Source organism: Paracoccus contaminans (assembly GCF_002105555.1).
GTDB classification, from domain to species: Bacteria; Pseudomonadota; Alphaproteobacteria; order Rhodobacterales; family Rhodobacteraceae; genus Paracoccus; species Paracoccus contaminans.
Genome location: NZ_CP020612.1, coordinates 585,001 through 639,718, shown reverse-complemented (window position 1 = coordinate 639,718; position 54,718 = coordinate 585,001). Strand labels below are relative to the sequence as shown.

54 protein-coding genes (2 of these 54 running past the window's edge) are annotated in these 54,718 nt (G+C 70.7%); 31 read left to right on the top strand and 23 right to left on the bottom strand.

Translation table 11 applies throughout. The features are described from left to right. On the bottom strand, positions 1 to 790 hold the 5' portion of the coding sequence (locus tag B0A89_RS03070; RefSeq protein ID WP_085376872.1) for an amino acid aminotransferase. It extends 395 nt beyond the left edge of the window; only the first 790 of its 1,185 coding nucleotides appear in the window; it begins with the start codon at positions 788 to 790; its stop codon lies off the left edge, out of view. After that, entirely contained in the window at positions 790 to 1,641 is an 852-nt protein-coding gene (sseA, locus tag B0A89_RS03065; protein WP_085376871.1) for a 3-mercaptopyruvate sulfurtransferase, read from the bottom strand. Before sseA ends, B0A89_RS03070 begins: the two co-directional genes overlap by 1 nt. Before the next feature lie 105 nt (positions 1,642 to 1,746). Between sseA and B0A89_RS03060 the strand changes: the two genes are divergently transcribed. Further along, positions 1,747 to 2,154, top strand: a complete 408-nt coding sequence (locus B0A89_RS03060; protein ID WP_085376870.1) for a DUF1810 domain-containing protein — start codon at positions 1,747 to 1,749, stop codon at positions 2,152 to 2,154. A 138-nt stretch (positions 2,155 to 2,292) separates the two neighbouring features. Here the strand turns inward: B0A89_RS03060 and smpB are convergent, their stop codons facing one another. Beyond that, positions 2,293 to 2,766: an SsrA-binding protein SmpB gene (gene smpB, locus B0A89_RS03055; RefSeq protein ID WP_085378715.1), complete on the bottom strand. Its 474-nt coding sequence runs from the start codon at positions 2,764 to 2,766 to the stop codon at positions 2,293 to 2,295. Positions 2,767 to 2,887: 121 nt separating this feature from the next. On the opposite strand from smpB, the gene B0A89_RS03050 reads away from it, so the two are divergent. Both B0A89_RS03050 and B0A89_RS03045 read left to right on the top strand, forming a co-directional pair. Continuing rightward, entirely contained in the window at positions 2,888 to 4,549 is a 1,662-nt protein-coding gene (locus B0A89_RS03050) for a thiamine pyrophosphate-binding protein (RefSeq protein ID WP_085376869.1), read from the top strand. Between the two features lie 225 nt (positions 4,550 to 4,774). Beyond that, positions 4,775 to 5,872: a pyridoxal phosphate-dependent aminotransferase gene (locus B0A89_RS03045; protein WP_085376868.1), complete on the top strand. Its 1,098-nt coding sequence runs from the start codon at positions 4,775 to 4,777 to the stop codon at positions 5,870 to 5,872. A gap of 62 nt (positions 5,873 to 5,934) precedes the next feature. Here the strand turns inward: B0A89_RS03045 and dapA are convergent, their stop codons facing one another. Then, complete coding sequence (dapA, locus tag B0A89_RS03040) at positions 5,935 to 6,810, bottom strand: 4-hydroxy-tetrahydrodipicolinate synthase (protein ID WP_085378714.1); 876 nt, start codon at positions 6,808 to 6,810, stop codon at positions 5,935 to 5,937. A gap of 107 nt (positions 6,811 to 6,917) precedes the next feature. Between dapA and B0A89_RS15290 the strand changes: the two genes are divergently transcribed. Then, positions 6,918 to 9,500, top strand: coding sequence for a lytic transglycosylase domain-containing protein (locus tag B0A89_RS15290; RefSeq protein ID WP_157115221.1), 2,583 nt, complete (start codon positions 6,918 to 6,920; stop codon positions 9,498 to 9,500). Here the strand turns inward: B0A89_RS15290 and B0A89_RS03030 are convergent. The 4 genes from B0A89_RS03030 to B0A89_RS03015 form a co-directional block, all read right to left on the bottom strand. Beyond that, positions 9,460 to 10,329 carry a DMT family transporter gene (locus B0A89_RS03030; protein ID WP_085378713.1) on the bottom strand — a complete coding sequence of 290 codons (870 nt, stop codon included), beginning with the start codon at positions 10,327 to 10,329 and terminating at the stop codon, positions 9,460 to 9,462. The two genes, B0A89_RS15290 and B0A89_RS03030, sit on opposite strands and share 41 nt — an antisense overlap. Before the next feature lie 282 nt (positions 10,330 to 10,611). Next, the gene (locus tag B0A89_RS03025) at positions 10,612 to 11,403 is read right to left on the bottom strand and encodes an inositol monophosphatase family protein (RefSeq protein WP_085376867.1); all 792 of its coding nucleotides are present in this window, start codon (positions 11,401 to 11,403) and stop codon (positions 10,612 to 10,614) included. Between the two features lie 74 nt (positions 11,404 to 11,477). After that, the gene (locus B0A89_RS03020) at positions 11,478 to 11,936 is read right to left on the bottom strand and encodes a DUF4126 domain-containing protein (RefSeq protein ID WP_085376866.1); all 459 of its coding nucleotides are present in this window, start codon (positions 11,934 to 11,936) and stop codon (positions 11,478 to 11,480) included. A gap of 13 nt (positions 11,937 to 11,949) precedes the next feature. Continuing rightward, positions 11,950 to 12,882 (bottom strand): LysR family transcriptional regulator, encoded by a 933-nt coding sequence (locus B0A89_RS03015; protein ID WP_085376865.1) that lies wholly within the window; start codon positions 12,880 to 12,882, stop codon positions 11,950 to 11,952. Positions 12,883 to 12,966: 84 nt separating this feature from the next. Here B0A89_RS03015 and metF point away from each other — a divergent pair, with 84 nt between their 5' ends. After that, the gene (gene metF / locus B0A89_RS03010) at positions 12,967 to 13,821 is read left to right on the top strand and encodes a methylenetetrahydrofolate reductase [NAD(P)H] (RefSeq protein ID WP_085376864.1); all 855 of its coding nucleotides are present in this window, start codon (positions 12,967 to 12,969) and stop codon (positions 13,819 to 13,821) included. Positions 13,822 to 13,831: 10 nt separating this feature from the next. Here the strand turns inward: metF and B0A89_RS03005 are convergent, their stop codons facing one another. Further along, positions 13,832 to 14,989 carry a type III PLP-dependent enzyme domain-containing protein gene (locus B0A89_RS03005; protein ID WP_085376863.1) on the bottom strand — a complete coding sequence of 386 codons (1,158 nt, stop codon included), beginning with the start codon at positions 14,987 to 14,989 and terminating at the stop codon, positions 13,832 to 13,834. Positions 14,990 to 15,136: 147 nt separating this feature from the next. Between B0A89_RS03005 and B0A89_RS03000 the strand changes: the two genes are divergently transcribed. Further along, the gene (locus tag B0A89_RS03000) at positions 15,137 to 15,568 is read left to right on the top strand and encodes an Lrp/AsnC family transcriptional regulator (protein ID WP_085376862.1); all 432 of its coding nucleotides are present in this window, start codon (positions 15,137 to 15,139) and stop codon (positions 15,566 to 15,568) included. 74 nt (positions 15,569 to 15,642) lie between these two features. On the opposite strand, the gene B0A89_RS02995 is transcribed toward B0A89_RS03000, so the two are convergent. From B0A89_RS02995 to B0A89_RS02975, 5 genes are read right to left on the bottom strand one after another with little or no spacing between them, the layout of a single operon-like run. After that, complete coding sequence (locus tag B0A89_RS02995; RefSeq protein ID WP_085376861.1) at positions 15,643 to 16,077, bottom strand: molybdenum cofactor biosynthesis protein MoaE; 435 nt, start codon at positions 16,075 to 16,077, stop codon at positions 15,643 to 15,645. Next, positions 16,077 to 16,328, bottom strand: a complete 252-nt coding sequence (gene moaD, locus B0A89_RS02990) for a molybdopterin converting factor subunit 1 (protein WP_085376860.1) — start codon at positions 16,326 to 16,328, stop codon at positions 16,077 to 16,079. Before moaD ends, B0A89_RS02995 begins: the two co-directional genes overlap by 1 nt. After that, a complete protein-coding gene (gene pgsA, locus B0A89_RS02985; protein WP_085376859.1) occupies positions 16,325 to 16,948 on the bottom strand; it encodes a CDP-diacylglycerol--glycerol-3-phosphate 3-phosphatidyltransferase in 624 nt (207 codons plus the stop codon). The genes moaD and pgsA overlap by 4 nt, the downstream gene beginning before the upstream one ends. Before the next feature lie 42 nt (positions 16,949 to 16,990). Continuing rightward, complete coding sequence (locus tag B0A89_RS02980) at positions 16,991 to 18,175, bottom strand: TIGR01620 family protein (protein WP_085376858.1); 1,185 nt, start codon at positions 18,173 to 18,175, stop codon at positions 16,991 to 16,993. Further along, positions 18,175 to 19,554, bottom strand: coding sequence for a YcjX family GTP-binding protein (locus tag B0A89_RS02975; protein ID WP_085376857.1), 1,380 nt, complete (start codon positions 19,552 to 19,554; stop codon positions 18,175 to 18,177). Before B0A89_RS02975 ends, B0A89_RS02980 begins: the two co-directional genes overlap by 1 nt. A gap of 152 nt (positions 19,555 to 19,706) precedes the next feature. Here B0A89_RS02975 and hrpB point away from each other — a divergent pair, with 152 nt between their 5' ends. Further along, a complete protein-coding gene (gene hrpB / locus B0A89_RS02970) occupies positions 19,707 to 22,118 on the top strand; it encodes an ATP-dependent helicase HrpB (protein ID WP_085376856.1) in 2,412 nt (803 codons plus the stop codon). Positions 22,119 to 22,260: 142 nt separating this feature from the next. Here hrpB and B0A89_RS02965 read toward each other — a convergent pair whose 3' ends face one another. After that, the gene (locus B0A89_RS02965; protein ID WP_085376855.1) at positions 22,261 to 22,869 is read right to left on the bottom strand and encodes a L,D-transpeptidase family protein; all 609 of its coding nucleotides are present in this window, start codon (positions 22,867 to 22,869) and stop codon (positions 22,261 to 22,263) included. Beyond that, positions 22,866 to 24,050 (bottom strand): MalY/PatB family protein, encoded by a 1,185-nt coding sequence (locus B0A89_RS02960; RefSeq protein ID WP_085376854.1) that lies wholly within the window; start codon positions 24,048 to 24,050, stop codon positions 22,866 to 22,868. The genes B0A89_RS02965 and B0A89_RS02960 overlap by 4 nt, the downstream gene beginning before the upstream one ends. 76 nt (positions 24,051 to 24,126) lie before the next feature. Here B0A89_RS02960 and def (B0A89_RS02955) point away from each other — a divergent pair, with 76 nt between their 5' ends. The 6 genes from def (B0A89_RS02955) to B0A89_RS02930 all read left to right on the top strand — a co-directional run bounded on the left by def (B0A89_RS02955) (position 24,127) and on the right by B0A89_RS02930 (position 28,533). Then, a complete protein-coding gene (gene def / locus B0A89_RS02955) occupies positions 24,127 to 24,645 on the top strand; it encodes a peptide deformylase (protein ID WP_085376853.1) in 519 nt (172 codons plus the stop codon). A 145-nt stretch (positions 24,646 to 24,790) separates the two neighbouring features. Beyond that, positions 24,791 to 25,294, top strand: coding sequence for a peptide deformylase (locus B0A89_RS02950; RefSeq protein WP_240558613.1), 504 nt, complete (start codon positions 24,791 to 24,793; stop codon positions 25,292 to 25,294). Then, positions 25,291 to 25,791, top strand: coding sequence for a peptide deformylase (gene def, locus B0A89_RS02945; protein WP_085376852.1), 501 nt, complete (start codon positions 25,291 to 25,293; stop codon positions 25,789 to 25,791). The genes B0A89_RS02950 and def (B0A89_RS02945) overlap by 4 nt, the downstream gene beginning before the upstream one ends. Before the next feature lie 78 nt (positions 25,792 to 25,869). Then, positions 25,870 to 26,763 (top strand): methionyl-tRNA formyltransferase, encoded by an 894-nt coding sequence (gene fmt, locus B0A89_RS02940; RefSeq protein ID WP_085376851.1) that lies wholly within the window; start codon positions 25,870 to 25,872, stop codon positions 26,761 to 26,763. A 78-nt stretch (positions 26,764 to 26,841) separates the two neighbouring features. Next, on the top strand, positions 26,842 to 28,200 hold the full coding sequence (locus B0A89_RS02935; RefSeq protein ID WP_085376850.1) for an MATE family efflux transporter: 1,359 nt from the start codon (positions 26,842 to 26,844) through the stop codon (positions 28,198 to 28,200). Between the two features lie 96 nt (positions 28,201 to 28,296). Next, on the top strand, positions 28,297 to 28,533 hold the full coding sequence (locus B0A89_RS02930) for an Lrp/AsnC ligand binding domain-containing protein (protein WP_085376849.1): 237 nt from the start codon (positions 28,297 to 28,299) through the stop codon (positions 28,531 to 28,533). On the opposite strand, the gene B0A89_RS02925 is transcribed toward B0A89_RS02930, so the two are convergent. The 4 genes from B0A89_RS02925 to B0A89_RS02910 all read right to left on the bottom strand — a co-directional run bounded on the left by B0A89_RS02925 (position 28,530) and on the right by B0A89_RS02910 (position 31,733). After that, positions 28,530 to 29,954 carry an inorganic phosphate transporter gene (locus B0A89_RS02925; RefSeq protein ID WP_085378711.1) on the bottom strand — a complete coding sequence of 475 codons (1,425 nt, stop codon included), beginning with the start codon at positions 29,952 to 29,954 and terminating at the stop codon, positions 28,530 to 28,532. The two genes, B0A89_RS02930 and B0A89_RS02925, sit on opposite strands and share 4 nt — an antisense overlap. Positions 29,955 to 29,971: 17 nt before the next feature. Continuing rightward, positions 29,972 to 30,427 carry an NUDIX hydrolase gene (locus B0A89_RS02920; RefSeq protein WP_085376848.1) on the bottom strand — a complete coding sequence of 152 codons (456 nt, stop codon included), beginning with the start codon at positions 30,425 to 30,427 and terminating at the stop codon, positions 29,972 to 29,974. Beyond that, positions 30,424 to 30,852, bottom strand: a complete 429-nt coding sequence (gene arfB, locus B0A89_RS02915; RefSeq protein WP_085376847.1) for an alternative ribosome rescue aminoacyl-tRNA hydrolase ArfB — start codon at positions 30,850 to 30,852, stop codon at positions 30,424 to 30,426. The genes B0A89_RS02920 and arfB overlap by 4 nt, the downstream gene beginning before the upstream one ends. An 83-nt stretch (positions 30,853 to 30,935) precedes the next feature. Continuing rightward, entirely contained in the window at positions 30,936 to 31,733 is a 798-nt protein-coding gene (locus B0A89_RS02910) for a double zinc ribbon domain-containing protein (RefSeq protein WP_240558612.1), read from the bottom strand. Between B0A89_RS02910 and B0A89_RS02905 the strand changes: the two genes are divergently transcribed. The 8 genes from B0A89_RS02905 to B0A89_RS02870 all read left to right on the top strand — a co-directional run bounded on the left by B0A89_RS02905 (position 31,732) and on the right by B0A89_RS02870 (position 40,221). Then, positions 31,732 to 32,574, top strand: a complete 843-nt coding sequence (locus B0A89_RS02905; RefSeq protein WP_157115220.1) for a methyltransferase domain-containing protein — start codon at positions 31,732 to 31,734, stop codon at positions 32,572 to 32,574. The two genes, B0A89_RS02910 and B0A89_RS02905, sit on opposite strands and share 2 nt — an antisense overlap. Next, positions 32,571 to 33,608: a ferrochelatase gene (gene hemH / locus B0A89_RS02900; protein WP_085376846.1), complete on the top strand. Its 1,038-nt coding sequence runs from the start codon at positions 32,571 to 32,573 to the stop codon at positions 33,606 to 33,608. The genes B0A89_RS02905 and hemH overlap by 4 nt, the downstream gene beginning before the upstream one ends. Before the next feature lie 157 nt (positions 33,609 to 33,765). Then, on the top strand, positions 33,766 to 34,785 hold the full coding sequence (gene hslO / locus B0A89_RS02895; protein ID WP_085376845.1) for an Hsp33 family molecular chaperone HslO: 1,020 nt from the start codon (positions 33,766 to 33,768) through the stop codon (positions 34,783 to 34,785). A gap of 100 nt (positions 34,786 to 34,885) precedes the next feature. Beyond that, on the top strand, positions 34,886 to 35,374 hold the full coding sequence (locus B0A89_RS02890) for an NUDIX hydrolase (protein ID WP_169712124.1): 489 nt from the start codon (positions 34,886 to 34,888) through the stop codon (positions 35,372 to 35,374). Continuing rightward, a complete protein-coding gene (locus B0A89_RS02885; protein ID WP_085376844.1) occupies positions 35,371 to 36,549 on the top strand; it encodes a CCA tRNA nucleotidyltransferase in 1,179 nt (392 codons plus the stop codon). Before B0A89_RS02890 ends, B0A89_RS02885 begins: the two co-directional genes overlap by 4 nt. Beyond that, positions 36,549 to 38,381 (top strand): ABC transporter ATP-binding protein, encoded by a 1,833-nt coding sequence (locus tag B0A89_RS02880; protein ID WP_085376843.1) that lies wholly within the window; start codon positions 36,549 to 36,551, stop codon positions 38,379 to 38,381. Before B0A89_RS02885 ends, B0A89_RS02880 begins: the two co-directional genes overlap by 1 nt. Continuing rightward, the gene (locus B0A89_RS02875; RefSeq protein ID WP_085376842.1) at positions 38,378 to 39,598 is read left to right on the top strand and encodes a class I SAM-dependent RNA methyltransferase; all 1,221 of its coding nucleotides are present in this window, start codon (positions 38,378 to 38,380) and stop codon (positions 39,596 to 39,598) included. The genes B0A89_RS02880 and B0A89_RS02875 overlap by 4 nt, the downstream gene beginning before the upstream one ends. A 107-nt stretch (positions 39,599 to 39,705) precedes the next feature. After that, the gene (locus tag B0A89_RS02870) at positions 39,706 to 40,221 is read left to right on the top strand and encodes a L,D-transpeptidase family protein (protein ID WP_085376841.1); all 516 of its coding nucleotides are present in this window, start codon (positions 39,706 to 39,708) and stop codon (positions 40,219 to 40,221) included. A 265-nt stretch (positions 40,222 to 40,486) separates the two neighbouring features. On the opposite strand, the gene dalA is transcribed toward B0A89_RS02870, so the two are convergent. Beyond that, positions 40,487 to 41,002: a divisome-associated lipoprotein DalA gene (dalA, locus tag B0A89_RS02865; RefSeq protein WP_085378708.1), complete on the bottom strand. Its 516-nt coding sequence runs from the start codon at positions 41,000 to 41,002 to the stop codon at positions 40,487 to 40,489. 149 nt (positions 41,003 to 41,151) lie between these two features. Continuing rightward, positions 41,152 to 41,607 (bottom strand): Fe-S cluster assembly transcriptional regulator IscR, encoded by a 456-nt coding sequence (iscR, locus tag B0A89_RS02860; RefSeq protein ID WP_085376840.1) that lies wholly within the window; start codon positions 41,605 to 41,607, stop codon positions 41,152 to 41,154. A 257-nt stretch (positions 41,608 to 41,864) separates the two neighbouring features. Here iscR and B0A89_RS02855 point away from each other — a divergent pair, with 257 nt between their 5' ends. The 9 genes from B0A89_RS02855 (at position 41,865) to B0A89_RS02810 (ending at position 53,394) form a co-directional block, all read left to right on the top strand. Beyond that, positions 41,865 to 42,524 (top strand): alpha/beta hydrolase, encoded by a 660-nt coding sequence (locus B0A89_RS02855; protein WP_085376839.1) that lies wholly within the window; start codon positions 41,865 to 41,867, stop codon positions 42,522 to 42,524. Between the two features lie 442 nt (positions 42,525 to 42,966). After that, positions 42,967 to 43,497: a YcnI family copper-binding membrane protein gene (locus B0A89_RS02845; protein WP_169712123.1), complete on the top strand. Its 531-nt coding sequence runs from the start codon at positions 42,967 to 42,969 to the stop codon at positions 43,495 to 43,497. 135 nt (positions 43,498 to 43,632) lie between these two features. Further along, on the top strand, positions 43,633 to 44,847 hold the full coding sequence (locus B0A89_RS02840; RefSeq protein WP_085376836.1) for an NADP-dependent isocitrate dehydrogenase: 1,215 nt from the start codon (positions 43,633 to 43,635) through the stop codon (positions 44,845 to 44,847). Positions 44,848 to 44,886: 39 nt separating this feature from the next. Continuing rightward, complete coding sequence (locus B0A89_RS02835) at positions 44,887 to 45,276, top strand: EamA family transporter (RefSeq protein ID WP_085376835.1); 390 nt, start codon at positions 44,887 to 44,889, stop codon at positions 45,274 to 45,276. 94 nt (positions 45,277 to 45,370) lie between these two features. Then, entirely contained in the window at positions 45,371 to 46,039 is a 669-nt protein-coding gene (purQ, locus tag B0A89_RS02830) for a phosphoribosylformylglycinamidine synthase subunit PurQ (protein ID WP_085376834.1), read from the top strand. A 77-nt stretch (positions 46,040 to 46,116) separates the two neighbouring features. After that, positions 46,117 to 47,913, top strand: a complete 1,797-nt coding sequence (locus B0A89_RS02825) for a sensor histidine kinase (protein ID WP_085376833.1) — start codon at positions 46,117 to 46,119, stop codon at positions 47,911 to 47,913. 14 nt (positions 47,914 to 47,927) lie between these two features. Continuing rightward, entirely contained in the window at positions 47,928 to 49,259 is a 1,332-nt protein-coding gene (locus tag B0A89_RS02820) for a sigma-54-dependent transcriptional regulator (RefSeq protein WP_085376832.1), read from the top strand. 479 nt (positions 49,260 to 49,738) lie between these two features. Further along, positions 49,739 to 52,585, top strand: a complete 2,847-nt coding sequence (locus B0A89_RS02815; protein ID WP_085376831.1) for an Rne/Rng family ribonuclease — start codon at positions 49,739 to 49,741, stop codon at positions 52,583 to 52,585. 71 nt (positions 52,586 to 52,656) lie between these two features. Then, a complete protein-coding gene (locus B0A89_RS02810) occupies positions 52,657 to 53,394 on the top strand; it encodes a cytochrome c biogenesis CcdA family protein (protein WP_085376830.1) in 738 nt (245 codons plus the stop codon). A gap of 3 nt (positions 53,395 to 53,397) precedes the next feature. Here the strand turns inward: B0A89_RS02810 and B0A89_RS02805 are convergent, their stop codons facing one another. After that, on the bottom strand, positions 53,398 to 54,192 hold the full coding sequence (locus B0A89_RS02805) for an enoyl-CoA hydratase (protein ID WP_085376829.1): 795 nt from the start codon (positions 54,190 to 54,192) through the stop codon (positions 53,398 to 53,400). A gap of 351 nt (positions 54,193 to 54,543) precedes the next feature. On the opposite strand from B0A89_RS02805, the gene rplM reads away from it, so the two are divergent. Next, on the top strand, positions 54,544 to 54,718 hold the 5' portion of the coding sequence (gene rplM, locus B0A89_RS02800) for a 50S ribosomal protein L13 (RefSeq protein WP_085376828.1). It continues 290 nt past the right edge of the window; only the first 175 of its 465 coding nucleotides appear in the window; it begins with the start codon at positions 54,544 to 54,546; its stop codon lies beyond the right edge, outside the window.

Genomic DNA, 54,718 nt, shown 5'->3' with positions numbered 1-54,718 from the left:
CCGCCCGCCCCTCGACCTTGGCCAGCAGCACGCCCGTGCGTTCGCGGTAGATGCCGAAGTTCTTGGAACAGGACGCCGCGACCAGCGCCTCGGGCGCGTTGGCCACGATCAGGCGGGTGCCCGCCGCGTCCTCGTCCAGCCCGTCGCCGAAACCCTGATAGGCCAGGTCCACGAAGGGCACCGCGCCCGTGCGGGCCAGGATCGCCGACACCTCGGCCCACTGGTCCGCCGTCAGGTTGGCGCCCGTGGGATTGTGGCAGCAGCCGTGCAGCAGGACCAGATCGCCCGCCCTGGCGCGGCCGATGTCGGCCTTCATTCCCTCGAAATCGACGCCGCGGCTGGCCTCGTCGAAATAGCGGTATTCCGCGACCGGGATGCCCAGAAAGCGCGCCATGGACACATGGTTCGGCCAGGTCGGATCGGACACGTGCAGGGTCAGGCCGGGATTGCCGATCCGCGCCAGTTCCAGCGCCTGCCGGATCGCGCCGGTCCCGCCGACCGTGGACAGGGCGGCGGTGCGGTCGGCATCCAGCGTCTCGCCCAGCACCAGGCGGCTCATCGCGGACAGATAGGCCGGCTCGCCGCCCAGGGCGGTATAGGCCTTGGTGGTCTCGGCTTCCCAGATGCGGCGCTCGGCCTCTTTCACCGCGCGCATCACCGGGGTCACGCCGGTGGGATCCTTGTAGACGCCCACGCCCAGGTCGATCTTGCCCTGCCGGGTGTCGGCGCGGAACTCGCCCATCAGGGCCAGGATCTTGTCGGGGGCTTGCGGTTGCAGGTTGCCGAACATCAGGCGTCTCCGGTTGCGATCTTGAGGTCGGGGAAGCTGCCCCATTCGGTCCAGCTGCCGTCATACAGCGACCAGTGGCGATGCCCCAGCCGTTCCAGCGCCAGGGCCAGGCTGGCCGCGGTGATGCCCGATCCGCAGGTCGCGATGACCGGGCGCGACAGGTCCACGCCCGCGGCATCGAAGGCGGCGCGGATCGCGCCGGTGTCCTTCATCGTGCCGTCGGCATCGAACAGCTGCCCGAAGGGCAGGTTCCGCGCGCCGGGAATGTGGCCGGCGCGCAGGCCGGGGCGCGGCTCTGGCTCGTCGCCGCGAAAGCGGGCGGGGCTGCGGGCATCGACGATCTGCTGATCGCCCAGCTTGGATGCGGCGGCGACCTGCGTCACGTCGCGCACCAGCCCGGCCTGGCGATGGACGGTCATGTGGCGGTCGCGCAGGGCGGGGGGCATGTCCTCGACCGGCCGTCCCTCGGCCCGCCATTTGGCCAGGCCGCCGTCCAGCACGGCCACGTCTGTCTTGCCCATCAGGCGGAAGGTCCACCAGACGCGGCTGGCCGAATGAACCGCCGAGTCGTCATAGACGACGACCTGATGGCCGTCCCCGACGCCCATCGCGCGCAGGCGGCTGACGAAGACCTCGGGCGGAGGGGCCATGTGCGGCAGGGGCGAGCGGCTGTCGGCAATCGCGTCGATGTCGAAGAAGCGCGCCCCGGGGATGTGCGCGGCCTCGTATTCGGCGCGCGCATCGCGGCCGGCGCCGGGCATGTGCCAGCTTGCATCGATGATCCGCAGGTCGGGATCGTTCAGATGCGCGGCCAGCCATTCGGTGGAGACCAGCGTTTTCGGATCGTCCATTCCCTTCTCCCCCCCATGGCGCGGCACCGCGTTCTCTTAGCCCCGGCGGGCGGGCAGGACAACGGCCCTTGACCGCATGGCCCGTGCGGGCGCATCCATGGGGCGATGAACGACCTGCACCGCTTTCACCAGGCCCAGGCGCGCGATCAGGCCCGCGCGGTGGCCGAGCTGCGCGCCGGGCGAAAGACAAACCACTGGATGTGGTATGTCTTTCCGCAGCTTGCCGCATTGGGTCGGTCTGAAACGGCCCGGCATTACGGCATCCGCGACCTGGCCGAGGCCCGCGCCTATCTGGACGATCCGGTCTTGGCGGCGAACCTGCGCGAGGCCGCGCGCGCCATGCTGGAAAACGCCGGCACCCCGGCCGAGGCGGTGCTGGGGCCGGTGGATGCGCTCAAGCTGCGCTCCTGTGCGACCCTGTTCGCCGCGGCGGGCGGGGGCGAGCTGTTCGACAGGCTGCTGGCCGCGTTCCATGGCGGCCAGCCCGACCCGGCCACGCTGGCGCTGCTGTAGGGGGCGCCGCGCCATCCTGCCGCCGGGCGCGCCGTGACGCCGGCCTTCTGTTCTGGCATCCCGCCGCCCGACACCGGCCGGGAACGACAGGCCCCGCGCTGCAGCGGACCTGCCGCACCCCGCATGCCCGCCGCGCGCTCAGCCCTGCTTGAGCAGGCGCTGCTTTTCGCGGCCCCAGTCGCGCTGGGCCTCGGTCGCGCGCTTGTCGTGGTTCTTCTTGCCCTTGGCGACCCCGAGCTTGAGCTTCACGATCCCGCGATGGTTGAAATACATCACCAGCGGAACCAGCGTCATCCCCTCGCGCCCGACCGATTGCCACAGGCGCGACAGTTCCTTGGCGCTGACCAGCAGCTTGCGATGGCGGCGTTCCTCATGCCCGAATACCCCGGCCTGCTTGTAGGCCGAGATATAGCCGTTGATGAGCCACAGCTCGCCATTCTCGACGCTGGCATAGGATTCGGCGATGTTCGACTGGCCGGTGCGCAGCGCCTTGACCTCGGATCCGGTCAGGACGATCCCCACCTCGATATCGCTTTCGATGAAGTAATCGAACCGCGCCCGCCGGTTTTCGGCGATCACCTTGTAGTTGGGGTCTGATTTTGCCTGCGCCATGATCCGGTCCAGATAGGCGCGCATCGGGTCCAAGTAAAGGATGCTGCGCAATGGCGGCGGCTTGCCTGTCGCATGGGCTTGCCCCATCGTTGCGGCGGTGATCGGCAAAAGGGGGCCAGCAATGCGGCATGGCGGGCGGATATTGGCGGATGCACTGGCGCTGCACGGGGTGCGGCGGGTGTTTTCCGTGCCGGGGGAAAGCTTTCTGGCGGCCCTGGACGGCCTTCATGATACCGGCATCGACAATACCGTCTGCCGGCACGAGGGCGGCGCCGCCATGATGGCCGAGGCATGGGGCAAGCTGACCGGCGCGCCGGGCGTCTGCTTTGTCACCCGCGGTCCGGGCGCGACCAATGCCAGCGCGGGCGTGCATGTGGCGCGGCAGGATTCGACCCCGATGATCCTGTTCGTCGGCCAGATCGCCCGGTCCGACCGCGACCGCGAGGCCTTCCAGGAGGTCGATTACCGCCAGATGTTCGGCGGCATCGCCAAATGGGCGGCCGAGATCGACCACACCGACCGTATTCCCGAATATGTCGCCCGCGCCTTTGACCTGGCGCAGTCGGGCCGCCCCGGCCCGGTGGTGCTGGCCCTGCCCGAGGACATGCTGTCGGCCCTGTCGGATGCCGCCGATCTCGCCCCCGCGGCCCGCCCCGTCGCGGGCCTTTCGGACAGCCAGCTTGCCGCGATCGCTGACGCCCTGGCGGCGTCCGAACGCCCGCTGGTCGTGCCGGGCGGCTCGGTCTGGTCGCCGCAGGATGCGGCCAATCTGGCGCGGTTTGCCGAAAGCTGGGGCCTGCCCGTCGCGGTGCCGTTCCGCCGGCAGAGCCATATGGACAACCGGCACCCGAACTATGCCGGCGATCTGGGCGTGGGGATGAATCCGCGCCTGGGCGAGGCGCTGCAACAGGCGGATTGCATCCTGTCGCTCGGCTCGCGGCTGGGGGACACGCTGACCAATGGCTATGATCTGATGAGCCCTGCCGCGCAGGGCCGGCGGATCATCCACGTCTATCCCTCGCCCGACGAGATCGGGCATCTGTGGCGCGCCGATCCTGGCATCGCCGCCTGTCCGCGCGCCGTGCTGGCGGCGCTGGCGGGCCGGCCGGCCCCGCGCCGCTGGGACGACTGGACTGCCGGGCTGCGTGCGCGATACGAGGACTGGCAGGCCCCTAGGCCGACCCCCGGCGCGGTGCGGATGGAGGAGGTGGTCCGCTGGCTGTCGGACAACCTGCCCGAGGATGCCATCATCACCAACGGCGCTGGCAACTATGCCTCGTTCATCCACCGTTATTTCCGCTTCAAGCGGGCGGGAACGCAGCTGGCGCCGACCTCCGGCTCGATGGGCTATGGCCTGCCGGCGGCGATCGCGGCCAGCATCGCCCATCCCGGGCGCACCGTGATCTGCATGGCCGGGGACGGCTGCCTGCAGATGACGATCAACGAGCTGTCCACCGCCGCGCAGGAAGGCGCACGGGTCATTGTCATCGTGGCCAATAACGGCCGCTATGGCACGATCCGCATGCACCAGGAAAAGCATTATCCCGGCAAGGTGTCGGGAACGGACCTGTTCAACCCCGATTTCGCCGCGCTGGTGCGCGCCTATGGCGGGCATGGCGAGGTGGTGACGGACCAGGCCGGTTTCGCCGGTGCCTTCGGCCGCGCGCAGGCCAGCGGCGGGCTCGCGCTGATCGAGCTGCGGCTGGACCCCGAGGCGCTGACCACCGGCGCGACGCTGAGCGAGGTGCGCGCCGCAGGCGAGGCTGCCCGGCAGGCCGGGTAGCCGTGCCGCGCCGGCCCTGGCCGAGAGGAGCGGCCCTCCGCCTTCGGCGGCCATGCCGCGCCGCGGGTCGCGGCCGCAAAGGCAGTCGCCGGCGGCCAAGCAGGGGGCTTGCGGCCGCCGGCTGTGGCGAATTGCCCCGCTGCGCGTCCGGGGGAATGGCCCCTGCCGCTCTCGGCGGGGCATTGCCCGCTTGCAGCAGGGCCACGTTCGGGGTCATCTGGCAGGATGATACCGACCCTTGCGCCCCTGCCGTCCCGCCTGCCCGACTCGGTCCCCTTCGTCGGCCCCGAAACGCTGGAGCGCCAGCGCGGGGCGTCCTTCGCGGCGCGGCTGGGGGCCAATGAAAACGGCTTCGGCCCCTCGCCGCGTGCCGTTGCTGCCATCCAGGCGGCGGCGGCCGAGGTCTGGAAATACGGCGATCCGACCAGCCATGACCTGCGTGCCGCGATCGCCGTCCATTGCGGGGTGACGCCCGATCATGTCGTCGTGGGCGAGGGGATCGACGGCCTGCTGGGCCTTGCCGTCCGCCTGATGGTGGGCGAGGGGGCCAAGGTGGTGACCTCGGAAGGCGGCTATCCGACCTTTGATTTTCACGTCGCCGGCTTTGGCGGAACGCTGGTCCGCGTCCCCTATGCGGGCGACCGCCAGGATCCTGCCGCGCTGGTCGCGCGGGCGGCGCAGACCGGCGCGCGCATGGTCTATCTGTGCAACCCCGACAATCCCATGGGCGGCTGGCATGCGCCCGAGGCGATCGAGGCGGCCGTCGCCGCCCTGCCGCCCGACATCCTGCTGATCCTGGACGAGGCTTATGCCGAATTCGCCCCCGCCTTGCCGCGGATCGACCCCGATGATCCGCGCATCCTGCGGATGCGGACCTTTTCCAAGGCTTATGCCATGGCCGGGGCGCGGATCGGCTGGGCCATTGGCGCGCCCGCGGTGATCCGCGCCTTTGACCGGGTGCGCAACCATTTCGGGGTGAACCGCATCGCCCAGGCCGGGGCGCTGGCGGCGCTGGGCGATCGGGCGCATCTGGCCGGGGCCGTGGCCCGCGTGGTCGCAGCGCGTGACCGGATCGCCGCGATCGCGCGCGACAACGGCCTGTCGGCGCTGCCCTCGGCCACGAATTTCGTCGCGGTGGATTGTGGCGGGGATGGCGATCTGGCGCGCGCCGTGCTGGCCGGGCTGGCCGAACGGGGCGTCTTCGTGCGCATGCCCTGGGTTGCGCCCCAGAACCGCTGCATCCGCATCAGCTGCGGCCCGGACGCCGAGCTTGACGCCCTGGCCGCCGCCCTGCCGGACGCGCTGGCCGCGGCGCGGCGCTAGCCTTTCGGGCGGCCCCAAATATCCCGGGGGTCCGGGGGCTGGCCCCCGGTCCGGCGGCGCCGTTACAGCAGCCCGGCGTGATCCAGCGCCGCGTCGATGCGCGCGCGCGTCCCCTGGGTCAACGGCACCAGCGGCAGGCGCACGGTTTCGCCGCACAGGCCCAGCCGCGACATGGCGTATTTCGCCCCCACCAGCCCCGGTTCGATGAAGATCGCGATATGCAGCGGCATCAGCCGGTCCTGCAGCCGCAGTGCCTCGGCATAATCGCCCCTGAGGCAGGCGGCCTGCATCTGTGCGCACAGCGCCGGGGCGACATTGGCGGTGACTGAAATGCAGCCCGTCCCGCCCTGCGCGTTGAAGCCGTGGGCGGTCGCATCCTCGCCCGACAGCTGGATGAAATCGGCCCCGCAGGTGATGCGCTGGCAGCATACCCGTTCGAGCTTGCCCGTCGCGTCCTTGACCCCGGCGATGCGCGGCAGACGCGCCAGCGCGCCCATCGTCTCGGGCGTCATGTCCACGACCGAACGGCCCGGGATGTTGTAGATGATGATCGGCTTGTCGGTGGCGTCATGGACCGCCGTGAAATGGGCGATCATCCCGTCCTGGGTCGGCTTGTTGTAATAGGGCGTCACGATCAGCAGCCCGTCCGCCCCGACACTGCAGGCATGCTGGGCCAGCCCGATCGCCTCGCGCGTGTTGTTCGACCCCGCGCCCGCGATGACCGGGATGCGGCCGGCGGCGTGGCGCACCACCGCCTCGACCACCGCCTGGTGTTCGGCATGGCTGAGCGTGGGGCTTTCGCCGGTGGTGCCGACCGGGACCAGCCCGTCGCTGCCCTGGGCGATGTGCCATTCGACCAGTCTTTCAAGCGTCGGCCAGTCGATCTCGCCGTCCTCGCGCAGCGGGGTGATCAGGGCAGGCAGGGAGCCTTTGAACATGATGCGCGGGTCCATCTGGGTGGCGGTCCGTTCCCGATACAGCCAAGGCAGGACGATTCCAAGGATATGAGTTGCCGCCGCCGTCCCGGCCCCGCACAGTGCGGCGCATGAAGGCCCGCCTGCTGCCATTCGCCCTTGCGCTGCTGACCGCTGCGCCCGCCTGCGCCGAGGATGCGGCCCTGATCGCCCGCGCCCTGGCGGCGGCGGGCGCGCGCGACTGGGCGGGCGCCGAAACCGCGGCGCGCGCCTCCGGGCCGATGGCCCTTGATCTGGTGCTGTGGCAGCGGCTGCGCGCCGGGCAGGGAAGCTGGGCGGAATACAGGGGCTTTGCCGCCCGTCATCCCGACTGGCCGGGCATGGAGTTGCTGCTGCGCCGGGGCGAGGCGGCGCTGCGCGAGGATCTGCCCGCGCCCGAGGTGCTGGCCTGGTTCGGCGATCGCCTGCCGCTGACGGCGAATGGCGCGCGGGCCTGGATCGCGGCTCAGCCCGCTGCCAAGCGGGCCGAGGCCGCAGGGCGCTGGTGGGTGCAGGCCGCCGCGCTCGACCCGCGGGACGAGGTGGCGATGCTGGCCGCGCATGGCCCCGCGCTGGCACCCTGGCATGGCGCGCGGATCAGCGCGCTGCTGGACAAGGGCGAATGGGCCGCGGCCGAACGGATGCTGACCCTGATCCCCGCCGGCCCGGCGGCCGATCTGGCACGGGCGCGCATTGCCGTGCAGGCGCGCCGGCCGGGCGTGGACGCGCTGATCCTGGCCCTGCCCGAGGCGCAGCGGGCGGATGCGGGGCTGGCGCTCGACCGTTTTCGCTGGCGCGTGGCGGCGCGGCAGGGCGATCTGGCGCGGGCGCTGATGCTGGAACGCTCGACCTCGGCCGAGGGGCTGGGCAACCCCGCCGCCTGGGCGGCGCAGCGCCGCGACATGGCCCGCGCCGCGCTGCGCGCCGGCGACTGGGCCATGGCCGAGCGGCTGGCCGCCAACCATTTCCTGCCCGCGGGCGATGATGCGCAGGATCTGGACTGGCTGGCCGGCTATGGGGCGCTGCGCGCCGGGGCGGCGGACCGGGCGGCGGCGTATTTCGCGCGCCTGCCGGCCACGGGCAGCGGGCCGATCACCCTGTCGCGGACCCATTACTGGCGCGGCCGCGCGGCCGAGGCGGCGGGCGACGCGGCGGGCGCCCGCGCCAGCTATGCCGAGGCCGCGCGCCACCAGACCGCCTTCTACGGCCAGCTTGCCGCCGAGCGCATCGGGGCGCCGATGCAGGCGGGGCTGGCGCTGCCCGGCGCGGGCGTGGACAGCCTGCCCGACTGGCGCGGCGCGGCGCTGCGCGGCAACGGGGTCTTTCAGGCCGGGCTGTGGCTGGTCGCCGCGGGGGACGGGGCGCAGGCGCAGCGGTTCTTCCTGCACCTGGCGGAAACGGCCGCGCCCGACGACATCGCGCGCATGGCCCGCCTGATGATGGAACTGCACCGCCCCTGGGACGCGCTGCGGCTGGGCAAGGCGGCGGCGGCGAAGGGGGGCGTCTGGCCGGCGATCTATTTCCCCCTGACGGGGCTTGAGCGTGCCGATACCGGCCTGCCGGCCGAGCTGGTTCTGTCCATCGCCCGGCGGGAAAGCGAGTTCAACCATACCGTCAGCTCGCCCGCCGGGGCCAAGGGGCTGATGCAGGTGATGCCCGACACCGCCCGCCTGATGGCCGCCCTCATCGCCGAGCCGTTCGAGCCTGCCCGGCTGACGCAGGACGCGGCCTATAACGCGCGCCTGGGCGCGGCCTATCTGCGCGGGCTGCGGGGCCGTTTCGGCCATTCGGTCGCGCTGGTGGCGGCCGGCTATAATGCGGGGCCGGGGCGTTCGGCCCGGTGGCTGCGGGACATCGGCGATCTGCGGCTTGCCGGCCCGCAAGGGGTCGATCCGGTGGATTGGGTCGAGATGATCCCGTTTGACGAAACCCGCACCTATGTGATGCGCGTGGCCGAGTCGCTGCCCATCTATCGCGCCCGCATCGCGGGGCATCCAGTCCCGCTGGTGCCCAGCTGGGATCTGCGCGGCGGCCTGTCCGAACCGCCGCCTGCTGTCTCGCCGCTGGTGCTGGCCCTGTCGGATCGGCCGCGCCCGGCGGCGGAATGGGTGCGCGCGGCCGCAGCCAGGGCAAGGGCGCTGGCCGTGGCAACAGCAGGGGCGGGGGCAGGGGCGCAAATGCCGGCGGCAACGGGCGGGGGGGCGCAGACGGTTCGGGCAGCGCCGGGGGGAAAGGGGGGCGATGATCCCGCGGGTGCAGGGATGCCCGCGCCTGCCCCCGTCCCAGCCGCCGCCCCAGCGCCAGCCGCCACCCCTGAGCTGGCGGCCCCCGGCCCAGCCCCGGCCGCCGCCCCTGCCGCGCAGGCCGGGACGGCCACGGCCGGCCAGGAAGCGGCCGCCCCGCCGATCCCCGCCGCCCAGATCGCGGCGGTCGCCGCCGCGCTCGCCCAGGCTGGTCCCCTTCTCAAGCCCGCGGCCCGTCCGGGCGCCAAGCCGCCCGCCAGCCCCGCAGCCAAGCCGCCCGCCAGCGCCGCAGCCGGTACCGCATCAAGCCCCGCAGCCGGCCCCCCAGCCGGTGCCCCAGCCAGTGCCGCGCCTGCCGGTTCGGCTGCTGATCCCCTTGCCGGCGGGCCCGTCAGTCCTGCCGCGCGGCCTGCATCGTCCGCCACCAGGTGAACAGCCCTGCCGACACGATGATCGCCATGCCGGCGATGACAGGCGGCTCGACCCTCTCGCCCAGCAGGAACACGCCGATCACGGTGACCCAGACCAGCTGCGTATAGGCGAAGGGCTGCAGGCTGGACGCCTCGGCCAGTTCATAGGCGCGGATCAGCAGGTAATGGCCGGCAACGCCCGTCAGGCACAGCGCCGCCATCCATGGCCAGTCGGCCGGGGCGATGGGCCGGGCAAACCAGATGCCGGCCAGAGTGATCCCCAGCGCCCCTGCCAGCCCGGTCCAGAAAAAGCTGACGAGCGCGCTGTCCTCGGCAGCCACGCGGCGGGTCATCAGCGCGTAAAGGGCGAACATGAACGCCGAGACCAGCGGCAGGATGGCCCAGGGCGAGAACACCGCAAAGCCGGGCCTGAGAACGACCAGCATCCCCACAAAGCCCACCCCGACCGCCAGCCAGCGCCGCCAGCCGATCCGTTCGCCCAGCACCGGCCCCGACAGCGCCACCACCAGCAGCGGCGCGACGGTGAACACCGCATGGGTCGCCACGATGCCCAGTTTGACAAAGGCGACCAGCATCAGCACGACCTCGGCGACCAGGATCAGCCCGCGCAGGGACTGCAGCACCGGATGCGCGGAACGCAGCGCCGCGCGCAGCCCGCCTGGTCCGCGCGCCGCCATGACCACGGCGAACAGCGCAAAGAACCAGTAGCGCAGCATGGTCACGAAGACGGGCGGGTAAAGCGCGCCAAGATGGCGCGACACCGCATCCTGCACGGCAAAGATCAGGCTGACGATGCACATGATCAGGATGCCCGCGCGCTGGCCTTCCATCCGGCGCCGGCGTTCGGGCGCAGGATGGGGCGCAGGCCGCGGGACGGCGTCCCGCCCTGTTCCGGCCGGCGTGCCGGGCGGGATGTCCGGCACGCCCGGTTCGGGGGCCGTCGGTTCGGTAAGGGGCATGGCGATGTCCGGCTGAAGGAACGGGGGGACGGCTTGTGCGTCACTGCGATCCTGGTCGCCTGTCAAGCAGTCCCGCGCCGCGTGCCGGCCCTTGAGGCGTTGCGCCATGCCCCCATGGATGGTCCGCGGCAGGCCGCGGCAGGGCCGAGGCGATCAGTCGCGGCTGCGCACGATGGCGGCAAAGCCGTCGAACAGCTGTGCATTGGCCGCCACGATGTCGCCGGCATCGACGCCCGGCCCGTCATGGGGGCGCAACGGCTCGACAAAGCCGCCCGCTTCCTTGACCAGCAGCCAGCCGGCGGCCACGTCATAGGGCTGGATGCCGCGTTCCCAATAGCCGTCATAGCGGCCCGCCGCCACATAGGCCAGGTCCAGCGCGGCCGAACCCCAGCGCCGCACGCCCGCGCAGACCGGCATCAGCCGCGCCAGATCGCGCAGCGTCGCCGGCAGCGTGCCGCGCCCGCCGAACGGCACGCCCGTCGCGAAGATGGCCGAGTTCATGTCGCGCCGCCCCGATACCCGCAGGCGCTGATCGTTGACAAAGGCGCCGTCGCCCCGCTCGGCGGTGTAAAGCTCGTCCTTGGCGGGGTCGAAGACGACGGCGGCGACGATCTCGCCCTTGTGCTCGAGCGCGATGCTGACCGCCCAGTGCGGCAGGCCGTGCAGGAAGTTGGTCGTGCCGTCGAGGGGATCGACGATCCAGCGCCGGGTTGGGTCCTCGCCGGCCTCGGTGCCGGTTTCCTCGCCCAGCCAGCCATAGGTGGGGCGTGCGCCGCGCAATTCCTCGCGGATGATTCGCTCGGCCTCGCGGTCGGCGCGGCTGACGAAATCGCCCGGGCCTTTCGAGGACACCTGCAGGTTCTCGACCTCGCGGAAGTCCTTGACGAGGCTGCGGCCGGCCTTGCGCGCGGCCTTGATCATGACATTGAGATTGGCGCTGGGCATCGGCGTTCCTTGGCGGGCTGGGGATGGCAGGACCGTTTAGGCCGCGCACCGCCGAAAGGAAAGCGGGGGCGGCATCACCCGGCGCGGCCGATCGCGCCCATGATCGCCGCGGCCCCGGCGATGACCAGCGCATCCTCGACCAGGCCCGTATCGGTCTGACCATGGCGTTTCATCGCCGCGATCCGGGCGCGCCAGCCGGGATACGAGGCCGCGACGGCGGTCACGCCCCCCAGCGCCGCGCCCTGCCAGAACCGGCCCCGCGGGGCCGCGCAGCCGGCGGCGAAGCCGGTCATGACGGCCCGCGCGGCAAGCCCTGCGGGCACGATCCGGTCGGGCGCGCCCTTCATCTTGTCCCCGGCCATCTCGGCCAGTGCCAGCATCAGGGCGCCTCCGGCGGCGGCGTCGGTGCGCAGAAAGGCAGGCGCGGCACGGCCCCGCGGCAGACGGCCATTTGCCGCGGCCAGCGCCACGGCGGCCAGCGGGGTCATCGAACGCTGGCCGCCGACAAGGCCCAGCAGGAATGAAGCCAGCATCAAGAACACTCCGTCATGGATGAGGATCAAACGCCTGCAGGGCGGGGGCGGGTTCCGCCGAGCGGCTCTCCCGCGCCAGGCGCAGCATGTCCTGCACATAGGGGCGGGCGCGATCTTCGTCGCGGACGGCGGCGAAAAGGCGGCGCGTGACGCCGCCATGGCCCAGCCGCAGGGTCCGCAGGTCGGGATTGCCCGCCTCGCGCGCCAGAACCCAGTCGGGCAGCACCGCGACACCGCGGCCCGATGCGACCAGCAGCAGGATCACGTCGGTCAGCTCGATCTCGCGCACAGCGGCGGGGCGGACCCCGGCAGGCCCGAGGAAATGCGAGAACACGTCGAGCCTCGCCCGGTCCATCGGATAGGTGATCAGCGTCTCGCCCGCCAGGTCGGCCGGTTCGGCAAAGGGGCGGGCGGCCAGCGGATGGCTGGCCGGAACCGCCAGCAGCGGGTGATAGTCGAACAGCGGCTCGAAGGTGACGCCGGGCAGGTCCTCTGGGTCGGAGGACACCACCAGATCCGCGTCCCCCCGCACCAGCGCGGGCAGCGCGGTGAAGGCCAGCCCGGCGCGCACGTCGATATCCACCTGCGGCCAGCGGTGGCGAAAGCGGTCCAGCGCCGGCAGCAGCCAGTTGAAGCAGGCGTGGCATTCCATCGCAATGTGCATGCGCCCGACGCGGCCCTGCGTGACGCCGCGCATCTCGGCCTCGGCCGCCTCGACCAGCGGCAGCACCTGACGCGCCAGCGTCAGCAGCCGCATCCCGGCGGGCGAAAGACGCATCGGCTTGGCCGGGCGCAAGAACAGCGCGGTGCCGGCCTGCTCCTCCATCGCGCGGACCTGATGGGACAGGGCGGATTGGGTGATGTTCAGCACCTCGGCCGCCCGCGCCAGCCCGCCATGATCGTGGATGGCGCGGATCGTGCGCAGGTGGCGAAGTTCAAGATGCATGAAAGACGGTCATCATAAAGTTGCACAATATGAATTAGTCTCACGGCGCCGGCCATGGCACAAGGGCGTCAAAGAGGAATCGTCATGCCCGTGCCTGCTGTCAGCTTTGAATTCTTTCCCCCCCGGACGCTCGATCAGTCGTTCAGGCTGTGGGAAACGGCGCGGGCGCTGGCGCCGCTTGGCCCCGATTTCGTGTCGGTCACCTATGGGGCAGGGGGCACGACGCGGCAGCTGACGCATGAGGCGGTGACTGCCCTTGCCTCGCATTACGGGCTGAACGTGGCGGCGCATCTGACCTGTGTCGAGGCGACGCGCGCCGAGACGATGCAGATCGTGGACGATTATGCCGCCGCCGGGGTGCGCGAGATCGTGGCCCTGCGCGGGGATGCCCCGCAGGGCGCGGCGGCCTGGACGGCCTGTCCGGACGGATTTGCCAGTTCGGTCGAGCTGATCGGCGCCATCGCAGCCCGCGGCGGGTTCACCATCCGCTGCGGCGCCTATCCCGAACCCCATCCCGACAGCGCCGGCACGGCCGCCGACGTGGCCTTTCTCAAACGCAAGATCGAGGCCGGCGCGTCCAGCGCCATCACCCAGTTCTTCTTTGACGTCGAGACGTTCTTCCGCTTCCGCGATGCCTGCGCAGCCGCCGGGATCGCCGCCCCGGTCATCCCCGGCATCCTGCCCATCCAGTCATGGGCCGGCACCAAGCGTTTCGCCGCCCGCTGCGGCACCAGCGTGCCGCAATGGGCCGAGGACGCCTTTGCCCGCGCCGGCGCCGCGGGCGAGCGGGCGCTGGCGCGCGACCTGGCGGTGGAGCTGTGCCGCCGGCTGACCGAGGGCGGGGTGGACCGGCTGCATTTCTATACGCTGAACCGCCCCGAACTGACGGCCGAGGTCTGCGCCGCGCTGGGGGCGACGAGCCGCGCCGCGGCGGCCTGAGCCTGAGCCGTCAGCCCAGGCTCATCGCGGTCAGCTGCTGCAATTCCCCAAAGCCGTTGAAGCGGGTATTGGTGACGACCGAATAGGCCCCGGCGCCATTGATGACGAGGTAATCGCCCTCGGCGATGTCGCCGGGCAGCGCCAGCTCGCCCGGCAGGCGGTCCACCGAATCGCAGGTCGGGCCAAAGACGACGCGGCCTGCGTCGGGGGCGCTCCGCCGCTCTCCCTGCGGGGTCAGCACGTCGATGCGGTCGAGATTGCCGATCATCGGCAATTCGGTCAGCCCGCCATAGACACCGTCGTTCAGGAACACGGCCCCATCGTCGCGCAGCGCCTTGACGCGGGCGATGATCGCAAAGGCATCGCCGCACAGGCCGCGCCCCGGCTCGCAGACCAGTTGCGGCGCGTTTTCGCCGAACACCTCGGCCGTGACCGTGCCGATGCGCTCGAAAATGGCCGGCAGGTCGGGCTCGACCCCATGGACGCGCCAGGACGGAAAGCCGCCCCCGACATTGAGCCGCCGCGGCATGACGCCGGCCTTGTCGGCGATTTCGCGCGCGGTGCGGATATACTGTTCCCATGCGCCCGGATCGACGCATTGCGTGCCCGGATGGAAGGTCAGCGACGGCACATAGCCCCGCGCCGCCACGGCAGCGAGCAGTTCGGCCGCGCGGTCGGGCGTTGCGCCGAACTTGGCGCCGAAATCATAGGCCGCGCCCAGCACCGGCAGCTTGAAGCGGGGCGAGATCTCGCAGTCTTCGGCCGGCACCTGCGCGAACAGCTTGTCGAGCTCCGAGCGGCTGTCCACGGACCATGCCTTGATGCCGGCCGCGACGGCATGGGCGATCTCGGCGGTCGAGCGGACCGGGTTGTGATAATGGCGCGCCGCCATCGGCGCGAGGCGGCCGATCAGGTCGATCTCGAAGGGCGAGGCCACGTCAAAGCCGCGGATGCCGGCGGCCACGAGGTTGTTGATGACGGCCTCTTCGGGGTTGGACTTGACGGCATAGGTCACAAGGCCGGGAAAGCCCTCGATGAACTGCCGCGCGCGGTCCTGCAGGATGGTCGGGGCAAAGACCAGCACGGGATTTTCCGGCCTGAGGCTGCGGACGATCTCGGCCGGATTGTCCCAGACGGTCTTGGCCTGGTTGCCTTCGCTCAGTCCCATGCGCGGTCCTTTCTCGTGCTCGCCTGGATGCCTCTGCGGCGCAGAATGCGCGCTATGGGGCGCACATGCAGCGATGAAAAGGGTGAAATATCCTTTCCGTCCCGTTAAAACGCCGGAAAGCGCCGACATTTCGCAGGAGAGGTTCAGATGGATGAGACGGACCGCGCCATTCTGGCGCATCTGGGCCAGGATGCCCGCGTGTCGGTCGCAGTGCTGGCGCGGCGGATCAAGCTGGCGCGCTCGACCGTGCAGGCGCGGCTGGAGCGGCTGGAGACATCGGGCGTCATCGCCGGCTATACGCTGCGCCTGGGCGAGGCCGCGCGGCTGACGCGGATCCGCGCCACCTGCCTTCTGACCATCGAGGCGCGGGCGCAGCCGGCGATCTTGGGCCGGCTCAAGGCCATTCCGGCGGTCGAGCGGGTCCATTCCACCAGCGGCCGGGTGGACCTGCTGCTGCAAATCGCCTGTGCCTCGACAACCGAACTGGACGAGGTGCTGGATCAGATCGGCAATCTGACCGGGGTGCGGTCCTCCGAAAGCCTGGTGCATCTGTCCACCAAGTTCGACCGGGCCGTCTGATGCGGCGTCCCGCCCGGCCGCCGGGCGGTCTGGCGGCACCGCTGCATGGGTATTTGGGCCAGAAAGAAGCCCTGTCAGCCCCAGCGGCCCAGCGCGGTTTCGTCCTCTGCCCTGGCGGCGACCCATGCGCCGGGGCCGCCCCGGCCGATCTCGCGCTTCCAGAAGGGGGCGCGGGATTTCAGCCAGTCCATCAGGAAATCGGCCGCGTCAAAGGCGGCGCGGCGGTGGCGGGCGGCCGTGGCGACCATCATGATCGGCTCGCCCACCGGCAGATGCCCGTGGCGGTGGACGATCAGCACATCGGCAAGGCCGAAGCGGTCCATCGCCGCCTGCGCATGGCTTGTCAGGGCCCTTTCGGTCATGCCGGGATAGTGTTCGATGTCGAGCGCGACCAGGCCCCCGTCGCCGCGCACGAGGCCTGTGAAGGTGACGACGGCACCCGCCCCTGCGCCGAACCCGTCCAGAAGGGCGCCGGCGTCGAAGCGTTCGGACTGGACCACGACCCGCATCAGCCGCCCGTCATCGGCGGAAAGAAGGCGATCTCGCGCGCGCCGGCAAGCGGGGTGTCCAGCCCGGCCAGCTGCTGGTCCACCGCCACGCGCACGGCATCCAGATCGCTCAGGGCGGCGGCGTGGCGGTCGTCGCGGCGCACCAGTTCGGCCACCAGCTCGGCCACGGTGGCGGCCGCGGTCTCGATCCGTTCGCGGGGGGCGCCGATCCGCTCGCGCAGCCAGGCGAAATACAGCACGTCGAGCGTCATCGCACATCCCTCAGCCAGGGCCGGGCCTTGGTGAAATAGTCCCAGCCCGTGATCGCCGTCATGACCGCCGCCACCCACATCAGCAGCAGCCCCATCTGCGTCGCAAGGTCCGACCAGCTGTCGGACCAGGGCAGGCGGCCCTCGCCCACCAGCGGCGCATGGCCCTTTTCGAAGAAGTCCAGCCCCGTTCCCAGGAACATCATCGCGATGGCGATCATCTGGGCGGTCGTCTTCCACTTGGCGATGCGCGTGACCTTGAGCGTGGCGGCATCGGCGCCCAGGAATTCGCGCAGGCCGCTGACGAAGACCTCGCGGAACAGGATCACCGTGGCGGGCAGGATCAGCCAGGGGTTCATGCCCGAATAGCCGGTGATGACCACCAGCGCGATGACCACCATCGCCTTGTCGGCGATGGGGTCCATGGCGGCGCCGAAGCGGCTTTCCTGTTGCCAGCTGCGGGCCAGATGGCCGTCGAACCAGTCGGTGACCGCGGCGATGATGAACAGCGCCAGCGCCGCGAAATCGGCGAAGGGGCGGCTGAAATACAGGAACATCAGCGGCACGCCGGGCGCGGCCACAAGGCGCAGCAGGGTCAGCAGATTGGGCAGGTTCAGCGTCATGCGCGCAGGCTACCCCGTCGCGCGCGGCGGCGAAAGGGGCGCTCAGCCACGCTCGTCCGTGCCGAACAGCCCCTTGAGCCCGCGGCTGACCAGATTGCCGACCGACGGGCGGCGCTGGTGGATGAAGGGCAGGGGGCGGCAGACCTCCATCGCGGCGATGCCCACGCGGGCGGTCAGCGCGCCGTTGACCACCCCTTCGCCGAACCGGCGGCTGAGCTTTGCCAGAAGGCCGCCCCCCGCGACGGTGTGGATGAGATCGTCGCCCGCGGCCACGGCCCCGGTGGCCACCAGATGGGCCAGCACCGTGCGCGCCAGGCGCCAGCCGCCGACAGCGCCGGCGCGGCCGCCATAGATTTCAGCCATGCGCCGGATCATCCGCAGATTGGCCGCCAGCGCCGCGATCACGTCGGCCAGCGCCAGCGGGATCAGCGCGGTGGCGGCGGCGACGGTGCGGGCCGCCGCCTCGATCTCGCGTCGCGCCTGCTGATCGAGCGGGGCGAGCAGTTCCGTTTCGGCCAGCGCCAGCAGGCTGAGCGCGTCGAAGGCATCGCCCCGGCGCTGCGCGACCGTCTGGCGCGCGCGGGCCAGTTCGGGGCGGCGGGCATACAGCGCGTCCAGCCGGTCCACCGCCCCCCGCGCCAGCGTCAGATCGCCCCTGGCCAGCGCCTCGCCCGCCTGCCGGTGCACCTGGTCGATCCGGGCCAGGCGTGCCCATGCCGCATATTCGCGCACGCCCACCGCCAGCGCGGCGATCGTGAACAGCCCGAACAGCCCGATCCCGATCCAGCCGAGCAGCGGATAGGCCGCCATCAGGCTGTCAAAGAACCGCAGCGCCGCCATCGACAGCAGGAACGTGAGCAGCGCTGCCAGCGTGTTGAGGAAGAACCGCGTCACCCGCGACGGCCCCTTGCCCGCGATGCGCGCCATCAGCTGCATAGTCCGCGGCTGGGGCAGGGCCGAGGGCAGCCCGTCGTCGATCGGGGGTGCATCCGCGGGCGAAGGGCGCGGAATGGCGGTGCGCGGTGCGCGTGCGTCGCGCCCGTCCCCCTGCGGCTGGCCGGGATCACGGCCAGGCGGATCGCGCCTGTCCTGGCCTTGACTGTCCGGATGGGGGCTGGGCTGGGCGGGGTCGGATGGCGGGGGCAGGGTATCGGGCGTGCCCTCCTGCTGCGCGGATGGCGCGTATTCGATCAGGACCGGGCCGCGGCGGCGGGATGTGCCTTCCATCAGATGCGATCCCCGATCAGGAACTCGGCGGCGCGGTCCATGCGGATATGGGGCGGCCCGTCTCCGGGGCGCAGCGTGGCGGGGGCGGGGGCGAAGTTCATCGCGGCATAGTCGCCGTCCAGCCAGCGCGTCGCCCCCTCGGCCGCCGGGGCCAGCAGCGCGGCGGGGTTGTCCGGCAGGTCGCCCGGATAGAAGGCCGCCTCGCGCCCATCCATCAGCGTGCCGCGCACCGCCGGCAGGTCATGGCCGTCCTGGTGCAGGATTTCCTCGGTCGTGGTGCGCAGCGCGGCGATCGCCAGGGCCTCGGTCCGCGCGCCCTGGAAATCGGCGCGGTCGCGCGCCTCGCGCAGCATCGCCGTCAGGATGGCGGCGAGGCGCGGATGCTGGGTGTGGTGCAGGTGGTCGGCCTTGGTGGCGGCGAACAGGATGCGTTCTACCCGCCGCGTGCCCAGCAGCTGCGCCAGCCACCCCGCCCGGCCGGGGCGGAAGGCCGACAGGATGTCGGCCATGGCGCGGCGGATGTCCTGGAGCGCCTGCGGGCCTGCATGAATGGCGCCCAGCACGTCCACCAGCACCACCTGCCGGTCGATGCGGGCAAAGTGGTTGCGAAAGAAGGGTCGCACCACGCGCGTCTTGTAGGCGTCGAACCGCCGTTCGAATTCGCGGTAGAGCGCCGAGGACGACTGCTCGGCCGGAAGCGGCGCGAAGGTCAGCGCGGGCGAGCCCTCCATTTCCCCCGGCAGCAGGAACCGTCCGGGCGTGGTGTCGGAAAAGCCCGCATCCCGCGCCAGCGCCAGATGCGCCGCATAAAGCCGGTGCAGCCCCTGGGCGGCCGGTTCGTCAAGGCGCGCGCGCGGGTCGAGCGCGGCCAGCCCCGCGCGAAACGCCTCTGCCCCCGGCCGGCCGTCGATGCGCTCCAGCACCTCGGCCGACCACTGGGCAAAGCTGCGATCCATCAGGCGCAGGTCCAGCAGCCATTCGCCGGGGTAATCCACGATGTCGAGATGCAGGTTCTGCACCCCCCGCCACCCCGCCAGCAGCCCGCGCGGCTGGATGCGCAGCGAAAGGCGCAGCTCGCTGACATGGCGCGTGCCTTCGGGCCAGTGCGGATCGGGTCCGGTCAGGGCGGCAAGATGGCGCTCGAACTCGAACCGCGGAACGGTGTCGTCGGGCTGGGGCTGCAGCCAGGCGGCGCGGATGGTGCCGTCGGCGGCAGCGCGCAGCGCCTGCATCCGGCCCCGGTCCAGCAGGTTCGCCACCAGCGAGGTGATGAACACCGTCTTGCCGGCGCGCGACAGGCCGGTGACGCCGATCCTCAGCACCGGATCGCCCAGTCCCAGCCCGCGCATCAGACCGTCTGCGGTGTCGGCCAAGCCCATGCGCTCTCTCTCCCGGTCGAACATCGCCTCATCAACGACCTGTCAGATAGGGCGCCGCGCCCCCAACGACCAGAGGGGCCGGCGGGTTGCCCCTGCCGCAGGGGCGCGGGTAGCGGCTTTCCTGCGGCCGCAATTCGCGCCATGACGCCCCCATGATCCAGGCCCTGCCCATCGACGATGCCATCCCCGATCTGCGCGCCGCGCTGGCCGCGCATGGGCGCGCGGTGCTGGTGGCGCCGCCCGGCGCGGGCAAGACGACCCGGGTGCCGCTCGCGCTGATGGACATGATCCCCGGCCGCATCCTCATGCTGGAGCCCCGGCGCCTTGCCGCGCGCGCGGCCGCCGAGCGGATGGCAGCCACGCTGGGCGAGCCGCTGGGCGCGCGCGTGGGCTACCGCATCCGCGGCGAGGCGGCGCCCGGCACGCGCATCGAGGTCGTCACCGAGGGCATCCTGACCCGGATGATCCAGTCCGACCCAGACCTGCCCGGCATCGGCTGCGTGATCTTCGACGAGTTTCACGAGCGCAGCCTGAACGCCGATCTCGGCCTTGCCCTGACATGCGAGGCGCGGGCGACGCTGCGGCCCGATCTTGCGCTGCTGGTCATGTCGGCGACGCTGGACGCCGCCCCGGTCGCGGCGCTGCTGGAGGATGCGCCGGTCGTGCATTCGCAGGGGCGCGCCTTTCCGGTGGAAACGCGCTGGCTCGACCGGCCCTTGCCCCCAGGCGCCCGGCTGGTGCCCGAGGCGGCGCGCCTGATCGCCCGCGCCGAAGCCGAAACGCGCGAGAGCGGCGGCACCATCTTGGCCTTCCTGCCGGGCGAGGGCGAGATCGCCCGCACCGCCGCCCTGCTGGACGGGGTGCCGGCCGAGGTGGTGCCCCTGTTCGGGGCCATGGATCTTGCCGCCCAGCGGGCGGCGCTGTCCCCGCCGGGCGCGCGGCGGCGGATCGTGCTGGCGAGCGCGATCGCGGAAACCTCGCTGACCATCCCGGCGGTGCGCGTCGTGGTGGATGGGGGCCGGGCAAGGCGGGCGCGCTTTGATCCCGCCTCGGGGATGAGCCGCCTTGTCACCGAACGGGCCAGCCGCGCCGAGGCCGACCAGCGCCGCGGGCGGGCGGGCCGGGTGGCGCCGGGCATCTGCTATCGCCTGTGGGCGCGGGCCGAGGAAGGCGCGATGCCCGCCTTTGCCCCGCCGGAAATCACCGTGGCCGATCTGGCCGGGCTGGCGCTGGAACTGGCCGTCTGGGGCCCGGCCGATCTTGCCTTCCTGACCCCGCCGCCCGAAGGCGCGCTGGCCGAGGCGCGGGCGCTGCTGGCGGGCCTGGGGGCGCTGGACGATGGGGGGCGGATCACTCCCCATGGCCGGGCGATGGCGGCCCTGCCGCTGCATCCGCGGCTGGCGCATATGCTGCTGACCGCGGGCAGGGGCGCTGCCGATCTGGCGGCGCTGCTGGCCGAGCGTGACCCGATCCGCGGCGCGCCGGCCGATCTGGCGCTGCGGCTGCAGGCTGTGGCCGATCCGCGCGGCTATGCCGATCGCCACCCCTGGCCCGCGGACCGCGCCACCATCGAACGCATCCGCGCTGAGGGCAGGCGCCTGCGCCGCATGGTCCCGGACGGCCCCCCGATGCCGCCGGCCGCGATGGCGGCGCTGGCCTATCCCGACCGCATCGGCCTGCGCCGCAGGGGCGAGGCGCCGCGCTTTGTCCTGTCGGGCGGCAAGGGCGCCGCGCTGGCCGAAGGCGACCCCCTGGGCGCGGCGCGCCTGATCGTGGCCACCGATCTGGACGGCGATCTGCGCGAGGCGCGGGTGCGCATCGGCGGGGCCCTGGACGAGGGCGACCTGCGCGCCCTTTTCGCGGGGCGGATCGAGACGGTCGAGGCGGTGGAATGGTCGCGCCGCGAGGGCCGGGTGCTGGCCCGGCGGCAGGAACGGCTGGGCGCGGTGGTCCTGTCCGACCGCGCGCTGGATGCGCCGGACCCCGTGGCCGTCGCCCGCGCCGCCTGGGACGGGCTGCGCGATCTGGGCCTGCCCTGGACGGCGGGCGCGGCGCGGCTGCGGGCGCGCATCGCGCTGGTGGACGGGATGCCGGATGTGTCCGATGCGGCGCTGCTGGCGGATCCCGGCTGGCTGCTGCCCCATCTGACCGGCGCGCGGACGGCGGCGGACCTGAAATCGCTCGACCTGACCGAACCGCTGAAGGCGCTGATCGGCTGGGACGGCCAGCGCCGTCTGGACGAGGCCGCGCCGGCGGCCTTCGGTGCGCCGCTGGGCCGGCGCATCCCCATCGACTATGACGCCGAGACGCCCACCATCGAGGCGCGCCTGCAGGAGCTGTTCGGCGTGACCCGCCACCCCATGGCCGGACGCCGCCCGCTGCGGATCGTGCTGCTGTCGCCGGGGCACAAGCCCATCGCCGTGACGACCGACCTGCCCGGATTCTGGGCAGGGGGCTATGCCGAGGTGCGCAAGGACATGCGCGGCCGCTATCCCCGCCATCCCTGGCCCGAGGATCCCGCCGCCGCCGACCCGACCCTGCGCGCCAAGCCGCGCGGGACATGAAGGGGGGGGGCGCTGCCCCCGCCGCCCTGCGGGTGGCCCCCCCGGGATATTTGAGGACCGAAGATGTCCTTCTTCTGCAGGGAAATATCCCACGGGGGTCCGGGGGTGTGAAACCCCCGGCGCGGCCGTGCGGCCGGCGGTGTCAGGGCCTGATCTCGACCTCGGTGCCGATCCGGGCATGGGCGAACAGTTCGGCGATCTCGGGGTTGGTGAGGGCGATGCACCCGTCGGTCCAGTCGCCCTTGACCTTGTATCCCTCGGCCACCTGGTTGGGCTGGCCGTGGATCATGATGTCGCCGCCGGGATCGACCCCCTGCGCGGCGGCGCGCTTGCGGTCCTGCGGGCGGGGATAGTCCAGCCCCAGCGACAGGTGAAAGCGGCTTTGGGCGTTGCGCCGGTCGATCCTGAACAGGCCCTCGGGCGTCTTGCCGTCGCCTTGGCGGATCTTGTCGCCCCGGGGCGTCTTGCCCAGGGCGATCTGCATGACGCGCGGATTGCCCTCTGCCTGAAAGACCGTCATCCGGCGCGCGCCCTTCTCGATCAGGATGCGCTGGACATCGCTGGTGATCCGCGCCGCCGGGCGGGGCAGGGTGAGGTGCGGCGGGCGCGGCAGCGGCACCGGAACAGACCGCGGCGGCACCGGCACGGGCAGGGACGGCGCCGCCGGGACCGGCAGGCGCAGCGCCGGCCCCCAGCTCGTCCATGCGATCCAGCCTGCCGCCAGCAGGCAGAGCAGCGCGATCAGCTTCATTGCAGGTCGGCGAACGCCTCTTGCAGCCGCCCCGCCGCCTCGGCCACCTGGGCGCGCGGCATCGCGAGGTTGAAGCGCATGTGCGATTGGCCCCCGGTGCCGAAGCTTTCGCCGTGATTGGCGGCGATCCTTGCGCCCGCCTCGATCCGGCGGTGGATTTCCGCCGCCTCCATCCCGGTGCCGCTGAAATCCACCCAGGCCAGATAGGTCGCCTGCAGCGGCATGGGCCGCGCGCCGGGAATCGCGCCCACCGCCCGGTCGAACAGGCGCGCGTTCTCGCCGACATAGTCGACCAGCGCGTCGATCCAGGCCGCGCCCTCGGGCGAATAGGCGGCCGTCACCATCGGCAGGCCGAACAGCCCCGGCGAAATTCCCAGCGCCATCATCCGCGCCTTGTAGCGTTCGCGCAGCCCCGCATCGGGGATGATGACATTGCCCAGATGCGCCCCGGCGATGTTGAAGCTTTTGGTGGCCGCCGTCATCGTCACCAGCCGGTCAGCGATGTCGGGGGCGGCCAGCGCCGTGACCAGGTGCCGCGGCGCGCCGGGCAGCACCAGATCATGGTGGATCTCGTCCGACAGCAGGATCAGGTCGCGCGCGCGGCAGAAATCGGCGATCTCGCGCAGCTCCTCTGCCGACCAGACGCGGCCCCCCGGATTGTGGGGCGAGCAGAGGATCAGCATCCGCTCGCGCCCCGTCATCCGGCCCGACCAGTCCTGCCAGTCTGGGACGTATTGCCCGCCCTGCACCGCCAGCGGCAGCTCGGTGACGGTGCGGCCGGCCGCTTTCACCACGCGGGCAAAGGCATGATAGACCGGCGTCATCAGCGCCACGGCATCGCCCGGCGCGGTATAGGCGTCCACCGCCAGCGCCGTCCCGTTCACCAGCCCGTGCACGGACAGGATCGCATCCTCTTCGACCGACCAGCCATGGCGGTTTTCCATCCACCAGCGGATCGCGTCCAGATAGGGCCCGTTCGCGCCCGGATAGCCATAGACGCCATGCGCCAGCAGCCTTTCAAGCGCGCGCTGGACGGCCGCGGGCGGGCGGAAATCCATGTCCGCCACCCACATCGCCAGCGCGTCGGGGGCGTTCAGGCCGAACACCTGGCCCATGTCGTCCCATTTGTTGCACAAGGTGCCGCGCCGGTCGATCGGCCGGTCGAAATCGGGGCGGTCCATCGCCGTCTCCTCTGAGGTCACGCGGGCGCACAATAGCGAGTTGTTGCCCCGCGGAAACCCTAGTATTGCCCGGCATATGACCCGTTCCATCCTTCTTTTCCCGGACCCGCGGCTCAGGAAGGCCTGCGCCCCCATCGGCCGCATCACGCCCGAGATCGAGGCGCTGGCGGGCGAGATGCTGGCCGCGATGTATGCCGCGCCCGGCGTCGGGCTTGCCGCGCCCCAGCTGGGCGTTCTCAGCCGCCTGTTCGTCATGGACTGCGCCGGCGATCCCGAGGCGGGGCGCGCCCCCCTGGTCTTGGTCGATCCCGAGATCGTCTCGGTATCGGAGGCGCTGAACGTCTATGAGGAAGGCTGCCTGTCCTTCCCCGACCAGTATGCCGAGGTGACGCGCCCGGCCGAGGTCAGGATGCGCTGGACGGGGCTGGACGGACGGGTGCAGGAACGCGATTTCGACGGGCTGTGGGCCACCTGCGCGCAGCACGAACTGGACCATCTGAACGGGCGGCTGTTCATCGACCATATCGGCCCGATGAAGCGACAGCTCATCACCCGGCGGATGGGCAAGATGAAGCGGGATCTGGCCCGTGCCTGACGACAGGCCGGCCGCAGGCAGGCAGGGCGGGGAGGGAGAGGCCGCGGGCGGGCTGCAGGCGGGCGGAGGGCCGGGCAATGCCCTGTCGCCAGGCATGGTGGTTTGCCCTGGGGCAGCCTCTGGCGCCATTTCCCCGACAGCTTCCGTGACAGCCCCCGCGGCAGGGGCGGCGGGCGGGACGGTGCGGGCGATCATGCTGCACCCCGATCCGGTATTGCGGGCTGTCTGCGCCCCGGCCGCGGCCCTGACGGCCGCGCAGCGGCGCGCGCTTGTCGCCGATTTGTTCGCAACGCTCTATCATGCGGGCGGCAGGGGGCTGGCCGCGCCGCAGATCGGCGTGACGCGGCGCGTCCTTGTCATGGATGCCGGCTGGAAGGCCGGCGCGCCCTCGCCCCTGGCCATGTTTGATCCCCGGATCATGTGGCGTTCCCCCCTTGCCGATGAGGCCGAGGAGATGTGCCTGTCGATCCCTGGCCGCCCCGTGCGCGTCAGGCGGGCCGCCGCCATCCGCCTGGCCTTTGCCGATGCCGACGGCGCGGGGCGCGAGATCGCGCTGGACGGTGCCGCGGCCCGGATCGCCCAGCATGAACTGGACCACCTTGACGGTGTCCTGATCCTCGATGCCCTGCCTGCGGGGCCGGGTGCATGACCGTCCGCCCCTTCCTGCCCTATGCCGACCGCCGCCTGCATCGCCCGGCTGAGCCTGTCGAGGCCGTCACCGAAGCGGTGCGGATGATCTGGGAGGACATGATCGACACGATGGAGGCCATGCCCGGCCTGGGGCTGGCCGCGCCCCAGATCGGGATCATGCTGCGCCTTGCGGTGGTGGATGCCTCGTCCCGCCGGGGCGAGGCTGTGCGGATGGCCAATCCGCAGGTGCTGCACGAATCGGGGCAGATGCGCGCGCATGAGGAAGCCTCGCCCAACCTGCCGGGCGTGTCCGCGCGGATCGAGCGGCCCCGCGCGGTGACGGTCCGTTTCCTCAATGCGGACGGCGCGGTCGAGGAGCGCGACTTCGTGGGCCTGTGGGCAACCAGCGTTCAGCACCAGATCGACCATCTTGACGGGCGGATGTATGTGGACCGCCTGTCGCCCCTGCGCCGCAGCATGCTGGTCCGCAGATCGGCCAGGCTGGCGCGGCGATAGGCGCGGTGGACCCGGGGGTTTCACACCCCCGGACCCCCGTGGGATATTTTCCTGCAGAAGAATCAGGGAGGCCCGGCGATGCGCGTGATCTTCATGGGAACGCCCCCGTTTTCGGTCCCGGCGCTGCGGGCGCTGGCCGCGCGGCACGAGATCGTCGCGGTCTATTCCCAGCCCCCCCGCGCAGCCGGCCGCGGGCAGAAACCCCGCCTCTCGGCAGTGCAGGAAGCGGCCGAGGCGCTGGGGATCGAGGTGCGCACGCCCCTGCGGCTGAAATCGGCCGAGGAGCAGGAGGCCTTTGCGGCGCTGGCCGCGGATGTGGCGGTGGTGGTCGCCTATGGGCTGATCCTGCCGCAGCCGGTGCTGGACGCGCCGCGGCTGGGCTGCCTGAACATCCACGCCTCGATCCTGCCGCGCTGGCGCGGGGCGGCGCCGATCCACCGGGCGATCATGGCCGGTGACGCCGAAACCGGCGTGAGCATCATGCAGATGGAGGCGGGCCTTGACACCGGCCCGGTGCTGGCCGAGGCGCGCACCCCGATCGGCCCCGAGGATACGACCGCGGACCTGCACGACCGCCTGTCGGCCATGGGGGCGGGGCTGATCGTGCAGACGCTGGACCGCCTGCCCCTGCCGGCCGTCCCCCAGCCCGCCGAGGGCGTCACCTATGCCGCCAAGATCGACAAGGCCGAGGCGCGCATCGACTGGACGCGCCCTGCGGCCGAGGTGGACCGCCTGATCCGCGGCCTGTCGCCCTTTCCCGGCGCCTGGTGCCTGGCAGGGGGCGAGCGGCTCAAGCTGCTGCGGGCGCGGGCGGTGGCGGGGCAGGGCAGGCCGGGCGAGGTTCTGGGCGCCCTGACCGTCGCCTGCGGCGAGGGCGCGGTCGAGATCCTGTCCCTGCAGCGCGAGGGCAAGCGCCCGCTGCCCGCGGCCGAGGCGCTGCGCGGGCTGGCCCTGCCGGCGCATCTGGACTGAGCTTCGCCGGCAACGCTGGGGCGGCATCCCCTGCGGGCGGGCTTTCCGCGGGCAGGCATTGCCGCTAACGCTCGGGCCATGAACCTTCGCCATCATCTTTCCGCGACCTTCCTGCTGGGGCTGCCGCTGGTCGGCACGCATCTGGCCCGCATGCTGATCGGCGTGACCGACACGGTCATGATCGGGCGCTACGGTGTCGATCCGCTGGCCGCGCTGGTGCTGGCGACATCCTATTTCGTGATCCTGATGATGCTGGGCTCGGGCTATGCGCTGGCGGTGATGGGCGTCATCGCGGCCGCCCGCGCCCGCGGCGACGAGACGCAGGTGCGGCGTTCGACCCGCATGGCGCTGTGGCTGTCGGTTGTCCATTCCGCGATGGTTTTGCCGGTGATGTGGTGGTCGGGGCCGATCCTGTCGGCGCTGGGCCAGCAGCCGCAGGTTGCCGCCTATGCGCAGGACTGGCTGCGGGTGATGGGCTTTGCAATGCCCGCGACGCTGTGCGCGATGGCGCTGAACAGCTATCTGGCGGCGCTGGGGCGGCCCAATGTCGTGCTGGCCGTGACGGTGGCCGGCCTGCCCGTCAACGCGCTGCTGAACTGGATGCTGGTGTTCGGGCATCTGGGCGCGCCGTCTCTGGGGGTCACCGGATCGGCGCTGGCCAGCCTGGCGGTGAACTGGATGCAGCTTGGCGCGCTGGCCGCTGCCGCCTGCCTGCTGCCCCAGGCCCGCCCCTATCACCTGTTGCGCCGCTTGTGGCGGCCCGACTGGACCGAAGGGCGCAGCCTGCTGGCGCTGGGCCTGCCCATCGGGCTGACGCTGGTGGCCGAGACGGGGATGTTCACCGGCGCCAATGTCATGATGGGCTGGTTCGGGGCCGAGCCGCTGGCCGCGCATGGGATCGCGCTGCAGCTTGCGGCGCTGACCTTCATGGTCCATCTGGGCATTTCCAATGCCGCCACGATCCGGGTCGGCACCGCCCATGGCCGCGGCGACGGGCAGGGGCTGCGGCTTGCCGCCATTGCGGCGACGCTGCTGTCGGCCTGTTTCGCGCTGGTCCCGATGACCGCCTTTCTGGCCGTGCCCGAGATGCTGACGGGGCTTTATCTCAACCCCGGCGATCGGCGCGCGCCGGCGATCGTCGCGCTGGCCGCCGGGCTGATGCTGTATGCGGGGCTGTTCCAGATGGTCGATGCCATGCAGGCCATCGCGCTGGGCCTGCTGCGCGGGGTTCAGGATACCCGCATCCCGATGCTGCTGGCGGTCGTGAGCTACTGGCTGATCGGCCTGCCCGCAGGCTGGCTGCTGGCCTTTCCGCTGCGGATGGGGCCGCCGGGGCTGTGGCTTGGCCTTCTGGTCGGGCTGAGCGCGGCGGCCGCTCTGCTTATGGCGCGCTTCTGGGGGCGGCGGGGCAGGGACGGGGGCCCGGTCCCCGCCTGAAACGCGCCCTCACAGGCGCGGCGGCACCGGGCATCTGGCCCCGGCCTTGCGCGCCCGCTAGGATCGCCCTGCACCCCCCTTGCGCGAGAGGCCCCGATGCGTCCCGTCTTTGTCCAGTTCCGCTGTGCCCCCGGCAAGACCTATGAGGTGGCCGGCGCCATCTATGACCGCGAGGTGGTGAGCGAGCTTTATTCCACCTCGGGCGAATACGACCTGTTGGCCAAGGTCTATGTTCCCGAGGATGCCGATGTGGGGCACTATCTGAACCAGCGGCTGTTCGACATTCCCGGCATTCACCGCACGCTGACCACCATGACCTTCAAGGCGTTCTAGCCGGCCGCGCCCAGCGCCAGCGCCAGCACCGCCGACAGGGCGCCGGTGATCGGCACCGTGACCGCCCATGCGGCCAGCGTGCGCAGCACGGCGCTGCGGCGCACCAGGCGGCGGCGATGCAGTTCCTCGGGCGGAAGGGGGGCGTCAGGGGCGCCCGGATGCAGGCGGCGCTCCTCCCATTCGCGGTAAAAGCCGACGCCGAACACGGCGCCCACGGCGACATGGGTCGTGGACACCGGCAGCCCCGCCCAGGTCGCGCCCAGCAGCACCAGCGCGGTGGCCAGTGTCACGCAAAGCGCGCGCGCCGGGTTCAGCCTGGTGATGCGGCTGCCCACCATCCGCACCAGGCGGCGGCCGAAAAGCGTGGCGCCCAGCGCAAAGCCCAGCGCCCCCGTGGCCAGCCACAAGGGCGCGCCCGGATCGCCGTCCCCGGCGATGACGGAAAGGGGCGCGGCGACATTGGCCACGTCATTGGCCCCGTGCCCATAGGCGATCAGCATCGCGGCCGCCACCAGGGGCGGGCCGAACAGCCGCTTCATCGCCTGGCGGGGGCGAAGGCCGGCGGCGCGTTCGGCCGCGATGCGGCGGCGCGCCAGCCACCATGCGCCGGCCCCGGCCGCCGCCGTGATGCCGGCCGCCGGCCCCGCCCCCGGCAAGCCCGACAGCGCCAGCGCATAGCCGGCCAGAACCGCCGCCAGAACCCCGACGATCACCGGGAACCAGCGCGTCCCGGCAAGGATGGGATCGGGCGCGCGCTGGATCCGGCTGCGCAGCAGCGCCAGCAGCACCGCCGCGATCAGCCCGGCGATGACGGGCGAGACCATCCACCCCGACGCGATGATCCCCAGCCCCCGCCAGCTTGCTCCGGCGGCACCGAAGACGGCGATGCCGGCGCCGGCGATGCCGCCCACCACCGCATGGGTGGTCGAGACAGGCGCGCCCGCCCATGTCGCCAGCGCGATCCAGCCGGCAGCGGCGATCATGGCCGCCAGCATGACCGTCGCCGCACCGTCCCGCGCCAGCTGGGCCGGGCCGAGCAGCCCCGAACTGAGCGTCTCGCCGACCCGCTCGCCCCCCGTCAGCGCGCCGGCTATCTCGGCCAGCGCGACCAGCGCCAGCCCCGCCCGCGCCGAGATCGCCCCCGCGCCGACCGCCGGGCCCAGGGCGTTGGCGCTGTCATTGGCGCCGATGGACAGCGCGAGGAAGGCCCCGATCATGACGCCGGGGATCAGCGCCCATCCGGCGTTGACCCCGGCCGAGGCCCCGCCCGCAAGGATCGAGGCAAGCGCCGCAAAGATCAGCGCCAGCCCCAGCCGCAGCACCGGGCGGCGCGACTGCGCGCCCGCGCTTTCGCTGTTGGCAACGCGTTCGAGATCCTTGTCCAGGATCCGGAACCGCCCCGGCCCGCTTTCCTTTCCCATCGGGCCGCGGCCGCCGTTCAGCACGCGGCCGGCCCGGGGCCGAGCTGGCGCAGCAGCGTGGCAAGATCACCCTCGGCCACCATCGCGGCGGCCTCGTCGGGGGCGACCCAGCGCCGTTCGCGCCGCCCCGATTCGGGATAGTCCTCCGCCAGGCTTTCGACCCGCGTCAGGAAGACATGGACCAGCACCGGGATGGCAAAGCCGCCCGACTGCATCTTGTCATAGTTGTAGCTGCCGATCCGGCGGCCGGGATTGGCGCGCACGCCCGCTTCCTCCCACGCTTCCTGCAGGGCGGCCTCGGCCAGGCTGCGGCCGGGCATCGGCCAGCCCTTGGGGATGATCCAGCGGCCTGTCCCGCGGCTGGTGATCATCAGCACCTTGCCGGTATCGCCGTTCACGCACAGCGCCGCGACCTGCAATGCGGGCTGGCGTGCGCCCATCAGCCTGCCGATGCGGCGGCGCAGCGTGCTCATCCTTCCTCCGCCGGGGCGACCCGCCCGCGCAGCGCCTTGACGGTGCCGCGCAGGGCCTTGCCGGCAAGCCGGCGGCGCTGGCTGCCCTGCGTCGGGCGGGTCGCGATGCGCGGGCGGGGGGCGGGCAGGGCCTTGCCGATCAGCTCGGCCAGCCGCTCGCGCGCGATCTCGCGGTTGCGGGCCTGGCTGCGGGTGTCCTGCACGGCGATGATGATGGCGCCGTCCTGCGTCCAGCGCCGCCCCGCAAGCCGGCGCAGCCGCGCCTTGACGGCGGGGGACAGGTGGGGCGAACGCTCTGCCTCGAAGCGCAGCTCGACCGCGGTGGAGACCTTGTTCACGTTCTGCCCGCCCGGCCCCTGTGCCCGGCTGAACTGTTCCGACAGTTCCCAGTCGGCGATGGAAATGGCGTCGTTGATGCGCAGCATGGAACGCAGACTAAGCGGTCCCGGCGCAGATGTAAGAGGGTCGCGCCCAAAACATTGCGTGTCCCGCCACCCTGCGGCCCGCATCACGCATCGGTATCCCCGTCCCGTGCCGGCCTGCCCCCCTTGACCGCACGGGCCAGCACGGTAACCGACACCGCGCCGCAGCCAGCGCCCGACAGCGCCCCCGCCGCCGCCGCCAGCGTCGCCCCCGAGGTCATTACGTCATCGACCAGCAGGATCGGCCTGCCGCTCAGCCGTGGCTGCATGGCGGGGGGCACGGCCAGCGCGCCTTCGAGATTGGCAAAGCGGTCGGCCACGGATGCGTGGTTCTGCATCGGCGTGTGCCGGCGCCGGATCAGCGCGCCGGGCACCAGCGGCAGGCGATGCGCCCGCGCGATGCGTGCGGCCAGCAGCGCCGCCTGGTTGTATTTGCGCCCCAGCAGGCGGCGCGGATGGATCGGGACGGGAACGACCAGCATCCCCGGCTGCACCAGCGGGGCGGCGGCCCGCGCCATCCAGCCGCCCAGCACCGGAACCAGATCAAGACGGTCCCCATGCTTGAGCGCCAGCGCCAGCCGACGCCCGGCCCCCGCATAGACGACCGCTGCCCGGCCGCGCTGCCAGGGGCGCGGCGTCGCAAGGCAGTCGTCGCAGACCAGCGCCTCGTCATCGGCGGTCTCGCCGCCGCCCGCAGGGCCGGGCAGCGGGGCGCCGCAATGGCCGCAGGCCGTGCCGCCGATGAATTCGGTGTCCCGCCAGCAATCGGGGCACAGGCCCCCATCCTCGGCCACGCCGGCGCCGCAGCCGGGGCATTGGGGCGGAAAAATGCCGGTGACGGCGGCTTTCATCGCCCCGCAAAGCACCGTAAAGCTGAGCTCCATGGCTGGCCTGTCCCCCGATCCCCGACCCGCGCCCCCGCGGCTGACCGACCGGGCCGCGCTGGTCCGCCAGCGGGCACGGGCCGACCGGCAGGGGCGCGAGCACTGGCCGCATGCGCTGGTCCTGGGCGAGATCGAGGATAGGCTGGGCGAGGTTAACAGAGTGTTTACATCGCCGGCCGTTGTGACCGGCGCGGTGGATTTCTGGGCCGGGGCGATGCCGGCCGCACGGGTGGTGCCCGATGATACGGTGCTGGCGCTGGAGCCCGGCGCGCATGATCTGGTGATCCATGCCATGGCGCTGCACTGGGCGGATGATCCGGTCGGGCAGATCGTCCAGTGCGCGCGCGCCCTGCGCCCGGACGGGCTGTTCATCGCGGCCTTGCCGGGGGGGCGCACGCTTGCCCCCTTGCGCAGGGCGCTGGCCGAGGCCGAAACGGCGCTGACCGGCGGTCTGTCCCCCCGCGTTGCGCCCATGGGCGAGATCCGCGACATGGGCGCGCTGCTGGCCCGCGGCGGGCTGGCGCTGCCGGTGGCAGACCAGGTCACGCAGGCTGTCAGCTATACCGGCCTGATGGCGCTGGCCCGCGATCTGCGCGCGATGGGCGAGACGAACGCCCTCGATCGCCGCCTGCGCCGGCCCACGCGGCGCTCGGTGCTGAGCGCGGCGGCCGAGATCCTTGCCCGCGATGCCGCCGATCCGCAGGAACCGGACCGCATCCTGCTGGGTTTGGACCTGATCTTTCTGACCGGCTGGGCGCCTGCGGACAACCAGCCCCGGCCCCTGCGCCCCGGCTCTGCCCAGGTGCGGCTTGCCGATGCCCTGAACCCGAGAACGCCATGACCCATCGCCCCGACCATGCGCCCGCCGACCATCCCGCCCTGCCGCGCCGGCGCACGGGCATCCTCGTGGCCAATCTCGGAACGCCCGATGGCCATGATTACTGGTCGATGCGGCGCTATCTGAACGAATTCCTGTCGGACCGCCGTGTCATCGACTATCCGCGCTGGAAATGGCAGCCGCTGCTGCAGGGGATCATCCTGACCAAACGGCCCTTCACCTCGGGCAAGAACTATCGCTCGATCTGGAACGTCGAGGCGAACGAAAGCCCGCTGATGACGATCACCAAGGCGCAGGTCGCCAAGCTGCGCGCGGCCGCCGACGCCCGCTGGGGCGATCAGGTGATGGTGGATTTCTGCATGCGCTATGGCAACCCCTCGACCATCTCGGTGGTGGACCGGATGGTCAAGGCGGGCTGCGACCGGATCGTGTTCCTGCCGCTTTATCCCCATTACGCGGGCGCGACGAGCGCGACGGCCAACGACCAGCTGTTCCGGGCGCTGATGGCGCAGAAATGGCAGCCGGCCGTGCGGACCTGCGCGCCCTATTTCGACCGCCCCGATTACATCGACGCGCTGGCGCAATCGGTCGAGCGCGCCCTGTCGGGCCGGCGGCCGCAGAAGCTGGTCGCATCCTATCACGGGATGCCGCGCCGCTATCTGCAGGAGGGCGATCCCTATCATTGCCAGTGCCAGAAGACGACGCGCCTGCTGCGCGAGCGGCTGGGCTGGCCCGAGGATGCGATCGACACGACCTTTCAGTCGGTCTTCGGACCCGAGGAATGGCTCAAGCCCTATACCGTCGAACATGTCGCCGACCTGGCCCGGCGCGGCATCACCGACATCGCCGTCATCTCGCCTGCCTTCAGCGCCGACTGCATCGAGACGCTCGAGGAGATCAACGGCGAGATCCGCGAGGCGTATGAGCATGCGGGCGGCAAGGATTTCACCTATATCCCCTGCCTGAACGACGACGACGCCCATATCGGCGTGCTGATGAACGTGCTGGGCGAGAATCTGGCAGGATGGGCCGCATAGGCCAGGGCGCGCCTGCCATCCGCCGCCCGCGGCGCGCGGGCGGACGAGCAGATTGAGAAGGGCGGCCCCCCGCTTGGGGTTCGGGCGGGTTGCCCCTATATCAGCCCGCGACGCCGCGGCCCAAGGGACGGGCTGCGCAGCTTTCCGAAGGGCCAAGATGACCAAGATCAACCAGATCGCCTGGGACGATACCGTCCTGCCGTTTCAACTGGACCGTTCCGGCGTTCGCGGCCGCGTGGCCCGGCTGGACGGCGTGCTGAACCATGTCCTGACCCGCCATGATTATCCCGCCCCCGTCGCGGCGCTGGTGGCCGAGGTCGCCCTGCTGGCGGCGCTGATCGGGCCGACGGTCAAGCTGCGCTGGAAGCTGTCGATCCAGGTGCGCGGCAACGGCGCGATCCGCACGCTGGCCGCCGACTATTACGCCCCGGCCGAGGAAGGTGGTCCGGCCCGCATCCGCGGCTGGGCCAGCTTTGACGCCGAGCGGCTGGACGAGCGCCCGCCTTTCGAGCAGATCGGCGAGGGGTATTTCGCCATCCTCATCGACCAGGGCGCGGGCAACCTGCCCTATCAGGGGATCACGCCGCTGGCGGGCGGGTCGCTGTCGGCCTGCGCGGGGACGTATTTCGCCCAGTCCGAACAGCTGCCCACCAGCTTTGCCCTGTCCTATGGCGAGAACCGCATGCCGGGCGATGCCGGGGCAAGCTGGCGCGCGGGCGGCATCATGCTGCAGACCCTGCCCGCCCAGCCTGCCGCGCCGGGCGAGGGCGGCTCGGGGCAGGGCGGGCTGATCGAGGCGGCCGACATCCTGCAGGGCGCGGAATCCGAGGACTGGAGCCGCGCGAACCACCTGCTGTCCACGGTCGAGACGCTGGAACTGATCGGCCCCACGCTTGCCCCCACCGACCTGCTGGTGCGCCTTTTCCACGAGGAAGCGCCGCGCGTCTTCGATCCCCAGCGGGTCGAGTTCGGCTGTTCCTGTTCGGCCGAGCGGGTGCGCGGCACGCTGTCGATCTATTCGGCCAAGGACATCGCCCACATGACCACCCCCGAGGGGCAGGTGACGGCCGACTGTCAGTTCTGCGGCGCGCATTACGAGTTCGACCCCGCCAGCCTGGGCTTTGAGGCGACGGTGGATGCCGAGGGCCTTCCGCTGCAGGCGCGGGACGCCGGATGACGGCTGCGCCTTCCTGCATCCGCGATCGCCTGGCCGCCGCCCTGGGGGCGGGGGGCTGCCCAGTTCGGATTTTGACCTGGAGGGCAATGCGCCGGACGGCATGGCCTGGCGTCCGGCGGGCGTGCTGGCCGCGTTCCATGCGGACGGACGGCTGGTGCTGACCAAGCGGGCCAGCGGCCTGCGCCATCATCCCGGCCAGATCGCCCTGCCGGGGGGCAAGGTCGATCCGGGCGATGCGGACGAAACCGCCGCCGCGCTGCGCGAGGCGCGCGAGGAGATCGGGCTGGACCCCGCGCAGGTCGAGGTGCTGGGCACCCTGCCGCCCCATCGCACCGTCACCGGCTTTGCGATGACCCCGGTGCTGGCACTGATCCGCGGCGATTTCACGCCCCGTCCCGAACCCGGCGAGGTCGAGGAGGCGTTCACCGTCCCCTTTGCCCATGTCGCCGATCCGGCCCATTACCGGCTGGAACGGCGGCTGTGGCGCGGGGACTGGCGCAGCTATCACGTGGCGCCCTGGGGCCCCTATTACATCTGGGGCGCCACCGCGCGGGTGCTGCTGTCCCTGGCGCGGCGGCTGGGGGCATGAACGCGGTCCTGCCCGGCAGCGTGACCGCGCATCCGCCGCTGCGCCGCGTCCTGGCGGCGCTTTCGCCCGCCCGCGCGTTGATCGTGGGGGGCGCGGTGCGCAACGCCCTGCTGGGCGAGCCGGTCGAGGATATCGACATCGCCACCGATGCCCTGCCCGAACGGGTCATCGCGCTGGCCGGGGCGGCGGGGCTGCGCACGGTTCCAACAGGGATCGCCCATGGCACCGTGACGGTGATCACCGATGGCGAGGGGTTCGAGGTGACAACCTTCCGCCGCGACGTGCAGACGGATGGCCGGCGCGCGGTCGTCGCCTTTTCGGACCGCATCGAGGATGATGCGGCGCGGCGCGATTTCACCATGAACGCGCTTTATGCCGATGCCGATGGGCAGGTGATCGACCCGGTCGGGGGGCTGCCCGATCTGGCTGCGCGGCGGCTGCGCTTCGTGGGCGATCCGGACCGGCGGATCGCCGAGGATTACCTGCGCATCCTGCGGTTCTTCCGCTTTCATGCCCGCCATGGCCGCCCCGGCGCGGCCGATCCCGAGGCGCTGGCCGCCTGCGCGCGGGGCCGGGCAGGGCTGGCGCAGCTGTCGCGCGAGCGCGTGGGGGCCGAGATGCGCAAGCTGCTGGACGCCCCCGATCCTGCCGAGGCGCTGGCGCTGATGGACCGTTCCGGGGTGCTGGAGGCGGTGCTGCCCGGCGCCGATGCGGCGCGGGCCGCGGCCCTCGTCGCGGCGGAACCGGGGCTTTGCCCCGGACCCCCGGATATTTCCATGCAGAAGAACGGGCGCTGGCCCCTGCGCCTGGCTGCCCTTGGCGCGCCCGATGCGGCGCAGCGCCTGCGCCTGTCGCGGGACGAGGCGCGGGTTCAGGACGAGCTGCGCTTTGCCGGGCCGCTGGCCGAGGCCGCCTATCGTCTGGGCGCCCGGCGCGCCGGGCAGATCGCGCTGCTGCGCGCGGCGCGGGGCGAGGCGCCGCGGGATGACTGGCGCGAGCAGATTGCCCTTGCCGCCGGCCAGCGGATGCCGGTTTGCGCAGCCGACCTGCCGGCGCTGTCGGGCGCGGCGCTGGGGCGGGGGCTGCGCGCGGCCGAGGCGGCCTGGATCGAATCCGGCTTCGTGATGCCTGCGCCGGCGCTGATCGACATTGCCATGCTGGCGGGAGAGACCTGATGCACGCAGCCTTCGAGCGCATGATCGACGCCTTCCGCCCGGCCGAAGGCCCGCCCCCGCGCACGCTGATGGCCTTTTTCCGCTGGGCGCTGTCGGGGGCTTGGCCGGGGCTGGGGGTCGCGGCGCTTGCCTCGGCGCTGTCGGGGGCGGCCGAGGTCGCCTCGGCCACGCTGCTGGGGCGGGTCGTCGATGCCGTCGCGGGCACCGGGGGGGGCGCGGGGGGGCCCTCGCTGATGCTGGTCGCGGCCTTTGCCCTTTTCTTCCTGCTGGTGCGGCCGGCTATTCTGGGGCTGTCCTCGGCGACATCGAATGTCATCATCGGCCCCAACGTGCTGCCCCTGGTGCTGTCGCGCCTGCACCGCTGGACGATGGGCCAGTCGGTGACGTTCTTTGACAATGATTTCGCCGGGCGCATCGCGCAAAAGCAGATGCAGACCGCCCGCGCGGTCACCGATGTCGCCTCGGAAATGGTCAATACCGCTGCCTTCGCCCTGTCGGCGGTGCTGGGTTCGGCGGTCTATCTTGTTTCGGTCGATGGCTGGGGCGCGCTGGCGCTGCTTGCCTGGCTGGTCGCCTATCTGGCGCTGATCCGGTTCTTTCTGCCCCGGATCCGGGCGCAGTCGGCGGGGCGCGCCTCGGCCCGCGCGATGATCACCGGGCAGGTCGTCGATACCATCACCAACATCAAGACCGTCAAGCTGTTCGCCCGCTCTGCCTTCGAGGATCAGGCGGCCCTTGGCGCGATGGAGACATTCCGCGACCGTGCGGTGGATTTCGGCCGTCTGAACACCTGGTTCCGCCTGTCGCTGACGGTGGTGGCCGGCATCCTTCCGGTCGTCCTGGTGGGCGGGGCGGTGTGGATGTGGCAGCGTGGGGCGGCGAGCCCCGGCGATGTCGCCGCCCTTGGCGCCATCGCCATGCGGCTGGCGCAGATGACCGGCTGGGTCAGCATGTCGCTGATGGGGATCTGGGGGTCGATCGGCGAGGTCGAGGACGGGATGCAGACGCTTTCGCCCCCCCATACCCTGACGGATGCCCCCGGCGCGACGGTCCTGGGCCGCGCGCGGGGCGCGATCAGCTTTGACGATGTGGGCTTTGCCTATGGCCGCGGCACGGGCGGGATCGAGCGGCTGACGCTGCATATCGCGCCGGGCGAGCGCATCGGCATCGTCGGCGCCTCGGGGGCGGGCAAGTCCACCCTGGTGTCGCTGCTGCTGCGCCTGCATGACGTGGAACATGGCGCGGTGCGGGTGGACGGCATCGACGTGCGCGCCCTCACGCAGGAATCGCTGCGCCGCAATATCGGCATGGTCACGCAGGAAACCGCGATGTTCAACCGATCCGCCCGCGAGAACATCCTCTATGGCCGCCCCGATGCCACCGAGGCCGATCTGGTTGCCGCCGCCAGGGCGGCCGAGGCCCATGACTTCATCCTGGGCCTGGCTGATTTCGCCGGGCGCAAGGGATATGACGCGCATCTGGGCGAGCGCGGGGTCAAGCTGTCGGGCGGCCAGCGCCAGAGGATCGCGCTGGCGCGCGCCTTTCTCAAGGATGCGCCGATCCTGGTGCTGGACGAGGCGACGAGCGCGCTGGACAGCGAGGTGGAGGCGCAGATCCAGGATTCGCTGATGCGCGTGATGCAGGGCAAGACCGTGCTGGCCATCGCCCATCGCCTGTCCACCATCGCCCAGATGGACCGGATCATCGTCATGGACGCCGGCCGCATCGTCGAGGAAGGCAGCCATGAGGCCCTGCTGGCGCGGGGCGGGCTGTATGCCCGTTACTGGAACCGGCAATCGGGCGGCTTTCTGGGGACGGACGAGGACGCATGACCCTGTGGCAGGTTGAGCGGCTGGGCCGCCGGGGCGACGGCGTGGCCGTGGCCGCAGAGGCGCGGGCGCTTGCCCCCCTGACGCTGCCGGGCGAGCAGATCGAGGGCGAGGCCGCAGAGGGGCGCATCGCCTCCCCCCGCATCGTGACACCCTCGCCCGACCGGGTCCGGGCGCCCTGTCCGCATTACCGCGCCTGCGGCGGCTGTTCGCTGATGCATGCCTCGGACGGTTTTGTCGCGGGCTGGAAGGCGGGGGTGGTGGAACAGGCCCTTGCGGCCCAGGGGCTTTGCGCCTCGGTGGCGGCGGTCCGCACCTCGCCGCCGCGCTCGCGCCGCCGGGCGGTTCTGTCGGGGCGGCGGACGAAAAAGGGGGCGCTGGTCGGGTTTCACGCCCGCGCCTCGGACGTGGTGGTGGATATGGCCGAGTGCCTGGTGATCCGCCCCGCCATCCTTGCCGCGGTCCCCGACCTGCGCCGGCTGGTCGCGCTGGGCGGATCACGGGCGGGCGAACTGTCCCTGGCGGTGACCGAGACGCCCGCCGGGCTGGATATCGCCGTGCGGGGCGGCAAGCCGATGACCCCGGACCTGCTGGCCGGGCTGTCGGCGCTGGCCGAGGCGGCCGATTGGGCGCGGCTCGACTGGGACGGGCAGGCGCTGCTGCGCCGCCCACCCGCGCTGGCGATGGGGCGCGCGCAGGTCGTGCCGCCACCGGGCGGATTTCTGCAGGCCACCATCCAAGGGCAGGCCGCGCTGCTGGCGGCAGTGCGCCGGGCGGTGGGCGGGGCGGCCCGGATCGCCGATCTCTATGCCGGGGCGGGCACCTTCGCCCTGCCGCTGGCGGAGGCTGCCGAGATCCACGCGGTCGAGGGGCTGGCCGCCCCGCTGGCGGCACTGGATGCGGGCTGGCGCGCGGCCCCCGGCCTGCGGCGCGTGACGACCCAGCAGCGTGACCTGTCACGCCGGCCGCTGCTGGCGGACGAGCTGGCCCGGTTCGACGCGGCCGTGATCGACCCTCCGCGGGCCGGGGCCGAGGCGCAGGCGCGCGCGCTGGCGGCCTCTGCCGTGCAGTCGGTCGCCTGGGTTGCCTGTGATCCCGTGACCTTTGCCCGCGACGCCCGCATCATGGCCGGGGGCGGCTGGCGAATCGGGCGCCTCGAGGTGGTGGACCAGTTCCGCTGGTCGCCCCATGTCGAACTGGCGGCGCATTTCACCAGATGAGGTGATCGCCCCCTTTCCCCGGCCGACATTTCGCGACTGGCGAAAACCCGCCGACGCTGCTAGTGCGCAAGGAAACGAGTCGCTCAAGCGATCATGGGGCAGCAGTCATGAAACCGACCATCCGCAGCGTTCTGGCGCTGATCGTGCTTGTGCTGGTCACGGCGTGTTCTTCGGCGCCGCCGGCCGGCAAGTTCAAGCGATACAACGGCCCGCCCGTCACGCAGATCGTGGTGGAAAAGGGCGACCGGCAGATGTTCCTGCTGTCGGGGCGCAAGGTTCTCAAGGCCTATGACATCGGGCTGGGCTTTCAGCCGATCGGCCACAAGATGTATGAGGGCGACGGCCGCACGCCCGAGGGGGTCTATTACATCAACCGGATAAACCCCGACAGCCAGTATCACCTGTCTCTGGGCATATCCTATCCCGACCCCGAGGATACGGCGCGGGCGATGATGCTGGGCCAGCAGCCCGGCGGGGACATCATGATCCACGGCCGCGGACCCTATGGAAACCGCCAGAAGCTGCGCGACTGGACGGCCGGGTGCATCGCCGTGAACGACAGCGAGATCGAGGACATCTTTGCCATGGTCCGGCCGGGAACGCCGGTGGTGATCTATCCCTGATCCCTGATCCCTGATCCCTGCGCCCCTGCATGCGGGCGACAAGAGCGCCGGTCCTATCAGGGCCGGCGTTTTCATCCAGGGGCACTGGCTGCGCGCGGCAGCCGCCAAGGGCACGACAAGGGCACCGGGCTGGTCCCCGGCACCTGTCAGGGCAATGCGCCTGGGCTGGCTTGCGCGTGACGCCTTGATTGAGGGCATGGCGGGGCGGTGTCGGGCCGCCCCGCGGCCCTTGCCCGGCGCGGGCGGATCGCCGCGGCAGGGCGGCTCAGCTGCCCACCAGAAGCGTCCACCAGATCTTGTTGCCCGGTTCCTGATACCAGCCCATGCCCATCTGCTGGGCAGCGGGGTCCATCAGCACGTCGCGGGTGTCGCGTTCCTGCATCCAGGCAGCCAGGGTGGCGATGTCGGTTTCGTAGGTTTCCGAGATGTTCTCGCCGATAAGGTGCCCGCTATAGCCCTGCCGATGCGCCCGATCCAGCGGCGAGGACCCGTCCGAGCCGAAATGCCAGGCGCGGTTCTGCGCCGACATGTCGCGCGAATGGGCCATGGCGGCGGCGGTCAGCTGCGGGCTGTCGGCCAGGGGCGCCATGCCCGACTGCGCCCGCAGCAGGTTCACCTGGGTCAGGATGCGGCCGGGTATTTCGGCCCCCTCGCGGGCGGAAATGCGATAGGCGACGGGAAGCGGCTGTCCATCCGGGCCGACCTGGGCCGCCGGTCCCCGGAAGCCGCAGCCCGCCAGCAGCGCCAGCGCGGCCGCCGCAGCAAGGGAAAGCCTGGTCATGATCTGTGCCTCGCGCATCAAAGTCCTGCCTGATGATCCTGTGCGATCCTTTTCCCGCGCCTTACCGCCTGCGCTGCGCCGCTTCAAACATCGTTTGCAGCGCACGCGCCCGGATAGCGGCAGGGGCAGCCCGCCGGGGGGCGAGGCTTTCAATCGTCCTCGATCAGCAGGATCGCAGGCACGGCGGGACAGGGCAGCAGGTCGTTGCGCGCCACGTCCGCCAGCGTGGTGTTGTGCAGAAAGACATAGACATGGGCCGACAGCCCTTCCCACAGGCGATTGGTCATCGATTGGGCGCGGGTGCCGCTTTGCCCGCCCGACGCGCCTGCGCCCACATGCAGGGCGCTGACCGTCTCGTCCACCGCGCCCAGGATCTCGACGACCCGGATTTCCGCCGGCGGCCGCGCCAGGCGGTAGCCCCCGCCAGGGCCGCGCACGCTGTCCACCAGCCCTCCGCGCCGCAGGCGGACGAAAAGCTGTTCCAGATAAGGCAGCGAGATGTCCTGCCGGCGCGAGATTTCGGCCAGCGTCGTCAGGCTGCCCGGACTGGTCGCCAGATCGACCAGCGCGACCATCGCATACCGGCCCTTGGTTGATAGCTTCATCTGCCGCCTCCAGCCTGACGCGCGAGGTGCCGCCGCCCTGCGCCGCGCGCCCCGCGGGGCCATTGCGCCCCCCGGCCGCGCCGCAGCCGGGCCGCAGCGATTGACGGCTGCGCGCACGCTGCGCTAAGCCCGGCCAGCCTTCGCTTGCACAAGTCCGCCGCGCACCCCAGATTTTCCCTCTAAAGTCCGACACCTGCTGCGTCAAGGAAGCGCCGGCCAGTCCGCCGCCGCGCCGCGCCAGCCGACCAGGAGCCGCAATGCCCGAACTGATCTTTCCCGGACCCGAGGGTCGTCTGGAAGGCCGCTATCATCCGCAGCCCAAGCCCGATGCGCCCCTGGCGATCATCCTGCACCCCAACCCGCAATATGGCGGGACGATGAACAACCGCGTCGTCTACAACCTGCATTACGCCTTTCACCGCATGGGGTTCACGGTCCTGCGCTTCAACTTCCGCGGGGTGGGGCGCAGCCAGGGCGAATTTGACCAGGGCATCGGCGAGCTGTCGGATGCCGCATCCGCGCTCGATTATCTGCAGGCGATGAATCCCAATTCCAAGCATTGCTGGGTCGCGGGTTTCAGCTTCGGCGCCTGGATCGGGATGCAGCTGCTGATGCGGCGGCCGGAGATCACGGGCTTCGTCTCGGTTTCGCCGCCCGCGAACATGTATGATTTCAGCTTCCTTGCCCCGTGCCCGTCCAGCGGACTGATCGTCAACGGCAATGCCGACCGCGTGGCCCCCGCCAAGGACACCAGCGCCCTGGTTGCCAAGCTGCGCGAGCAGAAGGGGATCACAATCACCCATCAGGAAATCGAAGGCGCCGATCACTTCTTCCGCGATGACGAGGCGCATATGAAGCCGATGATCGACACGGTTCAGACCTATGTCCGCCGCCGCCTGACCGAATCGACGCGCTGACCGGGCAGGGCGGCGGGCGGCATCCGATCTGGGCGCGCGATGACCATGCCTGTCGCACCGCTTTGTCGGCGCGGCGCTGTCCTGCGCCTGCTGGCCTGCGCGCTGCTGGCGCTTGCGCTGGGGATGGCGGGGCCATCACAGGCCCGGATGCGGGCTGAGGCCGCGGGGCCCGTCCTGGCGCTGGGGAAGATCTGCGGGCATGATCCCGCATCGCTCCCGCCGGCGGCGGCCGATCATTGCCTGGCCTGCCTGCTGGCCGGCGCGGCGCCGCTGCCTGCCGCGCCATCCCTGGCGCCGCGGGGCATGCGGCTGGCACGGGGGGGCGGGCCTGCGCCGCGTTTGCTGCCCGTCCTGGCGCATCACCACCCCTGTCCCATGGCCTGCGGCCCCCCTTTGCGCGTCGGAAATGCCTGATCTTCCCCATTTCCCTCAGGAGAGCGCAATGAAACGCATCTTCATCACCGCGCTGGCAATTCCGCTGGCGCTTGCGGGCACCGCCGCTTTGGCGCATGTGAAGCTGACGCCCGCGCAGGCCCCGGCCGGGTCGGCCATCCGGGCTGTTCTGGCCGTGCCCCATGGCTGCGAGGGCGCAGCGACCACCAGCCTGTCGGTGACGCTGCCCGACGGGTTTTACCTTGCAAAACCGATGCCCAAGCCGGGCTGGACGCTGACGACGCAGGATGGCGATTACCCTGCCCCCTATGACGATCACGGCACGATGCGGGCGCAGGGTGTGCGCCGCATCGCATGGACGGGCGAGCTGCCGGATGCCTGGTATGACGAATTCGTCTTTACCGGGACGCTGGGCGGCGATCTGGCACCAGGCGCCACGCTGTATTTCCCCGTCGAGCAGACCTGCGGCGCGCGCGTCGAGCACTGGACGGGCGTTCCGGCGGCCGAGGGCGCGGCGGTGGACGATCCTGCCCCGGCGCTGACCGTCCAGCCCGCGGATGAACACGCCCATCATCACTGAACCCGCCGGCCCGGCCCCTGCGCGTCAGGGGCCGGAGGCACGCCCTTTCAGTATACCACGGCATACCGCACTTCCCCTGACGGGCTGACTGCGCTATGAGGCGCGCGAGCGAATCCTGAAACCCGAGGGCGATCCATGACCAAGATCAAGGTAGACAACCCCGTCGTCGAGCTCGACGGCGACGAGATGACCCGGATCATCTGGGACTTCATCAAGCAGAAGCTGATCCTGCCCTACCTCGACATCGACCTGAAATACTATGATCTCGGGATCGAGGAGCGTGACCGCACCGAGGACCAGATCACCATCGACGCGGCGAACGCCATTAAGCAATACGGCGTCGGCGTCAAATGCGCGACCATCACCCCCGACGAGGCCCGCGTCGAGGAATTCGGCCTCAAGAAGATGTGGAAATCGCCGAACGGGACGATCCGCAACATCCTGGGCGGCGTGATCTTCCGCGAGCCGATCATCTGCTCGAACGTGCCGCGCCTCGTGCCGCACTGGACCCAGCCGATCATCGTCGGCCGCCACGCCTTTGGCGACCAGTACAAGGCGACTGATTTCCGCTTTCCGGGCAAGGGCACGCTGTCGATCAAGTTCGTCGGCGAGGATGGCGAGACGATCGAGCACGAGGTGTTCAAATCGCCCGGCGCCGGCGTTGCCATGGGGATGTACAACCTCGACGAATCGATCCGCGATTTCGCCCATGCCAGCCTGAACTATGGCCTGCAGCGCGGCTATCCCGTCTATCTGTCCACCAAGAACACGATCCTGAAAGCCTATGACGGCCGCTTCAAGGACATCTTCCAGGAGGTGTTCGACACCGAGTTCGCCGACCGTTTCAAGGCCGCCGGCATCACCTATGAACACCGGCTGATCGACGACATGGTGGCCAGCGCGCTGAAATGGTCGGGCGGTTATGTCTGGGCCTGCAAGAACTATGACGGGGACGTGGAATCGGACATCGTGGCGCAGGGCTTCGGCTCGCTTGGCCTGATGACCAGCGTGCTGATGACCCCCGATGGCAAGACGGTCGAGGCCGAGGCGGCGCATGGCACCGTCACGCGCCATTATCGCCAGCACCAGCAGGGCAAGGAAACCTCAACCAACTCGATCGCCTCGATCTATGCCTGGACGGGCGGGCTGAAGCACCGCGCGAAACTGGACGACAACGCCCAGCTGATGCGCTTTGCCGAGACGCTGGAACGGGTTACGGTTCAGGCGGTCGAGGACGGCTTCATGACCAAGGATCTGGCGATGCTGGTCGGGCCGGAACAGAAATGGCTGACCACGATGGGCTATCTGGAAAAGGTTGATGAATACCTGAACAAGGCCCTCGCAGGCTGAGCGGGGTGGCCGGGCAGGGGGGCGTGGCCGGGCTCGGCGATGGGCTCGGCCGGGTTCGCCGCGCTGACGGCCATTGTGGCGAAACTGGGGGTGGCGGGGGTCGGTTCCGACTTCGCCACCATCCTGCGGGCGCTGGTGATGCTGCCGGTGCTGGCCCTTTTCCTCAGCCTGACGCATGGCTGGCAGCTGCTGTCCGGCGTCTCGCCCCGCACCGGGCTGTTCCTGGTGCTGCCGAGGCTGGCCACGGGAGCGTTCTGGCTGTGCTGTTTCCGCGCGCTGAAGCTGGGCGATGGGGCGCGGGTGGACAAGCTGTCGGTGGTGCTGGTTGCCCTCATCGGCGCCCTTGCGCTGGGCGAGCGGCTGGCCGCGATCAACTGGCAGGGGGTGGCGCTGATCGCGCTGGGGGCGAGCCTCGTCGGCGGGCGCTGAGCCGCCCGGCCCCAGCCCCGGCGCTTTCCAAGCGCGCGGGCCTGCGCTATCTGACCCCTGTTCCCAGCATTCCTTCCTGTGCCCGAGGCCCCCGATGAAAGCCGCCGTCGTCACCTTTCCCGGATCCAACTGCGACCGCGACCTGGCCGTCGCGCTGGAGCAGGCCGGGGCGCAGGTCGCCCGCGTCTGGCACAAGGACAGCGCGCTGCCGGGGGGCACCGACCTCGTGGCCCTGCCCGGCGGGTTTTCCTTCGGTGATTACCTGCGCTGCGGGGCCATCGCGGCGCGTTCGCCCATCGCGGCGGCGATCCGCGAGCATGCCGGGCGCGGCGGGCTGGTGCTGGGGATCTGCAACGGCTTTCAGGTGCTGACAGAGCTGGGGCTGCTGCCCGGCGCGCTGATGCGAAATGCGGGGCTGACCTTCATCTGCAGGGATGCCGCGCTGAGGGTGGTGTCGCGCGACAATCCCTGGCTGGCGGCGTTCAGCGAGGGCGAGGCGATCTCGCTGCCTGTTGCCCATCATGACGGCAATTACCAGATTGATGACGAAGGGCTTGCGCGCCTGCACGGCCAGGGGCGCATCGCCCTTGCCTATCGCGGCGCCCTGAACGGGTCGGTGGATGCGATCGCCGCCGTCCTGTCGGAAAACCGGCGGGTTCTGGGGATGATGCCGCATCCCGAACGCGCGGCCGAGCCGGCCCATGGCGGATCGGACGGGGCGCGGCTGTTCCGCGGCCTGATGGACAGCCTGGCAAGCGCCTGAGCATCGGCGCCTTGCCGCCGCCCGGACGGCGCGGGTTGAGCCGAACTCCGCCTTGGCTTAACCTTTCGGGGATGGACATGGCCGCAGCGCATCCTCACACCACAGGCGATCAGGGCAACCGGCGGCTGCGCAGGCGGGTCCAGACGCGGCTGGTGAACCAGTTGATCGCCGCGCTTCTGGTGGCCGCGGCGGTTGGGGCGATCTGGTGGACGAACCTGTGGCTGACCGAACGGTTTTCGGAAAACACCCGCGTGCGGTCCGAACTCAGATCGGCGCTTTATACCGGGAACCTGCTGTCGGAGCTGCAGCGCACCTCGGTCGTTCCGCTGCTGCTGGCCCGTGATCCGGCATTGATCGGCTCGCTTGAGGGCAAGGATTACACCCGGATCTCGGCCCGCCTGATCGCCGCCCAGAAGGACATCGGCGCCGCCTCGATCAGGCTGCTGGACAATGCGGGCCTGACGGTCGGGGCGACCGACCGCAAGCTGCTGGCGACGAACTATGTCGCCGCGCCCTTCTATGTCGAGGCGATGCGCACCAATGACACGGTGTTCACCGTCTCGGACGCGCCGGTCGGGGGCTTTGACTTCACCTATTCGCGGGCGGTGATCCATGACGGCAAGACGCTTGGCGTCATCGTGGTGGGCGCGGACCTGTCGCGGCTGGAGCGGTCGTGGTCGGGCATATCCGATGCCGTTGCCGTCACCGACAGCGAGGGGCGGATCATCCTGTCCACCGAGGGGCGCTGGCGCGGCCTGGCGCTGAGCGACGCGCTGGCGATCCGGTCCGCCCCTTCGGCGATCGAACGGGCCTTTCAGGTCACGGCCGACTGGTCCACGCGTCCGGCCGACGCCTATGTCAAGGGCAAGGCGGTGATGCAGTCGGAAACGCGCATCCCCTTCCGCGGCTGGCGGATGACGCTGTTCACCACCTATGATTCGATCCGCGAAAGGGTGAACGCCTTTCTGGCGCTTGAAATCATGGGCTTTGCGATCCTGCTGGCGGCGGGATTTTATGTGCTGTCCCGGCGCGCCCGCGTGCAATCGGCGCGCTACCGGCGCGAATCGGCCGAGCTGCGGGCACTCAACATGCGTCTGACGCGCGAGATCGCCGAGCGCGAGCGCGTCCAGCGTGAGCTGCATGTCGCCGAGCAGACGGTCCAGCAGGCTTCCAAGCTGGCCGTGCTGGGCGAGATGTCGGCCGGGGTCAGCCATGAGCTGAACCAGCCGCTTGCTGCCATGAAGACCTATCTGGCCGGCGCCCGCCTGCTGCTGGAGCGCGACCGGGGGGACGAGGCGCTGACCTCGTTCCAGCGGATCGACGATCTGCTGGAACGCATGGGCACGATCACGCGGCAACTGAAATCCTATGCCCGCAAGGGCGGCGAGGCGTTCGAGCCGGTGGACCTGCGCGTCGCCCTGTCGGGCGCGCTGACGATGATGGAGCCGCAGCTGCGCAATCGGCGCGTGCGCCTGCAACGATCGATCGCGCGCGAGCCGGTGATGGTGCTGTGCGACCGCATCCGTCTGGAACAGGTCATCATCAACCTGATCCGCAACGCCCTGGACGCCACGCGCACCGTGCGAGACCCTTCGATCGAACTGGTCGTGGACGCGCTCTCTCACGCGCATTTGTCGGTGCGCGACAACGGGCCAGGTGTCACCGATCTGGAAAAGCTGTTTGAACCCTTCTGGACGACAAAGGGGCCGGGCGAGGGAACCGGGCTGGGGCTGGCGATCTCGTCGGGGATCGTGGCCGATTTCGGCGGACGCCTGACCGCCTACAACCGTGACGATGGCGGCGCCGTCTTCGACGTTGAGCTGCCGCTTTACGAAAGCCGCACCGGCGGCGCGCGGCCGCTGGCCGCGGAATGACGAAAGGACACAGGATGGCACAGATGATGACGGTGGCGATCGTCGATGACGAACCCGACATGCGCGAATCCATTAGCCAGTGGCTGAGCCTGTCGGGATTCCAGACCGAAAGCTATGCCAGCGCCGAGGATGCGCTGAAGGTCATCGGCCCCGACTGGCCGGGGGTGGTCATTTCCGACATCCGCATGCCCGGCATGGACGGAATGGCCTTTCTCAAGCGGCTGATGGGGCAGGATTCGGGCCTGCCGGTCATCATGATCACCGGCCATGGCGACGTGCCGATGGCAGTCGAGGCGATGCGCCTGGGCGCCATGGATTTCATGGAAAAGCCGTTCAACCCCGACCGGATGACGGAGCTGGCCAAGAAGGCGACGCAGGCACGGCGCATCACGCTGGACAACCGCGCGCTGCGCCGCGACCTGTCCGAGGGCCAGCAGGTCATGTCCAAGCTGATGGGCGCCAGCCCCGCCATGGACCGCCTGCGCGAGGACATCCTCGACCTGGGCCAGGCCGACGGGCATGTGCTGATCGACGGCGAGACGGGGACCGGCAAGACGCTGGTTGCCCATGCCCTGCACGCGGTGGGCCCGCGTGCCTCGCGCAAGTTCGTGCCCGTGTCCTGCGCGGCCTATAGCGACGAGGCGCTGGCGACCCGCCTGTTCGGCCCGGTCGAGGACGGGTTGCCCGCCGTCGAGGAGGCGCGCGGCGGCACATTGTGCCTTGAGGATATCGACGCCCTGTCCGAGCCGCTGCAGGCGCGGCTGCTGGCCTTCATTGCCGATCAGGGCCAGCCGGCCGAAACGCGCATCATCGCCATCTCGAACGCGCGCGGCGAGGGGCGGCGGGCCGAGGACAGCCTGCGGCCCGACCTGTTCTACCGTCTGTCGGCCCTCAAGATCACGCTGCCCCCGCTGCGCCAGCGCGGCGAGGACATCCTGTCGCTGTTCACCCGGATGACCGAGCAGTTCGCCGACGAATACGGCTGCGAGCCGCCGCAGGTGACCGCGCAGGAGGCAGCCCAGCTGCTGCAGGCGCCCTGGCCGGGCAATGTGCGCCAGCTGATCAACGTGGCCGAACGCGCGGTCCTGCAGAACCGGCGGGGATCGGGGTCGATCGCATCGCTGCTGATGGCGGATGGCGACGACAGCCAGACCGCCGATGCGACCACGACCGAGGGCAAGCCGCTCAAGGAATATGTCGAGAGCTTTGAAAAGATGCTGCTCGACAACACCATGCGGCGGCACAAGGGCTCGATCAGCGCGGTGATGGATGAATTGTGCCTGCCGCGCCGGACGCTGAACGAGAAGATGGCCAAATATGGGCTGAGCCGGGGCGATTACCTGTAAGCCGCGGGGCCTTGGCGGCGCAATCGGCGGACAGGCGGCCAGGGGAAGGATGGCCCAGGTCGCTTTCCGATTGTCATTGCGCGGTGCCGCGCCCTATGTTGGGGACATGCGCGGACAGACGGCCCCCTTCGGGCCCTGACCCGTGCACAAGATTTCGCAGCGCGGCGGCAAGGCGGGGGCTTTTCCCGCAGCCGGCCGCGTCGGAAAGCCGGCGGGCTGATGACGGCATCCTTGTCGCATGGCGTCCGCCATAACACTCGCCGCCTCGCGCTTTGTGGTGTGGGGCACAGGAAAAAGAGACGCGATGGATCGCGCGAGCAATGTTGATGCCGGTGCCGGGGGGGACAGGTTCCCCGCCCGTCCCATAGCCCTCTGGGGCCAGTCATCGGCGCGCAACCGGCCGGCGTCCCAATCATGTCGCACCCCGTCATCCCCGCCGCGTTGCAGCGGCCGGACCGGGCTGCGTGAAAGAACATTTCATGGCAAAGAAAATGCTGATCGACGCCACGCATCCGGAGGAAACCCGGGTCGTCGTGGCCGATGGAACGCGGGTCGAAGACTTTGACTTCGAGACGGTGAACAAGCGCCAGCTTGCTGGCAACATCTATCTGGCAAAGGTCACGCGGGTCGAGCCTTCGCTGCAGGCCGCCTTCGTGGAATATGGCGGCAACCGCCACGGCTTTCTGGCCTTCGCCGAGATCCACCCTGACTATTACCAGATCCCCGCCGCCGACCGCCGCGCCCTGATCGAGGAAGACCGCGCCGCCGCCCAGGCGGACGAGGACGAGGAACACGCCCGCGAGCGCCGCGGCAGCAAGGGGCGGCGCAGCCGCGCCCGCGGCGACGAGCGGACAGCCGAAAGGGCCGAGCGTGCCGCAGGCGGCGATGCGGTCACCCGCAGCGATGCGATCCAGGGCATGGAGATCGCCGATACCGCCGAGGCCGAGGACGAGGCCGCCGTCGAAGCCGGCTTTGCCGCGGCCCCGGGGGATGAGGTTGATCCTTCGCTCGCAGGGCAGGGCGGGGATGAGGCCGCGCCCGAGCGCACGGCCGAGCCGCCCGCCGACGAGGATGCGCCGGGCGAGGACATGCAGGGCGAGGACAATCCCGCCGACGAGATCGAATCGGTCGCCGAGGAGGACGTGGCCGAGGAGATCCGCCCGGCCCGCAAGCCGCGTGCCCGCCGCTACAAGATCCAGGAGGTCATCAGGGTCCGGCAGATCATGCTGGTCCAGGTGGTCAAGGAGGAACGCGGCAACAAGGGCGCGGCGCTGACGACCTATCTGTCGCTGCCCGGACGCTATTGCGTGCTGATGCCCAACACCGCCCGCGGCGGCGGGATTTCCCGCAAGATCACCAATGTCGCCGACCGCAAGAAGCTCAAGGAGATCGCGGCCGAACTCGAGGTGCCGCAGGGCGCCGGGCTGATCATCCGCACCGCCGGCAGCCAGCGCACCCGGACCGAGATCAAGCGCGACTATGAATATCTGATGCGGCTGTGGGACCAGATCCGCGAACGCACCTTCCGCTCGATCGCGCCGGCGGCGATCTATGAGGAAGGCGATCTCATCAAGCGCTCGATCCGCGATCTTTACGGCAACGACATCGACGAAGTGTGGGTCGATGGCGAGCGCGGCTATCGCACCGCCAGGGACTTCATGGCGATGATCATGCCCGACCAGGTCCGGGCGGTCAGGCATTACACCGATCCGATGCCCCTGTTCGCGCGCCATCAGGTGGAAAGCTATCTGGCCGGGATGTTCAACCCGACCGTCCAGCTGAAATCGGGCGGCTATATCGTTATCGGCATCACCGAGGCGCTGGTGGCCATCGACGTGAACTCGGGCCGGGCGACCAAGGAAGGCTCGATCGAGGAAACCGCCTTCAAGACCAACTGCGAGGCCGCCGACGAGATCGCGCGCCAGTTGCGGCTGCGCGACCTGGCGGGGCTGATCGTCATCGACTTCATCGACATGGACGAGCGGCGCAACAATGCGGCGGTCGAAAAGCGGTTCAAGGACGCGCTGAAGAACGACCGGGCGCGGATCCAGGTCGGCCGCATTTCCGGCTTTGGCCTGATGGAGATGAGCCGCCAGCGGCTGCGGCCGGGCATGCTGGAATCGACCACCCAGCCCTGCGCCCATTGCCACGGCACCGGCCTGATCCGGTCGGACGATTCGATGGCGCTGACCATTCTGCGGGCGATCGAGGACGAGGGCACGCGCAAGCGATCGCGCGAGGTTCTGGTCAGGGCGCCGGTTGCGGTTGCTAATTTCCTGATGAACCACAAGCGAGAGCATCTCGGCATGATCGAGACGCGCTATGGACTGTCGGTGCGGCTCGAAGCGGACCCGGCGCTGATTTCGCCCGATTTCACCATGGAGAAGTTCAAGACCGCCTCGCGGTCGGTGCCCGAGGCGGTGTCGGGCGCGCTTTCGGTGGATGCCAGCCTGATGGCGCAGATCGACGAGGCCGAGGATACCCTGCCGGTCGAGATGGCCGAGCCGGAGGCCGAAAGGCCGGATGCGGCTGCGATGCGGCCGGCCAGCGAGGCCGCGGATGACGCGGATGAGGGCCGGACGCGCCGTCGCCGGCGCCGCCGCCGCGGTGGACGCGGGGATGACGAGGGCGCGGCAGAGGAAGCCGGTGGCAGCGAGAGCGCCGAGGATGCTGCCCCTGCAGAGGCTGCCGCCCCCGAGGGTGACGAGGCCGAGGGCGGCGGCCGTTCGCGCCGGCGCGGCCGCTCACGGCGGCGCAAGGACCGCGATTCGGGCGCCTCATCCGAGGCGACCGCCCCCATGGGCGCCATCCTGGACGAAAGCCGCGATGCCGCGGCGGGCGTTCCCCAGGACATTGAGACCGGCGGCATCCCGGCAAATGCCGATGGGCTGGGCGCCTGGCCGGAGCATGACGCCCTGCAGGGTGATCCTGCAGATGCCGCAGCCATGCCCGCCGCCGATGCGCCCGCCGATGGAGCCTTTCCCCTGGCAACTCTGAGCGACGCGCAGGATGGCGCCGCGGGCAGCGCCGCTGCCCAGGACCAGCCGGTTCATCCGGACGATCCGGGCCGCCCGGAGGAGCAGGATGGCGAGCCGGCCCTCAGCCGCAACGAGCCTGCGGCGCCGGTCGCCCTTGCGCATGAAGCTGCCCCGGCTGTCGAGGCTGACCCGATCCCCGATGCGGCCGCATTCCCGCAAGCCGATGACGCAGGGGACCAGTCCCCGCCGGCGGATATCGCCCAGCCCCCGGCCGGGGCCGATGCCCCGGCGCCCCGGGCGTCCGACCCGAACCGCCCGCGCCGGCGCGGCTGGTGGTCCCAGGGCTGAGGCGCCTGCTGCCAAGAACCCTGCGACGGGCCGGAGCCTGCCGGCCCGCCGCATGAGAGGAACCTGCGCCGATGTTCGGAATCGAGCTTGTCAATGCCGCGTTCCTGCCTGCCGCGCTGGTTGCGGCGGTGGCAGGCTTGCTGTCCTTCCTGTCGCCCTGCGTGCTGCCGATCGTGCCGCCCTATCTGGCCTATATGACAGGGGTCCGGGTTTCCGTGCTGAAGGACCGCCAGCGCAGTGCCGTGGTCCCGGCGCTGTTCTTCGTGATGGGTCTGAGCACGGTCTTCCTGTTGATGGGCTATGCGGCATCGGCCTTCGGGCGGGCGTTCTTGCAATATCAGCCGCTGCTGGCGCGGCTTTCAGGCGCCTTCATCATCGTGCTGGGCCTGCATTTCCTGCATGTCTTCCGCATCCCCCTGCTGGAGCGCGAGGCCCGGCTTGACGCCGGGCAGCAGGGCGGCTCGGCCATCGGCGCCTATCTGCTGGGCCTGGCCTTTGCCTTTGGGTGGACCCCTTGCATCGGGCCGCAGCTTTCGATGATCCTGACGCTGGCGGCAACCGACCCGGCGCGGGGGACCGGATTGCTGGGTGTCTATGCCCTAGGATTGGGTATCCCGTTCCTGCTGTCGGCAATCTTCATCGAGCGTGCAATGGGTCTGATGAACAGGATCAAGCGGCACATGGGCGCGGTCGAGCGCCTGTCGGGCGCGTTGCTGGTCGCTGTCGGCGCGCTGCTGCTGAGCGGCTGGCTGGGCGCTGTCAGCTATTGGCTGATCGAGACCTTTCCGGGGCTTGCCGCGATCGGCTGACCGTCAGGACGGCCAGCGCGGCGCCCGCTTTTCCAGAAAGGCGTTCAGCCCTTCGTCAGTGTCGGGCAGCATGATGTTGTCGCACATGGTCCTGCCCGCAGCGGCATAGGCCTGATCCAGCGGCAGGCCGGCCTGCTGATAGAATGCCTGCTTGCCCATCCGCATGGCAGCCGGCAGCTTGGCCGCGACGGTGCTGGCAAGGGCCATCGTTTCGTCCTGCAGGCGCTCTGCGGGGACGGCGCGGTTGATCAGGCCCAGCATGCGCGCCCGCTCGGCGTCGATGAATTCGCCCGTGGCCAGCATTTCGAACGCAGCCTTGGGCAGGATCGCCCGGCTCACCGCGACCATGGGGGTCGAGCAGAACAGCCCGATATTGATGCCGTTCACCCCAAAGCGCGTTCCTTGGGCGGCGACGGCCATGTCGCAGCTTGCGACAAGCTGGCATCCCGCAGCGGTTGCAATGCCCTGCACCTCGGCGATGACGGGCTGGGGCAGGGCGCGGATGGCCTGCATCATCGCGGCGCATTCGGCGAACAGCGTCTCATACGCCCTTTGGCCCTGATCAGCATCCGTCCGGGCGCCCTGTATCTCGCGCAGGTCATGCCCGGCCGAGAACGCCTTTCCCTCGGCTGCAAGGATCACCGCATGGACAGACCCGGCGCGGCCGATATCGCCAAACGCATCAGACAGGGCGGCGATCATGGCGCGCGACAGGGCGTTGAGGGTGCCTGGGCTTGTCATCACCAGGCGCAGGACCGCACCGTGATCCTCGCGCCGCAGAAGCATGTCGGGGGTCATCGCTTCTCTCCTCCTTGCCCGGTCAGCTTAGTGGCGCGCCAGAAAGGGGCAAGCGCGATGATGAGGGCGAGAACCAAAGCCGGTGTTTCCTGTCCATGAAAGACGGGCCGGTGCTGGAGGGCATCTCCTGATCCGCTCGTTGGCAGCTTCGCCCGCCGGTGCTGCGGGTAGCTGAGCCGAGCGATTCCGCGGAAAGCGTGGCTGCAGCGCGGCTTTTCTTCAGGTATTAAAACACCTATATCGTAAGTTGTTGATCGCGTTAGAACAATCTGGGAAGCTGCGTGTTGACCGTCGCGGCCGGTTCCGCAATACACGCCCATCCGAATTCACACCCCCCGAAAGGGACGAGAGATGAAGACCTATACCGCGAAACCGGCGGATATCGAGAAGAAGTGGATCCTGATCGACGCCGAAGGCGTCGTCCTGGGCCGCCTCGCCACGATCGTCGCCAGCCGCCTGCGCGGCAAGCACAAGCCGACCTTCACCCCGCACATGGACATGGGCGACAATGTCATCGTCATCAACG

Coding starts and splice junctions, on each gene's coding strand:
- sseA (WP_085376871.1), bottom strand. CDS start 1,641: ATGGACGATCCGAAAACGCTGGTCTCCACCGAATGGCTGGCCGCGCAT.
- B0A89_RS03060 (WP_085376870.1), top strand. CDS start 1,747: ATGAACGACCTGCACCGCTTTCACCAGGCCCAGGCGCGCGATCAGGCC.
- smpB (WP_085378715.1), bottom strand. CDS start 2,766: ATGGCGCAGGCAAAATCAGACCCCAACTACAAGGTGATCGCCGAAAAC.
- B0A89_RS03050 (WP_085376869.1), top strand. CDS start 2,888: ATGCGGCATGGCGGGCGGATATTGGCGGATGCACTGGCGCTGCACGGG.
- B0A89_RS03045 (WP_085376868.1), top strand. CDS start 4,775: ATGATACCGACCCTTGCGCCCCTGCCGTCCCGCCTGCCCGACTCGGTC.
- dapA (WP_085378714.1), bottom strand. CDS start 6,810: ATGTTCAAAGGCTCCCTGCCTGCCCTGATCACCCCGCTGCGCGAGGAC.
- B0A89_RS15290 (WP_157115221.1), top strand. CDS start 6,918: ATGAAGGCCCGCCTGCTGCCATTCGCCCTTGCGCTGCTGACCGCTGCG.
- B0A89_RS03030 (WP_085378713.1), bottom strand. CDS start 10,329: ATGGAAGGCCAGCGCGCGGGCATCCTGATCATGTGCATCGTCAGCCTG.
- B0A89_RS03025 (WP_085376867.1), bottom strand. CDS start 11,403: ATGCCCAGCGCCAATCTCAATGTCATGATCAAGGCCGCGCGCAAGGCC.
- B0A89_RS03020 (WP_085376866.1), bottom strand. CDS start 11,936: ATGCTGGCTTCATTCCTGCTGGGCCTTGTCGGCGGCCAGCGTTCGATG.
- B0A89_RS03015 (WP_085376865.1), bottom strand. CDS start 12,882: ATGCATCTTGAACTTCGCCACCTGCGCACGATCCGCGCCATCCACGAT.
- metF (WP_085376864.1), top strand. CDS start 12,967: ATGCCCGTGCCTGCTGTCAGCTTTGAATTCTTTCCCCCCCGGACGCTC.
- B0A89_RS03005 (WP_085376863.1), bottom strand. CDS start 14,989: ATGGGACTGAGCGAAGGCAACCAGGCCAAGACCGTCTGGGACAATCCG.
- B0A89_RS03000 (WP_085376862.1), top strand. CDS start 15,137: ATGGATGAGACGGACCGCGCCATTCTGGCGCATCTGGGCCAGGATGCC.
- B0A89_RS02995 (WP_085376861.1), bottom strand. CDS start 16,077: ATGCGGGTCGTGGTCCAGTCCGAACGCTTCGACGCCGGCGCCCTTCTG.
- moaD (WP_085376860.1), bottom strand. CDS start 16,328: ATGACGCTCGACGTGCTGTATTTCGCCTGGCTGCGCGAGCGGATCGGC.
- pgsA (WP_085376859.1), bottom strand. CDS start 16,948: ATGACGCTGAACCTGCCCAATCTGCTGACCCTGCTGCGCCTTGTGGCC.
- B0A89_RS02980 (WP_085376858.1), bottom strand. CDS start 18,175: ATGGAAGGCACATCCCGCCGCCGCGGCCCGGTCCTGATCGAATACGCG.
- B0A89_RS02975 (WP_085376857.1), bottom strand. CDS start 19,554: ATGGGCTTGGCCGACACCGCAGACGGTCTGATGCGCGGGCTGGGACTG.
- hrpB (WP_085376856.1), top strand. CDS start 19,707: ATGATCCAGGCCCTGCCCATCGACGATGCCATCCCCGATCTGCGCGCC.
- B0A89_RS02965 (WP_085376855.1), bottom strand. CDS start 22,869: ATGAAGCTGATCGCGCTGCTCTGCCTGCTGGCGGCAGGCTGGATCGCA.
- B0A89_RS02960 (WP_085376854.1), bottom strand. CDS start 24,050: ATGGACCGCCCCGATTTCGACCGGCCGATCGACCGGCGCGGCACCTTG.
- def (WP_085376853.1), top strand. CDS start 24,127: ATGACCCGTTCCATCCTTCTTTTCCCGGACCCGCGGCTCAGGAAGGCC.
- def (WP_085376852.1), top strand. CDS start 25,291: ATGACCGTCCGCCCCTTCCTGCCCTATGCCGACCGCCGCCTGCATCGC.
- fmt (WP_085376851.1), top strand. CDS start 25,870: ATGCGCGTGATCTTCATGGGAACGCCCCCGTTTTCGGTCCCGGCGCTG.
- B0A89_RS02935 (WP_085376850.1), top strand. CDS start 26,842: ATGAACCTTCGCCATCATCTTTCCGCGACCTTCCTGCTGGGGCTGCCG.
- B0A89_RS02930 (WP_085376849.1), top strand. CDS start 28,297: ATGCGTCCCGTCTTTGTCCAGTTCCGCTGTGCCCCCGGCAAGACCTAT.
- B0A89_RS02925 (WP_085378711.1), bottom strand. CDS start 29,954: ATGGGAAAGGAAAGCGGGCCGGGGCGGTTCCGGATCCTGGACAAGGAT.
- B0A89_RS02920 (WP_085376848.1), bottom strand. CDS start 30,427: ATGAGCACGCTGCGCCGCCGCATCGGCAGGCTGATGGGCGCACGCCAG.
- arfB (WP_085376847.1), bottom strand. CDS start 30,852: ATGCTGCGCATCAACGACGCCATTTCCATCGCCGACTGGGAACTGTCG.
- B0A89_RS02905 (WP_157115220.1), top strand. CDS start 31,732: ATGGCTGGCCTGTCCCCCGATCCCCGACCCGCGCCCCCGCGGCTGACC.
- B0A89_RS02910 (WP_240558612.1), bottom strand. CDS start 31,733: ATGGAGCTCAGCTTTACGGTGCTTTGCGGGGCGATGAAAGCCGCCGTC.
- hemH (WP_085376846.1), top strand. CDS start 32,571: ATGACCCATCGCCCCGACCATGCGCCCGCCGACCATCCCGCCCTGCCG.
- hslO (WP_085376845.1), top strand. CDS start 33,766: ATGACCAAGATCAACCAGATCGCCTGGGACGATACCGTCCTGCCGTTT.
- B0A89_RS02890 (WP_169712124.1), top strand. CDS start 34,886: ATGGCCTGGCGTCCGGCGGGCGTGCTGGCCGCGTTCCATGCGGACGGA.
- B0A89_RS02885 (WP_085376844.1), top strand. CDS start 35,371: ATGAACGCGGTCCTGCCCGGCAGCGTGACCGCGCATCCGCCGCTGCGC.
- B0A89_RS02880 (WP_085376843.1), top strand. CDS start 36,549: ATGCACGCAGCCTTCGAGCGCATGATCGACGCCTTCCGCCCGGCCGAA.
- B0A89_RS02875 (WP_085376842.1), top strand. CDS start 38,378: ATGACCCTGTGGCAGGTTGAGCGGCTGGGCCGCCGGGGCGACGGCGTG.
- B0A89_RS02870 (WP_085376841.1), top strand. CDS start 39,706: ATGAAACCGACCATCCGCAGCGTTCTGGCGCTGATCGTGCTTGTGCTG.
- dalA (WP_085378708.1), bottom strand. CDS start 41,002: ATGACCAGGCTTTCCCTTGCTGCGGCGGCCGCGCTGGCGCTGCTGGCG.
- iscR (WP_085376840.1), bottom strand. CDS start 41,607: ATGAAGCTATCAACCAAGGGCCGGTATGCGATGGTCGCGCTGGTCGAT.
- B0A89_RS02855 (WP_085376839.1), top strand. CDS start 41,865: ATGCCCGAACTGATCTTTCCCGGACCCGAGGGTCGTCTGGAAGGCCGC.
- B0A89_RS02845 (WP_169712123.1), top strand. CDS start 42,967: ATGAAACGCATCTTCATCACCGCGCTGGCAATTCCGCTGGCGCTTGCG.
- B0A89_RS02840 (WP_085376836.1), top strand. CDS start 43,633: ATGACCAAGATCAAGGTAGACAACCCCGTCGTCGAGCTCGACGGCGAC.
- B0A89_RS02835 (WP_085376835.1), top strand. CDS start 44,887: ATGGGCTCGGCCGGGTTCGCCGCGCTGACGGCCATTGTGGCGAAACTG.
- purQ (WP_085376834.1), top strand. CDS start 45,371: ATGAAAGCCGCCGTCGTCACCTTTCCCGGATCCAACTGCGACCGCGAC.
- B0A89_RS02825 (WP_085376833.1), top strand. CDS start 46,117: ATGGCCGCAGCGCATCCTCACACCACAGGCGATCAGGGCAACCGGCGG.
- B0A89_RS02820 (WP_085376832.1), top strand. CDS start 47,928: ATGGCACAGATGATGACGGTGGCGATCGTCGATGACGAACCCGACATG.
- B0A89_RS02815 (WP_085376831.1), top strand. CDS start 49,739: ATGGCAAAGAAAATGCTGATCGACGCCACGCATCCGGAGGAAACCCGG.
- B0A89_RS02810 (WP_085376830.1), top strand. CDS start 52,657: ATGTTCGGAATCGAGCTTGTCAATGCCGCGTTCCTGCCTGCCGCGCTG.
- B0A89_RS02805 (WP_085376829.1), bottom strand. CDS start 54,192: ATGACCCCCGACATGCTTCTGCGGCGCGAGGATCACGGTGCGGTCCTG.